Here is a 42564-nt window from a genome sequence, read left to right on the forward strand (position 1 = left end):
CCGCGCCGCTGCGAGCGGTAGAGATCGACCTTGGTGCGCTTGGCGTACCCGGTGCGGGTGATCGTGACGACCACGTCCTCGCGGGCGATGAGGTCCTCCATCGAGACCTCGCCGTCGAACGGGATGATCTTTGTCCGCCGCTCGTCGCCCCACTTGGCGACGATCTCGCCCAGCTCCTCCGAGACGATCTTCCGCTGCCGCTCCGGCTTGGCGAGGATGTCCTTGAGGTCGGCGATCTCGATCTCGAGCTTGGCCAGGTCGTCCACGATCCGCTGCCGCTCCAGGGCGGCGAGCCGGCGCAGCTGCATGTCCAGGATCGCGGTCGCCTGGATCTCGTCGATCTCCAGCAGCCGGATCAGGCCCTGCCGGGCGTCGTCCACGGTCGGAGAGCGCCGGATGAGGGCGATCACCTCGTCCAGTGCGTCCAGCGCCTTGCCCAGGCCGCGCAGGATGTGTGCCCGCTCCTCGGCCTTGCGCAGCCGGAACGCGGTCCGCCGGCGGATCACGTCGATCTGGTGCTCGACGTAGTAGCGGAGGAACTGGGCCAGGTTGAGCGTGCGCGGCACCCCGTCGACCAGTGCCAGCATGTTGGCGCCGAAGGTCTCCTGGAGCTGGGTGTGCTTGTAGAGGTTGTTCAGCACGACCTTCGCGACCGCGTCGCGCTTGAGCACCAGGACGATCCGCATACCGGTACGACCGGAGGACTCGTCGCGGATGTCGGCGATCCCGGCGAGCTTGCCCTCCTTGATCAGCTCGGCGATCCGCTCGGCGAGGTTGTCCGGGTTGACCTGGTAGGGCAGCTCGCTGACGACCAGGCAGGGGCGGCCCCGCTTGTCCTCCTCGACCTCCACCACGGCGCGCATCCGGATCGAGCCGCGACCGGTGCGGTAGGCGTCCTGGATCGCGGTGGTGCCGACGATCAGGCCGTGGGTCGGGAAGTCCGGACCCTTGACGATGCCAAGCAGGGCTTCGAGGGTGGTCTCCTCGTCCTCCTCCGGGTGCTCCAGGCACCACTGCACCGCCGCGCCGATCTCCCGCAGGTTGTGCGGCGGGATCTTGGTGGCCATGCCGACCGCGATGCCCTCGGAACCGTTCACCAGGAGGTTGGGGATCCGCGACGGCAGGATGGTGGGCTCCTTGGCCCGGCCGTCGTAGTTGTCCTGCAGGTCGACGGTGTCCTCGTCGATGTCCCGCAGCATCTCCATCGCAAGGGGGTCGAGCTTGCACTCGGTGTATCGCATGGCCGCGGCAGGGTCGTTACCCGGCGAGCCGAAGTTGCCGTTGCCGTCGACCAACGGGTAGCGCAGCGACCAGGACTGCGCCATCCGGACCAGCGCGTCGTAGATCGCCGAGTCGCCGTGCGGGTGGAACTGACCCATCACGTCACCGACGACGCGGGAGCACTTCACGTAGCCGCGGTCCGGGCGGTAGCCGGAGTCGAACATCGCGTAGAGGATCTTGCGGTGGACCGGCTTGAGGCCGTCCCGGACGTCCGGCAGCGCGCGACCGACGATGACGCTCATCGCGTAGTCGAGGTAGGAGCGCTGCATCTCCACCTCGAGCCCGACCGGTTCGATCCGGTCGTGCGCGACCACCGCGGCGATGGCCTCGGCGGGGACCTCGGGCTCGTTCGGTGTGGACTCGGGAGAATCGGTCACTGTATACCCTTATCAGACTCAGAGTCGTTTTCGTGCTGTGGATAACCGCTGTGGATAGCGGCCAAGCTGTGGATAACTCTGTGGATCGGTGGATCGACCGGGCAGCACCCGGCCGATCCACCGCGATCCGTCAGATGTCCAGGAACCGCACGTCCTTGGCGTTGCGCTGGATGAACGACCGGCGCGCCTCGACGTCCTCACCCATCAGCACACTGAACAACTCGTCGGCGGTCGCCGCGTCGTCGAGAGTGACCTGACGCAGGGTACGCGTCGCCGGGTTCATCGTGGTTTCCCACAGCTCGGGATAGTTCATCTCGCCGAGGCCCTTGAAGCGCTGGATGTCGTCCGGCTTGGCGTTCGGCTTCTTCTGCTGGCGCAGCGCGATCAGACCGTCCCGCTCGCGGTCGGAGTACGCGTACTGGGCGTCATCGCCCTTCTTGTTCCACTTGATCTTGTAGAGCGGCGGGGCGGCCAGGTAGACGTTGCCCATCTCCACCAGCGGACGCATGAAACGGAACAGCAGGGTGAGCAGCAGCGTCTGGATGTGCTGGCCGTCAACGTCCGCGTCGGCCATCAGCACCACCTTGTGGTACCGCAGCTTTTCCATGTCGAAGTCGTCGTGGATGCCGGTGCCCAGCGCGGTGATCAGCGCCTGGACCTCGTTGTTCTTGAGCACCCGGTCGATCCGGGCCTTCTCCACGTTGAGGATCTTGCCGCGAATCGGCAGGATCGCCTGCGTCCGCGGGTCGCGGCCCTGCTTGGCGGAGCCACCGGCCGAGTCGCCCTCGACGATGAACACCTCGGACTCGCGCGGGTCGGTGGACTGGCAGTCGGCCAGCTTGCCCGGCATCGAGCCGGACTCCAGCAGCGACTTGCGCCGGGCCAGCTTGCGCGCCTGCTGCGCGGCGATCCGGGCCCGCGCCGCCTGGGAGGCCTTCGTGATGATCATCTTGGCCTCGGCCGGGTTGCGGTCGAACCAGTCGACCAGCCGGTCGTTGCAGACCCGCTGCACGAAGCTCTTCACCGGGGTGTTGCCCAGCTTGGTCTTGGTCTGACCCTCGAACTGCGGGTTGGCCAGCTTGACCGAGATGATCGCCGCGAGCCCTTCGCGGATGTCCTCGCCGGAGAGCTTCTCGTCGCCCTTGAGCAGCTTCTTGTCGGTGCCGTACCGGTTGACCACGCTCGTCAGCGCGGAGCGGAAGCCCTCCTCGTGGGTGCCGCCCTCGTGCGTGTTGATCGTGTTGGCGAAGGTGTAGACCGACTCGCCGTACGACTCGTTCCACTGCATGGCGATCTCGAGCGACATCCCCTCCTCCTCGGCGATGAACTCGACCACGGTCTTGTGGATCGGGCTCTTCGAGGCGTTGAGGTGTCGGACGAAGTCGGCGATGCCACCCTCGTAGTAGAAGGTCACCTCGCGCTGCCGGCCGTCCTCCTCCTCGGCCACCCGCTCGTCGAGCAGGTGGATGCGCAGGGCGCGGTTGAGGAAGGCCATCTCCTGAAGGCGTCGGTAGATGGTCTGGAAGTCGAAGTCGACGGTCTCGAAGACGTCGGGGTCCGGCCAGAAGGAGACCGCCGAGCCGGTGCGGTCGGTGGCCTCGCCCTTCTCCAGCGGGCCCGGCTTGGAGTGGGTGTAGTGCTGCCGCCACACGGCGCCGGACTTGTGGATCTCGACGAACATCTTGGTGGAGAGCGCGTTCACCACGGACACGCCGACGCCGTGCAGACCGCCGGAGACCGCGTACGCCTTGCCGTCGAACTTGCCACCCGCGTGCAGGATCGTCAGCGCGACCTCGACACCCGGCTTCTTGAGCTTCGGGTGGAGGTCGACCGGGAAACCACGGCCGTTGTCGGTGACCCGCACGCCGCCGTCGGCGAGCAGCACCACGTCGATGGTGTCGCAGTATCCGGCGAGCGCCTCGTCGACAGCGTTGTCCACAACCTCCCAGACGAGGTGGTGCAGACCGCGCTCGCCGGTGGACCCGATGTACATACCGGGCCGCTTGCGGACCGCCTCCAGACCCTCAAGAACGGTGATCGACTCTGCGCCGTACTCCTGCTTGTCCTGCGCTGCCACCCTCGGCCACTTTCTCGCGTCAGCCACGCCGGTAGGGCGCGTCGGGCGCGGGTTCGGCGGACAGGACGCGACGTCGGCGCGCGGACCGGTGCCGGAGACCTCCGGACAGCGGGTCGAACGCGCCGGTCGCCGCGGTTGCCCGCGGATCGCGATCGGCTCGACCCGACGTGGAGAATGAATCTGGGGCCACCGGCCCCGTCCCTCTCCCACACCGGGTCTTCGTCTCGCTGTCAATCCTACTGTGCGCGGGGGACAGAACCACCACTCGGCACCCTCAGAGAGGCGGCTGAGATGTCCGTAGCCGGCAGAACCCCGCTGCCCGCGACTCCCCCCACACGCCAGGGTCCGATCGCACGCGCCGTCCCCGAACGGGTTGACCCGCGCCCGGGCGGGTCGGGGGTCGCGGCCAAAGCATCCGTGCCGTACGTTTGCGGCGCCCCGGAACCAGCCTTGATCTTTACCGGCCGGAACCGGGACGATCGACCCGATCGACCCGACACGTGCTCTTTAAGAGGTGACAGATGGGGCTGGACAACGTCGCGGTGCACTGGCCGCGGACCGGCCGCTTCTACGACCCGGTCGCACCGGCCGAGTTCGTCGACTTCGGCGAGATCGTCGACCTGCCGCGAATCTCCGCGCCGACGGCCGCCCTGGCCGAGCTGATCGCGAAGACCGGCACCATCCGGGCGACCGCGTACACCGAGCTGGTGGATCTGCTCCTCGGCCTCGAAGGTGTGTTGTACGCCACAGACGCCGCCGCCGAGGACGAGGACCCGGTGATCGATCCGGACGGCTGCTCCTGGATCGCCAGCGGCATCGAGAGATTCGTGGCCGGGCACCGTCCCTACGGTGAGGCGGTCACCTTCGAGTCGGTGAGCACGGTGCTGCGCTCTCTGCTCGGCGACGGCAGGCTGGCCGAGCAGCAGCTGCGGTGGCTGGAGACCCGGCTCGACGCGCTGCGCGACGAGCGCGGCGACCCGCCGCAGTGGAACTTCACCTGCGCGGAGCTGGGCGTGCTGGCCGCGTTCTACCGGCGCTGCGCCGAACGCGGTTTCGCCGTCTACGCCGACGCCTGAGCCGCCGCGCCGGCCCCCGGCGAGGTCGGGTCGCCGCCCGGTCGGTTGGCCGCCGCGATCACCTGTGTGAGCACCGCGTGCAGGTGTTGCAGGTCCTCGACGGGCAGCCCGAGTCGCTGCACGATCGCGGCCGGGATCAGCTCGGCCTGCCCTCGCAGTGCGGCGCCGCTGTCGGTGAGGGTGACGGCGAGGCTGCGCTCGTCGCTGGGGTCGCGCTCCCGGCGCAGGTAGCCGGCTGCTTCGAGCCGCTTGAGCAGGGGTGACAGCGTGCCCGGATCGAGCTGCAACAGGCGGCTGAGGTCGCGGCCGGACAACGGTGCGTGCTGCCAGAGCGCCAACATGACCAGGTATTGCGGGTGGGTCAGCCCCATCGGCTCCAGGAGTGGGCGGTAGACCGCCACCACACTGCGCGCGGCCACCGAGAGGGCGAAACAGACCTGCTGCTCCAGCGCCAGCGGGTCGACGCCTTCCGGTCTCTCGCTCATCGGTTGCCCTCCTGATGCACGATAGCTATCGTACCAATCATTGGTGTACCAACCATTGGTAGGCCAACAGTTGCGGGACCACACGACGCGGGAGAGTGCGGCAGATGAGCGAGGACGGCGCGGTCACCAAGGCCCCGGGCGAGGGCGGCCGACTCCTGAGCTGGGCCTTCCGGCACCTCGCCGGCCCCGCCGAGGGTGTGAAGGGCGCGGTGCAGGGCGGCTCGGCCGAGGCCCGCGACGCGTGGAAGCGCGACCTGGCCGAGCGCAAGCGCTTCACCCGGGAACAGCGCGAACGCAAGCGGGCCGACCGCGAGGCCCAGCGGCGGAGCTGAGGCGCCCTCAGCCGTACGTGTCGCGTGGGCCCCGCCCGCGTACCCGGCGCGGCCCCTTCGCCCAGGAGGGCGCGGCCGGGCCGTGGATGTGCAGCTTGCGCACGACGTTATGGCCGACCTCGCTGGCGATCTGCTTGAGCAACGAGCCAGCGAGCAGCCGCAGCTGGGTGGCCCAGGCCGTCGAGCGCGCCTCCACTGTCAGCTCACCGTTCTCCAGCTTGACCGGGCGACTGTTCTGGGCGACCTCCGCGCCGACGACCCGCTCCCAGGCGCCGAACACGGTGGCCTCGGCCGCCGGCTGCTGCCAACCACGCGCCTTCACCAACCGGTTCAGCACCGCGCTGAGCGGCTGGGGATCGCGTGGGTCGGGGCCCGGGCCGGAGTAGCCCCGCAACCGCCGCCCCGAGCCGCCGGCAGCGTCGCCGCCTCCGCCGCCGGGGGCACGTCGGGCGCGCGCCGCCTGCTGCCGCCGGGACAGCGCAGCGTCGAGCACCGCGCGGGCCAGCTCCGGCCCGCTGGCGGCCGCCGCCGGCTCACCGCCCGTCGACTTTCCCCCGGGCGTACGCGCAGCGTCGCCCTTTCCGGCCTCGGGACTGTTGGTGCGTGGCTCATCCGACACGGCGTACCGTCCCTTCGCCAACCTGATAGCGGGTGCCCCGCAGAGCGGCCGGCACGTCGTCGTCCACCGCGCAGGTGACGAGCAGCTGACTCGCCCCACCGACCAACTCCGCCAGCCGCTCCCGGCGGCCGGTGTCCAACTCGGCGAACACGTCGTCGAGCACCAGCACCGGCTCGATGCCGTCGGCGCGCAGCAGGTCGTAGCCGGCCAGCCGCAGCGCGAGCGCGAACGACCACGACTCGCCGTGGCTGGCGTACCCCTTGGCGGGCAGCGGCCCGAGGGTCAACGCCAGTTCATCACGGTGCGGGCCGACCAGGGTGGTGCCCCGTTCGATCTCGGCGGAGCGGGACGCGGCCAGGGCGGCGGTCAGTGCCTCCGCCAACGCGGCCCGGTCGGTGGTCGGCTCGGCCAGCTCGATCGAGGGCCGGTAGGCGATGCTCGCCGCGCCCCGACCGGCGGCCACCGCGTCGTACGCCTTGGCGACGTGCGGGGTGAGCGCGGCGACGAGCTCCAGCCGACCGGCGAGCAGCTCCGCGCCGTGCTGAGCCAGGTGCGTGTCCCAGACGGCGAGGGTGCCGAGGTCACCGCCCCGGGACCCGCCGGTCTTGCGAGCCAGGTACGCGGTGCGCAGCAGGGCGTTGCGCTGCTTGACCACCCGCTCGTAGTCGGCCCGCACCCCCGCGTACCTGGGTTGGCGGTTGACCAGCAGGTCGTCCAGGTAACGGCGGCGCTCGGACGGATCACCCCGGACCAGCTCAAGGTCCTCCGGGGCGAAGAGCACGAGTCGCAGCGCGCCGAGCACGTCCCGGGCCCGCCGTGCCGGTGACCGGCCCAGCCGGGCCCGGTTGGCCTTGCCGGGCACGATCTCCAACTCGACCAGGAGTTCCCGCCCGTCGTGGACCACCGCGCAGCGGATCACCGCCGACGCGGCGCCCATCCGGACCAGCGGCGCGTCGGTGGCGACCCGGTGCGAATCCAGGGTCGCCACGTAGCCCAGCGCCTCGACGAGATTGGTCTTGCCGACGCCGTTGGCGCCGGTCAGGACGTTCGCCCCCGGCTGGAGGTCGACGGCCACCCGCTCGTACGAGCGAAAGTCGACCAGTTCCAACCGTTGGACGTACACAGGGTGTGGATACCGCTCAGCGCTTGTGGACGGCGTGGCCACCGAACTGCTGACGCAGCGCGGAGACGGCCTTCATGGCGGGCGAGTCGTCCTGCCGTGACGCGAACCGGGCGAAGAGCGAGGCGGTGATGACGTTCAGCGGCACGGCCAGCCGGACCGCCTCGTCGACCGTCCATCGACCCTCGCCGGTGTCCTCGGTGTAGCCGCTCAACTCGGCCAGCTCCGGGTCCTCGTCCAGTGCCCGGTCCAGCAGGTCGAGCAGCCAGGAGCGGACGACGGTGCCCTCCCGCCAGGACTTGATCACGCCCGGCACGTTGGTCACCAGCTCGGAGGCGGCCATCAGCTCGTAGCCCTCGGCGTAGGCGTGCATCAGGCCGTACTCGATGCCGTTGTGCACCATCTTCGAGTAGTGCCCGGCACCGACGGGGCCCGCGTGCACGAAGCCGAACTCGCCCTCCGGCTTGAGAGCGCTGAAGATCGGCATCAGCCGGTCGACGTGCTCCTGGGCACCGCCGACCATGAGCCCGTAGCCGTTCTGCCGGCCCCAGACGCCGCCGGAGACGCCGACGTCGAGGTAGCCGATGCCCCGCTCGTTGAGCCGCTCTGCCCGGGGCGCGTCGTCGCTGAACCGCGAGTTGCCGCCGTCGATGATGATGTCGCCCTCGCCAAGCACCTCGGCCAGTTCGTCGATCGTCGCATCGGTGACACCGGCGGGCACCATGACCCAGACCGCGCGGGGCGACTCAAGCTTCTCTGCCAGGCCCGCGAGGGTCGTCACGTCGCTGATCTGCGCGTTGTGGTCGAAACCGACAACGTCGTGACCAGCGGCGCGCAGCCGCTCCCGCATGTTGCCGCCCATACGGCCGAGTCCTACAAGGCCGAGCTGCATGTGTTTCTACCTCCGTGGATCTGGGTGTTGCTGGGCGCGATCAGCGAGAGACGCGGATCGGCATGATGAGGTACCGGTACCCCGGAATTACCTCGCCATCCTCGTCGGCGGGAGAGATCACCGCGGGCTTGAAGGCGTCGACGAACGAGAGAACGGCGGTCTGGGAGCCCAGGTTGGCCAGGCCGTCGATGAGGTACTGCGGGTTGAACCCGATGGTCAGCGCGTCGCCGGTGAAGGTGGCCTCCATCGCCTCGCTGGCCCGGGCCTCCTCGGAACCGCCGGCCTCGACCACCAGGCCGTCGGCGCTGAAGCTGAGCAGCACCGGGGTCGTGCGCTCGGCAACAAGTGCGACCCGCTTGACGACCTCGATCAGGGTGCTGACCGGAACCCGGGCCGCGGCGTTGTGGGTGGCCGGGAAGAGCGAACGCACCGGCGGGTAGTTGGCGCCGTCGAGCAGGCGGCTGGTGGTGCGTCGGGTGCCGCCGGCCAGACCGACCATGCCCTCGCCGGCAGCGCCCTGGGCGAGGGCGAGGGTGACCTCGCCGCCCAGCGGGCCGAGAGCCTTGGCGGTGTCGTTCAGGGTGCGGGCGGGCACCAGGGCGTTGATGCTCACGTCGGGGTCGTCCGGCCGCCACTGGATCTCGCGCAGCGCCAGCCGGTAACGGTCGGTGGCGAGCATCGACAGCGTGTTGCCGGACAGCTCGACGCGGACGCCGGTCATCATCGGCAGGGTCTCGTCCCGGCCGGCCGCGATGGCCACCTGGGAGACCGCCGTGGCGAACGCGGCGGCGTCGACAGTGCCGGCGCTCTGCGGCATCTCGGGCAGTGCGGGGTAGTCCTCCACCGGCATGGTGGGCAGGGTGAACCGGGCGCTGCCGCAGACCAGCTCGAGGTGGGCGCCGACCGCGGCGATGTCGACCGGCTTGGCCGGCAGCGCCTTGGTGATCTCGGCGAGCAGGCGACCGGAGACGAGAGCGGCGCCGTCGGCGTCACCCTGCACCTCGACGGTGACCTGGCTGGAGACTTCGTAGTCGAACCCGGAGACCCGCAGGTTGCCGTCGGTGACGCGGAGCATCACCCCGGCCAGCACCGGTACGGATGGCCGGTTGGGCAGGCTCTTCGCGGTCCAGGCCACGGCCTCAGCGAGCGCGTCGCGCTCTACTCGGAACTTCATCAATGCCTCCGCGTCGACGTCAGCGACAACTCTCTCATGCCGACCGCTGCCTACCGTCCCGCCCAACCGTGCGGGTACCCATCGCACCTTAGGGCGCGTAGGCATCGGCTGTGCGCCCGACCCCATGGATCGTGTCGGTGCTGACCGGCTGATCCGGCAGCGTTCGGCCCGATCCACAGAAAGCCCAACGGTGATGATTGGTTTTTGTTCTCTTAGAAGAGATAACTCATCGTCTTCATCGCACCTGTGCAAACTGTGGACAACCCGGGTCTGCGCAGCTCAGAGAGGGTATCCACAGGTGATTTAGCTGTGGAGAACCGGGGGTACAACTGGCTCGCGTGTCCACAGCCCGCTCCGGCCGGCCGGTTGTCCACCGTTGTCCACCGGTTGTCCACCGGTAATCCACCGACTTTCTCCCCAAGCCTGTGGATCACGGTGAAGATCACCATTGCCTTCATCCCCAGAACCTTCAACAGCTCATGCACAGGTGGACCGTCATCGGTGGATAACGTGACCGTTGTCCCCAGGCGTCCACAGCTCCGTACACAGGGTTTCTCCACAGCCTGTGGGTAACCGGCGAAAGACGGACCGTAGTTATCCACCGACGGTGGATGACGAGCTGTGGACAACGAGTGGGCATCGAGGCGGTCACGGCCTCGATGCTGTGGTCTCCACCATGTCGAGAGTCCAGCCGAGGACGAAAAAAAGACCGCCCGGCCGGAGATTCCGGCCGGGCGTGTCCCGAACTGAGTGCCGTCGCAACGGCTGGCGTACGCCTCAGCTGTTCTGCTTGATGCGGTTGGTCAGCTCGGCGATCTGGTTGTAGAGCGAGCGGCGCTCCGCCATCTGCTGACGGATCTTCCGGTCGGCGTGCATGACAGTGGTGTGGTCCCGGCCTCCGAAGGCCTGCCCGATCCGGGGCAGTGACAGCTCGGTCAGCTCCCGACACAGGTACATGGCCACCTGGCGGGCGTTGACGAGCACCCGCGACCGGGACTGACCGCGCAGGTCCTCCAGGCTTACCCCGAAGTAGTCAGCGGTCGAGGCCATGATCTGGTCGGCGTTGATCTCCGGCCCGGCGCCGTCGGGCATGAAGTCCCGAAGCACCTCCTCGGCCAGGGACAGCTCGACGGTCGACCGGGTCAGGCTGGCGAACGCCGTCACCCGGATCAGCGCCCCCTCCAGTTCCCGGATCGAGTTCGACACCCGGGACGCGATGAACTCCAACACGTCCGGCGGGGCGTACATCCGCTCCTGCGCCGCCTTCTTCTGCAGGATCGCGATCCGCGTCTCCAGGTCCGGCGGCTGGATGTCGGCCAGCAGACCCCACTCGAACCGGGTTCGCATCCGGTCCTCGAGGGTGGCGAGCTGCCGCGGCGACCGGTCGGAGGTGATCACGATCTGCTTGTTGGCGTTGTGCAGCGTGTTGAAGGTGTGGAAGAACTCCTCCTGGGTGCGCTCGCGGTTCTCCAGGAACTGGATGTCGTCGATCAGCAGGATGTCGACGTCGCGGTAGCGCCGCTGGAACGCACTGGTCTTGTCGTCCCGGAGCGAGTTGATGAAGTCGTTGGTGAACTCCTCGGTCGAGACGTACCGGACCGAGCGGGCGTTGCCGAGCGTCGTGGCGTAGTGCCCGATGGCATGCAGCAGGTGGGTCTTGCCCAGGCCGGAGTGACCGTAGATGAACAGCGGGTTGTACGCCTTCGCAGGCGACTCCGCCACCGCCACGCTCGCCGCGTGCGCGAACCGGTTGGACGAGCCGATGACGAACGTCTCGAACATGTACTTCGGGTTGAGCCGGTTGCCGCCGGTGTCGGCGCCGGGCAGCCGGCGGTCGTCGCGGCCACCCGCGCGATGGTCCACACCGCTGCGGCCCGGGCCGCTGTCCGTTCCGCTGTCCCGGGGCAGCGCGCGGATCACGTGCTGGTCGCGCGGCGACGCCGAGTCTTCCCGGTAGCGGGGCTCGTAGGGCCGGGTGTCCGGGCCCGGCTGATCCAGGCGGCCGGTCTGCTCGTCGTAGCCGCGCCGGTCCGCTCCAGGTCGGGGCGACCGCATCGGCTCCGCGAAGGAGGCACTGAACAGCGCCTCCTGCCCGTCCCTGCTGGCGGGGATCATCCCGGGACGATGCGCGTCGACGCTCGGCGCGAGCGGCGGACCCGCAGGTGCGGGTGGCGCGGCCGGCTCAGGCGTACGCGGCGCGTGTGACTGCTCAGGGATCAGGGCATCGGCATGCGTCCGAGCGCCCTGGTCGTCGTCGAAGGATGCGGCAGCCTGACCCTCGACGTCGAACGGGCTGGCTTCCGGAGCGCTGCGGTAGACAGTGCCGGCGGGTCGGCCCGTGGCGTCCTCGGCGACCCGAACGGTGACCGCCACCTGGATCGGCCGGCCGAGCCGGCGGGTCAGCGCCTCGGTGATCGCCGGGCGCAGCCGGGACTCGATCACGTCGCGGGTGAACGCGTCCGGGACAGAGAGCAGCGCGGTGTCCTCGACGATCGCCCGCAGCCGGGTCAGCCGGAGATAGGCACGCTGCTGGGCGGAGATGATCTCGTCGGCCAGCTCGTCGGTCGCCGCTAACCACACTGCGGCAAGGTCGGTCGTACCGGCCACCGTCGTGCCACCCCCTCGCCTCTGCTCCCGGCCGCCGCTGTCTGCCAGCCGGCCGTCCCGGGCCCGCCGCGTTCGCGGGTGGAACAACACCCACCTGACGGTCGACCGGTGGTCATCCACAAGTTATCCACAGCCTGTGTACCGACCGATTGTGGCCGCCCGCCGGACGCGGGTGGGACCTGCCCCTGCCTGAACGGGCGCTGAAGCGGGTTCACCGTGCCGAACGATTCACTGCCTTGTCCGGTCTTGCCTGTGCGACGACCGGAGCTTCCGACGCTCACCGCAATCGGGCACGGTAACAGCGTTGTCCCTGCGCCATCAACCGGCGACGCGGCGGCACCCTTCTCGGCATCAGCGAAAACCGCCCTTCGGCCCGGGCGCGTCCCGTTGGCCGCTCCTCGGGGTGTTTGACGGTCATTGCACCCCTGCGTAGGCTGGAACGGTTGCTTTCTCGCCCTCTGCTAGGGTGATGGGTGCTTGCTGTCCGCGGTCGCATCCCCCGCACCGCCGAGGTTCCGCTCCGCCGGACAGCACCGATCGTGGGCCACCGTCGAGGTGGCCTGGACCACCACACGACCCCGGCGATCCCGTCGCACGGGGCGCGTACGAAAACGGAGAGCCTGACGTGAGCAAGCGCACCTACCAGCCGAACAACCGCCGGCGCGCGAAGACCCACGGCTTCCGGCTGCGCATGCGCACCCGTGCCGGCCGTGCCATCCTCTCGAGCCGTCGCGCCAAGGGTCGCACCACCCTGTCGGCCTGAGCCGACCGGGCCGGTCCAGGGAACGTGGGCAGTCGTGCTGGCCGCCGCGCAGCGACTGCGGCGCAGCACTGACTTCGCCGCAGCGGTCCGTGGTGGCCGGCGCGCCGGCCGTGGCACCGTCGTGGTCCACCTGACCATGCCGGTGAGCGCCGACCCGAGCACACCGACCTCGTCGCAGCCGGTGCGGGACAACAGTGCGGAGCAGTCCTCCGCGCCGTCCCGCGCCGGCTTCGTCGTGTCCAAGGCCGTCGGCAACGCGGTGACCCGCAACAAGGTCCAGCGCCGACTACGGGAGCTGGTCCGAGAGCGGCTCGCCGCTCTGCCCGAGGGCAGCACCCTGGTCGTCCGAGCGTTGCCCGCCGCGGCCGAGGCGTCGTACCCCCGACTCGCCACCGACCTGGACGCCGCCCTCGCGGTTGCCCGGTCGTCCCGAGAGCGGCGGTCCCGATGAGTGCCGACCCGACCACCCCGCGCCCCACGTCAACCGGTGCCAGGGTGCTGATCGCACCCATCATCGCGTACCGTCGGTGGATAAGTCCGGCACTGCCGGCCCGCTGTCGGTTCTACCCGTCGTGCAGTGCGTACGCCCAGGAGGCGGTGGCCCGGCACGGTGCCCTCCGGGGAGCCGCGCTCGCGGTCCGGCGGCTGTTGCGCTGCCACCCCTTCCACCCTGGTGGACATGACCCGGTGCCGGAGCCGGGCGGTCGCCGCCGCGCCGATGTGACTGGAGCCTGAGAATTGTTCAGTCTTGACTGGATCTACTATGCGATTTCGTGGATCCTGCTGACCTGGCACTCTGCCTGGGACGCCATCGGGGTGCCGGTCGGCGCGGTCATCGGCACCAACTTCGCCTGGATCCTGTCCATCGTCTTCCTGGTGGTCACCGTCCGGGTGATCCTGTTCCCCGTCTTCGTCAAACAGATCAAGTCGCAGCGGGCGATGCAGGCGCTCCAGCCCAAGGTCAAGGAGCTTCAGGAGAAGCACAAGGGTGACCGGGAGACGCTCCAGAAAGAAATGATGGAGCTGTACAAGAAGGAGAAGGCCAACCCGCTGATGGGTTGCCTTCCGATGTTCCTTCAGATCCCGGTCTTCCTCGGCCTCTTCCACGTGCTGCGCCGCCTCGACCCGGACAAGCAGAGCAAGACCCTCTACGGCTGGACCGTCGACCAGTTCCAGAGCGCCTCGGAGGCGAAGCTCTTCACCGCCCCGATCGCCGGCAAGTTCGGCTCCACCGCGGACGAGCTGGCCAGCCTCGGCGCCAACGGCACCACCGTGAAGATCATTGCTGGTGTCCTGGTCCTGGTCATGATCGCGACCACCTACCTGACCAGCCGTCAGATGATCCTCAAGACCGGCTGGGCCGAGGACCCGCAGCAGCGGATGATCCAGCGCCTGATGCTCTACGGCATCCCCGCGTCACTGCTGATCTCCGGCGCGATCTTCCCGATCGGCGTGATCATCTACTGGGTCACCAATAACCTCTTCACCCTCGGCCAGCAGCAGTGGGTGCTGCGGAAGTTCCCGCCGCCGGTGACCGCCAAGAAGGCCGTGGCCCCCGCTGCCAGCCGTAACCCGGTGCAGCCCGCCAAGACCGGCGGCCTGTTCGGCCGTGGCAAGTCGGCTCCGCCGGCGCCGGTCAAGGCCACCGCGCCCAAGGTGGCCGGGCCGAAGCCGGGTGCCAAGCCGACGAACAACCCGAAGAAGAACCGCCCCGCCAAGCGGCAGGGCTGACCTCTGCGGGCCGCCGCCAGGTGACTGGTGGCGGCCCGTTCCGCACTGTGCAGCCGCCGTGAGGCCGGCGCCGGGCGGAACCGACCGCGCACCGCGCGGCCACGGGCGACACTGCCCGTACAGACGTGCCTGTGGGCACCGGCGACCTCCCGCCGGCCCCGGGAAACCAGTCGGACCCGACGGTCCGGCCGAGCGAGTACGGAGATGAGACCGTGACCGAGACCAGCATCCCCCGCGCCGAGCAGTCCCTGGACGAGGAGGAGACCGCAACGCTCGCGGTGAACGGCGACGACACCGAGGACGACGAGACCGAGGACGACGAGACCGAGGACGACGAGACCGAGGCGGACGACGACACCGACACCGCCGCTACCGGCGGTCGGACCAAGAAGGCCGTCGGCGAGGGCGACCTGTTCCGGCAGAGCGAGATCGCCGCCGACTACGTCGAGGGGCTGCTCGACATCCTCGACTACGACGGCGACATCGACGAGTTGGTCGCCGCGGGCCGCCCCATGGTCGAGGTGGTCGGCGAGCGGCTGCAAAATCTGGTCGGCCAGCGCGGGGCGACCCTGGAGGCCCTCCAGGAGCTCACCCGCCTCGCCGTCTTCCGGCAGACCGGGACGCCGAGCCGCCTGCTGCTCGACGTCGGCGGCTACCGGGCGAACCGTCGCAAGGAACTCGCCGCGGTCGCCAAGAACGCCGTCGAGAAGGTCAAGGAGCACGGCGAGCCGGTCCGGTTGGACGCGATGTCCGCGTTCGAGCGCAAGTGCGTGCACGACGTCGTCAACGCCATGTCCGGCGTGGCGAGCGAGTCCGAGGGTGTGGAGCCGAACCGGCGCATCGTCGTACGGCCGGCGGACTGACCGGGTGACCCACGACGACATCACGGCCGACACCGTGACCGGCCCGGGCGGCACGCCGCCCGGGCCGTCCGCTGTCCAGCCCGCCGACGCTGAATCGACCCGACCCGACACCGCCCCGTCGCCAGCGGACGCGGCTCTGCCGCCCGAGCTGGCACCGGCCGCACTGACCCTCTTCGGGGACCGTCTCGACCTGGCCGCCGCGTACGCCGAACTGTTGGCCACCGACGGCGTCGTCCGCGGTCTGATCGGCCCCCGGGAGGCACCCCGGATCTGGGATCGGCACATGCTCAACTGTGCGGCGGTCGCCGAGCGGATCCCGTCCGGCGCGACCGTGCTCGACGTCGGCTCCGGCGCCGGCCTGCCGGGTCTGGTCCTCGCCATCGCCCGTCCCGACCTCACTGTCACCCTGATCGAGCCGCTCTCCCGACGAACCTCGTTCCTGATCGAGGTCGTCGAGCGACTCGGCCTGGCGAAGTCGGTGCGGGTTTTCCGGGGTCGGGCGGACGAGGCAGCCAGCGGATCGAGTGGCCGGGACCCGATCAGCGGAGACGTGGTGACCGCCCGTGCGGTCGCGCCACTGGACCGGCTGGCGGGCTGGAGCCTTCCCCTGGCGGTCCGCGGCGGCCGGCTGCTGGCACTCAAGGGGTCGTCCGCCGCAGCGGAGATCGAAGAGCACGCCGAGGTGGTGGCGCGACTCGGTGGTGGAGAGCCGACCGTGCAGCTGTGCGGCGTCGGGGTCATCGATCCGCCGACCACCGTGGTGGAGATCGTGCGCGAGCGAATGGTCGGCCCGGCTCGCCCGGCGGCCAGCAAACGCTCGCGGGCCGGTCGTTCCCGCCGACGCTGACACTTTGCGCCATCGGGCTTCCGGCTGGCGGGTTGCCTCGTTGTACCGGTACGGATGGACGAGGAGATGACAACCCGACGTGGACCGGTCGCGCCCGTCCGCCGTAGGCTGACCGCGCGTCGATAGTGTGGAGCGAGCGGTGGACGTCGCGGGTCTCCGATCGCTCCCGAGGGCCGTACGCTCCGGGATGCGAGCGTGGTGTGGCCAAAGTTGACCGGGGCGCGGACCGACCATCCGAAGCGGGCAGGGATGACAGGTGCATGACGACGGCAGGTACGACGATCCACGCGTGACCGGGTCAACCAGCGATCCCGTTTCACGTGAAACCGACTACCCGAGCTGGTCGCCCGGCGCGACCGGGTCACCGACCGGTCCAACGGACGGCGATGCGCCGGCAGCATCCGAGCAGTCCCCGGGCTCGGGGCAACCGGAGGGCGCGGCCGTCCCGGATCCGGCGAGTGTTCGTCGCACGCCGGAGGGGTTGAGCCGACCGGTCAACGCCGCCGAGGTGCGGTCGACCTCGGGTCGCCGCAACACCGCCGCGGCGGTTCGTTTCGAGCCCGCGGTTCCGCACCAGCCCACCGCCGCAGTCGTTCGGGATGCCGCACCTGCGGTTGCCGAAGCACCGGTGGCTTCGACCGAGTCGTTGGCCGCCGTGGCGGCCGACCCCACGTACGTTTCACGTGAAACCCCGACGCGCGAAGAGGATGACCCACCGTTGGCTATGGAGGCGATGCGCGCCGTGCAGATCCTGAATCCCAGTGGCGAGGTGACCATGCCTCGACCGGACCGGACCCGGGTCATGTGCGTCGCCAACCAGAAGGGCGGCGTGGGTAAGACCACCACCACCGTCAACCTTGCGGTGGCGCTCGCCCTGCACGGCAACCGGGTGCTCGTGGTGGACCTCGACCCGCAGGGCAATGCCTCGACCGGGCTCAACGTCCCGCACCACACCGGCATCCCGGACGTCTACGACTGCCTGATCAACAGCGTTCCGCTGGCCGAGGTGGCGCAGGCGGTCGAGGGCATCCCCAACCTCTGGTGCGTCCCCGCGACCATCGACCTGGCCGGCGCGGAGATCGAGCTGGTCTCCGTGGTCGCTCGGGAGTCGCGGTTGGACCGCGCGATCGCGGCCTACCCGGGCGAGTTCGACTACGTCTTCATCGACTGCCCGCCCTCGCTCGGTCTGCTGACGGTCAACGCTCTGGTGGCCGCGCAGGAGGTGCTGATTCCGATCCAGTGCGAGTACTACGCACTGGAAGGGCTCAACCAGCTGATCAACAACATCAACCTGGTACGCCAGCACCTCAACCCGAAACTCGACGTCTCCACCATCCTGCTGACGATGTACGACCGCCGTACCCGGCTGGCCGACGCCGTCGAGCAGGACGTCCGGAACCACTTCGGCGACAAGGTCCTCCAGGCGGTCATCCCCCGCAACGTCCGCGTCTCGGAGGCACCGAGCTACGGCCAGTCGGTGATGACCTACGATCCCGGTTCGCGGGGAGCGACGAGCTACTTCGAAGCCGCCCAAGAGATCGCGGAACGAGGCGTCAAGGAGCCGGTGGGCCGGAATGCGTAGTGAGGATGAGTCGCTGGGAGGCGTGGCATGAAGAACCGTCCTCGGGGCGGTCTGGGTAGGGGCCTGGGGGCACTGATCCCGACCGGGCCGGCGCCGGCTGCCGCTGGCACCGCCACGGCCGAACCGGAGAACGAGTACGTGGACGACACGGGCACCGAGGCAGTCGCCGCGGCTCCCGTCGGGGCGCCGGTCCGCGAGCCGGAGCCCGTGCTCAGTCCGGTGCCGGGTGCACGGTTCGCCGAGATCCCGGTCGACGCGATCCTGCCCAACCCGAAGCAGCCCCGCCAGGTCTTCGACGAGGAGGCTCTGGAGGAGCTCAAGACCTCGATCCTGGAGGTCGGCTTCCTCCAGCCGATCGTCGTCCGGCAGCTCGACGACGAAAAGTACGAGCTGGTTATGGGCGAGCGACGCTGGCGCGCCGCTCAGGCGGTGGGGCGGGAGAACATCCCGGCAATCGTCCGGGACACCCGGGACGACGCCATGCTCCGCGACGCCCTGCTGGAGAACATCCACCGGGCGAACCTGAACCCTCTGGAAGAGGCCGCCGCCTACCAGCAACTGCTGGAGGAGTTCGGTGCCACCCACGAGGAGCTGGCACGCCGGATCGGCCGGAGTCGCCCACAGATCTCCAACACGATCCGACTGTTGAACCTGCCGGCGCAGGTGCAGCGCCGAGTGGCCGCAGGGATCCTGTCGGCCGGTCACGCCCGCGCCCTGCTGAGCCTCGACGGTGCAGAGGCACAGGAACAGTTGGCCTTGCGGATCGTGGCCGAGGGCCTGTCGGTCAGGGCGACCGAGGAGATCGTTGCCCTCACGCTGAACGACGGGCCGGCGAAGGGGCAGGCCGCGAAGCGCCGGCCGAAGGCGCACGCGCCGGCCCTGACCGATCTCGCCGACCGACTGTCCGACCGGTTCGACACCCGGGTGAAGGTGGACATCGGGCGGAGCAAGGGCAAGATCACGATCGAGTTCGCGACCGTGGACGACCTGGAGCGGATCGTCGGGATCATCGGAGTGCAGCAGGAGGAGAGCGAGGGCTGAGTCCTCCCTACTCGCCAACGGCCGCGCTACCCCTCAGGGGTGTGCGGCCGTTCCGTATCCCGCTCGCCACGTTTCACGTGAAACGGCCGCCGTTTCACGCCCTACCGATTGGCGGCCCTGCGGCGTGACTCGAACGCCTACGGCTCGCTCAGCCCGAGCGGCGCGCCGGCGCACCACCGAACCGCTGCGCCGGCCGACGTCAGCCGGTGGGCGAAGGCTTGAGGCTCTGTTTCACGTGAAACGGGAGGGGCCGCGGATGGCCGACGCCCCCGACTGCACCTGATCCGTTTGGAGCACGGCTCGGCCGCCGAGATGCGGAATCGGACGCCAGTCCTCACCCGGCCCGCTAGTAGATGCTCATGGAGTGCCCTGTGCGCCGCTCAGTTGCTCGCTGCCGCGTCGTGTGCCGCAGAGGGTGGTTGTGATCGACCGGAGCGCCGGACGCTCTTCTCAGGGCACGTGAGCATCAGGAGGCGGTGGTCGGCGGCGGTCCGTTACGACCTGGACCGCACCGGCCGGCAGCGATGGCGGGAGCCCGCAGCAAAAGCGGCAGCCCACCTCACCGCCTGCCGTCGCCCGTCGTCGTATCGCGGCCTCGGTCTGCGCGCCTCGGTCTGCGCCTGTCCCGACCTGTCCACCTCGCGACGCCCCGCCCTTGGTCGTGCTGACCGCGCCCCTCGTCGCGCTGTCCGCCGTCGTTGTGCCCGCGCCCCTCGTCGTGCTGCCCGCCCTTGCGTTGTCCGTCGACCCTGCACCGTTGGGGGCCTTGCCGTGTGACCGTCCCGCTCGGCTGGCACCTCGACAGGCGGCCGTCCGACGCCCTGTTCTCGTCTCACAGTGCACGCCACCTGGCTGCGCCTTGCGCGTGGTGAACGGCGTCGCTCGGTCCGGAGTGGGTAGGCAGCCCGGCCCCTCTGGCAGCCGGCAATCCGCAGGCATGGGTGTCCTGTGGAAACCCCCCGAGGACTGAGCCCGGCGGAAATCCACACGCCTGAGGGAGCGGTTCGATCCAGGACCCCGTCGGCGCCCCCGGCAGGGCGACCTTCTCCCGCTGGAGCGGCGTTCAAAGCTCCAGCGCAACCGAGTCGAACGGCAACGCCCCGATGCCGTCTGCGAACCGTCGCCAACGCCCCCGCAGGCAGTTCGCGGACAACGACCGACGGCCCGAAAAGTTATCCACACCCTTTGTCCACAGGCACCCCCTGTTTCACGTGAAACAGCGCGTGGGAGCGGGTGCGAGCCTGTGGATGACGGCCTGTGTTGAGGATCTCGGCAGCCTGTGGATATCGCTTCACGGCGCAGCGGTGACACCGTGTACCCGGTCGACGACGGGCACTGATTCGGCAGGCCCGGACCGATCATTCAGGTAGGGACAGCGGTGCCAGACTCGGTTAGGGTCAGCGTCGTGCACGACACCCCTCCCTCAGTCCCGGACTTCACCCAGTGGCCGTCGTTCCCCTTCGAGGGCGACCTCCACGTGAAGCAACTCGATGATCCGGTCCCGGTCGAACCGCCCCGGAAGGGCGAGGGTCTCCGGGAATGCACCGCCTGCAACGCACCCGACGATGCCTACATCTGGGTGGGAGAGCGCTGGCGGGTACGCGCCATGGACCGGCCCACCGGGCTTCCCATGGTGCTCATCCTGGAATCGCGGACACACCTCGACCTCGGCGATCTGCCGAACCTGCTCGCCGCCGAGCTGGGCGTGATGACCGTTCGTCTGGAGCGGGCAATCCGGTCCCTCGACGGGGTGGCGCGAGTCCACGTCAACCGGTGGGGAGACGGCTCGGCCCACCTGCACATGTGGTTCCTCGCTCGGCCGTACGGTCGCCTCCAGCTGCGGGGCACCTTCCTGTCACTGTGGGACTCGATCCTGCCGCCGATCTCCGAGGCGCAGTGGCGGGAGAATCTGGCGCTCGTCGCCGCCTGGCTCGCCGAGTTTGGCGGTCGCCCACTCGCCGAGCCGCCCCGCATCCAGTGGCAGGCACCGTCCAGCCTCCTGGCTCAGTCCGAAGCTGCGGATGCCGCTGCTGCCGATGCCGCAGCGGCGGCTGCTGCTGCCTCGGTCATCGAGGCGGCGGAGGAGATCCCCGAACCAGCGGGCTCCACTTCCGGCGTCGATCCGACCGACGGCGACACGGCACCCTCAGCGGATCCTGTGGACGGGGACGCCGACGCCGGGTCCACGGTCGCCGACACCGCTCCGACGAGCGAAACTGCCAGCCCGGCACGAGCCGGCAACGCGGGGAGCAGCGCGCCCGCCGGCAGGACATCGTCCGGCGCCTCAACGTCCGGCACGACACCATCTGGCGTCTCGGAGTCCGGCGCACCCACGTCCGGCGTCGCCGGCGCGGTGCCCGCCAACGGACCCGCGATTCTCCGGGGAGCCGCAGTCCGGAACGATCCGGAGGGCGAGGCTCCTGACAAGGCCACCGCCGGCGCGCTGGATGAGGCACCCCGCAGGGCCGCCCCGAACAGCGACGCCTAGAGCGTCGGTGCCCCGGGGCGCAAGGTTGACGACACGCGCGCCGGGCGGAAACCGGTTGCTTGGTGACCGGCGGTTTTGAGTAGTGTTTGCGCCATGTCGAGCCCTGAGGCATCCAAGGTGGGGGCTTTCGGTCACGCCGTCAGCCCCCTGAACCACTGAGTTCATAGTCCGCTTCCCAGCAGCCTTCGCTGCATGGGGATTTGCGCGCACCCTTGGGCGCTGGCCGCGGTGACGAGACGTCTCCTCGTTCTCTCTCACCTCGGAGTTCTTGATGCCTCTGCCGCTGTACCTGCTTGCCGTGGCGGTCTTCGCCATGGGCACCTCGGAGTTCATGCTTGCCGGCCTGGTGCCGGACATCGCCGCGAGCCTCGACGTGTCGGTCGGGGCTGCCGGGCTTCTGACTTCGGCGTTCGCACTCGGGATGATCTTCGGAGCGCCGCTGATGGCGGCGCTTGCGCGCTGGTGGCCTGTCCGGGCCAGCCTGCTGTGCTTCGTGCTGGTTTTTGCCGTGGCCCACGTCGTAGGCGCTCTCACGACGAGCTTCGCGGTTCTGCTCATCACCCGGGTGATCGCTGCCCTGGCCAACGCGGGCTTCCTTGCTGTGGCACTGAGCGCGGCGGCCACGCTCGTCGCATCTGACCAGAAAGGGCGTGCGCTGGCGGTGCTGCTCTCGGGTACGACGGTGGCCACCATCGCTGGAGTTCCCGGCGGCGCAATCCTCGGCACGGTCCTCAGCTGGCGGGCAACCTTCTGGGCGATCGCACTGCTCTGCCTTCCCGCTGCCTTCGGTGTCATGAAGGGCATCCCGGCCCGTGTCGGAAAGACCTCTCGGGACTCTCCGGCTGGCTCGTCTCTTCGGAACGAGATCGCCCAGCTCGCGATGCCCAGGCTGGTCCTGGTCATGTTGCTCGGTGCCCTCGTCAACGCGGCCACCTTCGCCACATTCACCTTCCTGGCACCGATCGTGACTGACACCGCCGGCCTGGGCGAGCTGTGGGTCTCGGTCGTGCTGGTGCTCTTTGGTGTTGGGTCCTTCCTCGGCGTCACCCTCGCGGGACGGCTCTCCGATCAGCGTCCCGGCCTCGTGATCGCAGTCGGTGGCCCGTTGCTGTTGCTCGGCTGGTTCGCGTTGGCGACCCTGGCTGCCCAGCCGGTGGCGCTTCTGCTCCTCGTGTTCGTGCAGGGCACGCTTTCCTTCGCGTTGGGCAGCACCCTGATCGCCAGGGTCCTCTATGAGGCAGCAGGAGCCCCCACCATGGGAGGTTCGTATGCGACCGCGGCGCTCAACATCGGTGCCGCTGGCGGCCCTGCCGTTGCTGCAGCGACGCTCGGGGCCAACGCCAACGACCTTGGCCCGGCGTGGGTCAGCGGCCTCCTGGTTACGGTCGCACTGCTCATCGCCCTGCCGCTGCGGCGGTACATCGCACCCCGCGTCGGCCAGGCGATTCGATGACCCACGCGAACGCCTCGACAGGGGGTGTCTGAGGTGAGCAGATCAGGAAGTGGTGAGGCGAGCCGCTGCCCGGGTGACCAGCGTGCCGAGGAGTCGGCCGAAGTCCAACCCCGCCGCCTGCACGGCGAGCGGCAGCAGTGACGTCTCGGTCATGCCCGGCGAGACGTTGACCTCCAGCACGTGCGGCTGACCCGAGGCGTCCACGATCACGTCGACGCGGGAGAGGTCCCGCAGGCCGAGTGCGGTGTGCGCGGCGAGGGCCACGTCGGCGACCGTGGCGGCCACCTCCGGGTCCAGCCGGGCCGGCGCGTGCCAGGTGGTCCGGCCGGCCGTGTAGCGGGCGGCGTAGTCGTAGACGCCGTTACGCGGCACGATCTCCACCGGCGGCAACGCCTGCGGTCCGTCGCCGAGGTCGACAACGGAGACCGCCACGTCCATGCCGGGCACGTACCGCTCGACGAGCGCCGTGGAGTCGTACGCGAAGCAGCCGACCATCGCCGCGGGCAGCGCCGCCGCGTCGCGGACCACCGCGCCACCCAGCCCCGACCCGCCCTGGGCGGGCTTGACCATCAGGGGCAGGCCCAGCCGGTCGACGATCCGGTCCAGTACGGCGACCGCGCCCAGCTCGGAGAAGCGATCGTGCGGCAGGGCCACCCAGTCCGGGGTGGGGATGCCGGCCTCGCGAAGCACGGCCTTGGCCGAGGGCTTGTCCCAGGCGACCCGGGAGGCGCGGGCATCGCAGCCGACGTACGGGATGTCGCACAGGTCCAGCACCCCGCGCAGCGAGCCGTCCTCGCCGGTGGCGCCGTGCAGTGCGATCACCACCGCGTCCGGTGGGTCGGCGGCCAGTGCGGGGAGCAGCGCCACGTCGGCGTCGCGCAGCTCGGCCTCCACCCCAACGGCGCGCAGCGCGTCGAGCACCCGGCGACCGGAGCGCAGTGACACGTCCCGCTCGTAGGAGAGCCCACCCGCGAGCACCACGACGCGTAGGTCGGGCGAGGCGGCGGAATCGGTCACGAGGAGGCGCTCAACGGCGGTCGTACCCATGCCGGCATCATGCCAAGTCGGGCCCTGGCACGTCGGAGCCGGCCTGGCCGCGTCGGCCGGCGGCACCGCCCACGGCACCGAAGACGCGGCGCATCGCGATCTCCTGCTCCATCACACCGGACAGCCGGCGGACGCCCTCGCGGATCCGTTCCGGTGGCGGGAAGCTGAAGTTGAGCCGCATCGCGCCGGTGCCGGTGCCGTCGGCGTAGAAGCCGGTGCCGGGCACGTAGGCGACCCGGGCGGCGACCGCTCGCGGCATCATGGCCTTGGAATCGAGCCCCTCGGGCAGGGTGGCCCACACGAAGAGACCGCCGGCCGGCGTGGTCCAGCTGGTGCCCTCGGGCATCAGGTCGGTCATCGCGTCGAGCAGGGCGTCCCGGCGCTCCCGGTAGACCTCGCGGTAGACCTTGAGCTGCTGCCGCCAGGGCATCGTGCCCAGGTAGGTGGAGACGGCGGCCTGGGCGAAACCGCTGGGGCAGAGGATCTGGGCCTCGCTGGCGATGACCAGCTTGTCGCGGACCGCGTGCGGCGCCAGGATCCAACCGACCCGCAGCCCGGGCGCGAAGGTCTTGGAGAAGGTGCTGAGGTAGAAGACCCCGTCCCGGCGGCGGGCCCGCAGGGGCGCGGGGGCCTCACCCTCGAAACCCAACTGACCGTACGGGTCGTCCTCGACGACGAGCAGGCCGGCGCGCTCACAGATGTCGAGGACCCGTTCCCGGCGTTCCTCGCTGAGCGTCACGCCGGTCGGGTTCTGGTAGGTGGGGATCGTGTAGAGGAACTTCACCCGACGCCCGGCGCGGGCGAGGTCGGCGATGGCCGCCTCCAGCGCCTCCGGGACGAGCCCGTCCTCATCCATCGGTACGTGCACGACCTGCGCCTGGGCGGCCTGGAAGACGCCGAGAGCACCGACGTACGTCGGACCCTCGGCCAGCACCACGTCACCGGGGTCGAGGAAGAGCCGGGCCACCAGGTCCAGGGCCTGCTGCCCGCCCACGGTGACGACGACGTCCTCGGGAGAGGCGCCGCACGCGGCGTCGATCCCGGAGAGCGACATCACCTCGCAGATGCGCTCGCGCAGCTCAAGGGTGCCCTGACCGATGCCGTACTGGAGGGTGGTCACGCCGTGCTCCGAGCCGAGCCGGCCGAGCATCTCACCGACAGCGTCCAGCGGAAGGGCGGCGATGTACGGTGCGCCGCCAGCGAGCGAGACGACCTCCGGACGGCTGGCGACCGCGAACAGTGCTCGGATCTCCGAGGCGGTCATCCCGCGTACCCGCCGGGCGTACCGGTCGGTGTAGTCGTCGAGTGTCGTGCCGGTCATGACCTCACCTCGATCGCTGCTCGGGTGGCTCCCGCCCCGGGTACCCCACAAGCCGCTGACCATGGCGGTGGGACACCGATTGTCGATCCTAGTCCGCCGAGGCCGCCCCGCGACCGTGCCGAGACGGATCGACCACATGGCGGACCGTGTCCGGCGTCCCCGGTGGGGTGGGCATCTGCGCGTCCCCTCCCGCATGTCCGATCGTCGGCGTACGATCGCTCGTCGGGGGCAGGAAGGCGGCGCTGTCGTTCCATGCCGGTCTCACCACCGAGCCTATTGTGGGGATGCTCCATATGTCGCGACGTCTGGTCAGCCTGACCCTCGACACGTTGGAAGACCTCCCGCGCCCGTGCCGGCAGTGCGTCTACTGGGAGCTCGATCCGGTCTCCGCGGAGCGCGCCTGCGCCGCTGGCGATCCGGGCCTGGAGAAGGAGGCGTGGGTCTCCCAGACGCTGCTGGAGTGGGGCTCCTGCGGCAAGCTCGCGTACGTCGACGGCATGCCGGCCGGCTTCGTGATGTACGCCCCACCCGCCTACGTGCCCCGCTCGATGGCGTTCCCGACCTCGCCGGTCTCCGCCGACGCGGCACTGCTGATGACGGCCAACGTGGTCGCCGCGTTCGCCGGTGGCGGGTTGGGCCGGATGTTGGTGCAGGGCGTCGCCCGGGACCTGACCAAGCGGGGGATCAAGGCAATCGAGGCGTTCGGCGACGCCAAGTTCGGCGACACGGACGACCCCTCGGGTGGCTGCGTGGCGCCGGTCGACTTCTTCCTCTCGGTGGGGTTCAAGACCGTACGTCCGCATCCGCGTTTCCCCCGGCTGCGCCTTGAGCTGCGTACGGCGCTGAGCTGGAAGTCCGACGTCGAGTACGCGCTGGAGAAGTTGCTCGGCTCGATGAGCCCGGAGACGCTGCTCCGCCCGGTCCGTCCCGCCCCGGCCACCCGTTCCACCAACGGCTGACCGCCGGGCTCGCGCGCGACGACCGCACTCAGGCTGAGGGTCAGTCGACCACGGTGCCGGCGGCCACGACGGCCCGCAGTTCGCTGACGTCCAGCGAGCCGGTCGGAACGTCCCGTTCGATCGGGTAGTACATCCGCTGCACGGCAGCCACGATCGCCTCCACCACACGGTCCCGGAACCGGGGGTCGACCAGTTGGGCGCGGTCCGTGGGCGAGGTGAGGTAGCCGACCTCGACCCGGACGGCGGGCATCCGGGTCAGTCGCAGCAGGTCCCACGTCTTGGCGTGGGTACGGCAGTCCCGCAGCCCGGCCCGGGCGACGATCTCCCGCTGCACGAGCCCGGCCAGACGCTCACCGGTCGCCGAGGTCACCCCGTTGTCGGTGCCGTAGTGGTAGGTCGCGACGCCCTCCGCATCCGGGTTGGCGTGGCCGTCCAGGTGCAGCGAGATGAACACGTCGGCGCCGAGCGAATTGGCCAGCTCGGCCCGGTCGGTGTCCGGCAGACAACGGTCCGGCGACGGCCCCCGGGTGAGCTGCACCCGCACCCCGGACGCGGCGAGCCGCCCCTCCAACCGGCTGGCGAGGTCGTGCACCAGATCGGCCTCCGTCCAGCGCAGCGGCCCGTCGGGCACCACCATCCCGGGGTCGGTCCCACCGTGCCCCGGGTCGATGACCACCGTCTTGCCGACCAGCGCCGGCCCGGACTGCCGGATCGCGTCAGACTCGCGTAGCCACTGCGGTCGGCCACCGACCACCTTGCGGCCGATCCGGCGCAGCGCGTTCATGGTGTGCGGGCCGCAGGAGCCGTCGGGGGTGAGACCGACCTCGCGCTGGAACTGGGCCACAGCGCGGGACGTCCGGACGCCGTAGATGGCGTCCGCGCGGCCCACGTCGTACCCCATCTCCAGCAGTCGCTCCTGCAGTGACCGGACGTCCTCGCCGGTGAGCGGCTCGGGGACCGCGTGGTAGAGGGTGCGGGCGCCGAGCCGCCAGCGGGCGGCGTCCAGGGCGCGCCAGGTCTCCGCCCCGACCCGGCCGTCCACGCTGAGCCCTCGGGACTGCTGGAACGCCCGGACGGCCCGCTCGGTGTCCAGGTCGAACTCGTCGGCGTGCGGCCCGGCTGCGGCGAGCAGGTCGAGGCCGATCAGGATGGTACGAATCTCCGTGACCGCGGGTCCCCGGTCACCGGGTCGGATCGGACGCACGCACGACCCCCTCTGCACGACGCTGGCTGGCCGGGCGGCCCAGGCTTGAGGCTATGCGTTCCGGGGCGGTGAGGTGGCTGGGGCCAGGAAAAACGTCGCCGGTGCGGCCCGGAGACAACGAAACCCCGCACCCGGCGAGCGGGTACGGGGTCCGGTTGGTGTTTCTGCTGGTCAGAGGGCCGATTCGATGAGCTTGACCAGCTCACCCTTCGGCTTGGCGCCCGCGATCGACTGCACCGGCTGGCCGTTCTTGAAGACGGTGAGCGTCGGCACCGACATCACGCGGTAGGCCCGCGCGGTCTCCGGGTTCTCGTCGATGTTGAGCTTGACGATGGTGACCTGGTCACCCATCTCGCCGGCGATCTCCTCGAGCAGCGGCGAAACCTTGCGGCAGGGGCCGCACCACTCGGCCCAGAAGTCCACCAGAACCGGCTTGTCAGCCTGCAGCACGTCGGCGACGAAACTCGCGTCCGTGACCGCCTTGGTCTTTCCCACTATGGCCCCTCCTCAGATGTGTTCGGTTGCTTCAGCTGAGCGTCGCGATGAACCGCTCGGCGTCGAGCGCGGCGGCACAGCCGGTGCCGGCCGCGGTGATCGCCTGGCGGTAGGTGTGGTCGACGAGGTCGCCGGCGGCGAAGACACCCGGCACGTTGGTGCGGGTGCCGGGGGCCTGGACCTTGACGTAGCCCTCGTCGTCCATCTCGACCTGACCACGGAAGAGTTCGCTGCGCGGGTCGTGGCCGATGGCCACGAACACGCCGGTCACGTCCAGCACCTTGGTCTCGCCGGTGTGCACGTTGCGGACCCGTACGCCGGTGACCTTGCCGTCGTCGCCGAGGATCTCCTCGACGGTGCTGTTCCACTCGACCTTGATCTTCTCGTTGCTCAGCGCCCGGTCGGCCATGATCTTGCTGGCCCGGAACGAGTCACGCCGGTGGATGATGGTGACCGACTCGGCGAAGCGGGTGAGGAAGCTGGCCTCCTCCATCGCCGAGTCGCCGCCGCCGACGACCACGATGTGCTGCTTGCGGAAGAAGAAGCCGTCGCAGGTGGCACAGGAGGAGACGCCGTGGCCCAGGTATTCCTGCTCGCCGGGCACGCCCAGCGGCCGCCACGCCGAACCGGTGGAGAGGATGATGGATCGGGCCCGGTAGGCGGTCTCGCCGACCCAGACGGTGCTCACCGCGCCGGAGCCGGCGTCGCCGGTGTCCACCAGCTCGACACGGGTCACGTCGTCGGTGAGGAACTCGGCACCGAACCGCTCGGCCTGCTTGCGCATGTTGTCCATCAGCTCGGGGCCGAGGATGCCGTCAGCGAAGCCGGGGAAGTTTTCCACCTCGGTCGTGGTCATCAGCGCACCACCCGACTGCACGCCCTCAATGATCAGCGGCTTCAGGTTGGCGCGTGCGGCGTAGACCGCCGCCGTGTAGCCGGCCGGCCCGGAGCCGATGATGATCAGGTTGCGGACCTCGTCCACTGCCGTCTCCCGAGTTGTGTGTGTTCGGCGTCGGCGCGAGCACCGATGCCGATCCGAGTTGCCGACGCCTGGGTGGGGCCGGCAGCTGACTTCCAGAACGTCATCGTACGAACCGGGGATTCCCGAGCCGGGCATCCGGTGGGTCAGGTCACGTGGGCGGTCTTTGTGCCGTTGACCGTGGATTCACCCTACCCGCGCCGAATACCGGCTGTCCGAGCCGGACCCGGGCACCCCGCACTCCGGGCCGCTCACCCAGGCCCAGCGAGCTCCGGTCGCGTCGGTGAAGCGGATGACCAGGGTCTGCTCGCCCTGGAACCGCGCGTAGTCGAGCATCTCGACCGTCAGTGGGGCGTTGCCGTGCTCGGCCGCCACGTCGGCCAGGCAGGTCGCCAGCGCGGCCTCGTCGGTCAGCCGGGCCAACTGGGTCAGCCCGTCGCCAGCGGGACGCCGGCCTTCCTCGTCGTCCACCTCCGGCTGGGTGCCGGGGGTGTTGCCGGTCACTCGGCTGGGAGTCGGTGTGCTCAGCGTGGCGACACCCGGCTCGTTGCCGAGGCTCTGCGGGGTGTAGTCCGTACCGCTGCGCAGTGCGGGCCCTGTGGTGCGGACCGCGCCGGCCGCCGCGGCGTCGTCGGGCGCACTGGCCGGCCGGTCCTGGGCGCTGGTGGCACCGGTGTCGTCCGAGACGCCCGTCGCCAACTGGTTGAGGCCCAGCGCGACCGCGACGACGGCGACCGTGGCGGCGGCCACCGGTGCGCCACGGCGGGCCCATTCACGCCAGCGGCGACCAGGGCCGGTGGATGCCCGGCGTGCCGACCTGGACGAGGCAGGGGTGGTGGGCCGGCGACCGGCCCCGCCCTGCACCGGTACGACCAGCGGCGACCCGGTGTCGGCGGCCGGGTCGACCCCGGGCGCGGTCTGCGCGGCGGAGGGGTCGTCCGACGTCGGCTCCGCGGCGGCCAGCGCGGCGGAGAGGCGGTCGACGATCGCCTGCGGCATCTCCGGTGACGGCTCGGCCAAGCGGGTCAGGCTCGCACTGACCTCCGTCAACGCGGGAGCCAGCAGTGCGTACGCCTCGGCCCAGGCCGGGTCCGCGGACACCAGCTGGGCGACCTCCTCCTGCTGCGGGGTGCCGTCCAACGCCCCGCCGAGGTAGTCAGCGAGGAGGTCGTCGTCGACCTCCCGGAACCCCTCGGTCGTCACGTGTCCTCCTGGTTGGCGTCCCGCCGGTATCGGCTCGACCCCGATCCGACGCCCTCGGCCGGGCCTGGGTTCCCCGGCGTGACGCCCGGCACGTCACCGACCATCCCGGCCGGGTCCGATCGTGCCGAGGGCGTTGCGGCCACGGCGGGGCGGAGGTGCCCGAGCAGCACGGCGAGCCGGGCCCGGCCCCGGGCGCACCGACTCTTCACAGTGCCCTCGGCGACGCCGAGGATGCGGGCGACCTCGGCGACCGGGTAGCCCTGCACGTCGACCAGCACCAGCGCGGCGCGTTGTTCGAGGGGTAGCGCGGCGAGTGCCTCGCGGACGACCAGCACGGTGTCGTGGTCCTGTGCCACGGCGGCCGGCTCGATCCCGCCGGTGCCCGAGCCATCCTCGGCACGGTTGCCGTCCGGCAGCGGCACTGTCGGGTGTGCCTGCCGGCGACGGATCCGGTCCAGACAGGCGTTCACCACGATGCGGTGCAGCCAGGTGGTGACGGCGGAGTCACCGCGGAACCGGGACGCCGCCCGGTGCGCGGAGAGCAGCGCGTCCTGGAGTGCGTCGGCTGCCTCCTCGCGGTCACCGAGGGTCCGCAGGGCGACCGCCCAGAGCCGGTCGCGGTGCCGGCGGAACAACTCGGCGAAAGCGTGCCGGTCGCCATCGACATGGGCACGCAACAGCTCCAGATCGGTAGCTGTGGCGTGCCCGTCCATCACCACGTCCGGTGGAAGCAGTGCCACGGAGGAGGTGCCGGGCTCACGATCCCTGGACCGTGATCTCCTGGACGTCGACCTGGAAGCCCCGCTCGCTGGCCGGCAACTCGGTGATCCAGAACAGCAGGTACTGGTATTTCTGGTCGACGTCGAACCCGTTGAACGTCATGGTGGTGCCGTCGTGGTCCTCGAACGGCTGCCCGATGGTGGTGCCCGGGGTCTTGTAGGCCTGGACCATCTGATTGTCGCCGTTGGAGGACGACGGTGGCGAGGTGGTGCCGGTGAGGAGCTCGGCGGACGCGCCGGTCGCGGAGAGCACCGCCTGCACCGACTTGACGCTGTGCGGCTCGCCGAGATCGAGCCAGACCCCCATGCCCCTCTTCTGGTTGCCGAACTTGGCCGCCGTGTACGTGTCGGTGCCCCAGCCCTTGTCCGCGTCGCCGTCGATGATTTTGTCGGCGCCGCCCAGCTCGTCGCGCTTCTGGCTGTCCGGGTCGATGATCCGGACGCCCTTGACGGCCAGCTTGCGGACCGCGGTGGCGGCCGGGGTGGCATCGCCGGCCGGGGCGCTGGAGGTGGGAGCGGGAGGTTGGTTGGCCTGCGGGTCCTTGTCGCCGTCGCCCAGCGTGCTGATCCCGATCAGCAGACCGACCAGGGCGACCGCCAGCAGGCCGGCGATGCCCACGGCGACCTTGCGACCACCGGCAGCGGCCAGTGGCGACGGCTCTTCCTCGGTGTCGGCGGCGAACCGCAGCGGCCCACTGTTGTCGAGGTAGTGCTCCTCCTCGGCCGGCACATCCAGTCGGGCCAGCTCGGCGGCGAGCACATCGGACGACGGCGGCGCGATCTCGGCGTCGAGCAGATCCATGGTCAGGTCGTCCAGGTATGCGGGAACACCCGCCCGGACCTGGCGAGGTGCCGCGATGGCGCCCCCGGCGTCGCGAACGGCGTCCGGGATGGCGGCCCGGCCGTGGCCGGCGGTGGCGCCGCGCAGCGGTGCCTCGGCGTGCGGCCAGTAACCGGTCAGGGCGAAGTAGAGGACACCGCCGACCGCCCGGATGTCGTTCTCCTGGCTGTCGTCGCCGTCGGTGCGGGCGTCCGCCAGGACCACGCGGCCCTCGTCACTGATCATGACGGTGCCAGGGTGGACGTTGCCGTGCACCATGCCGGTGGCGTGCACTGCGGCGAGAGCGCTCGCGACGGCGTTGCCGATCGCGGTGGCCCGGGCCGGGTCCAGTGGACCGTCGGCCGCCAGGTCCCGCAGGGACTGCCCGTCGACCCACTCGCGCACCACGTACGCGCGGTCGGCCTCGTCGATCGCGTCGTAGACGCCGACCAGGTTGGGGTGGATGACCCGGCTGGCCGCGACGGCCGCCTGAAGCATCTCGGTGGCGGAGTCGCCACCCGGGTAGCGCAGCACCACCGCGACGGGACGACGCAGGATGACGTCGACCCCGCGCCAGACCAGCCGACCCGCGCTGTCGTTGTTGATGTGCTCAACCAGCTCGTACCGCTCGGCGAGGACTTCACCGGCCGTGGGAGCACCGAAGGTCATGACCGGAGGAGCGCTTTCGTCCGCCTCCTGACCCTCGCCGACCTGGGTCACCCGTCCTCCCTCGGTGATCGTGTCGATCGATGGACCCGCACTGCTGGGCATGTGGCTTCCCGCTCTGCCGTTGAAGGAACCGGCCGACCGGTGTCGACGCGCAGCGTCGGCCCCTGCCGTACCCGTCGAGAGCGACCTTACCTGGGTTGCCCGTCTCCTCGACATGTCATCTTCCCGCCGTACCCGGCGGGTTCCCGGCAGTCGAAGAGCTCGTCCGGTTACGACCGTTGTCAGCCACGTTGCTGGCACATGTACTAGCTAATCTACGGCTTCACCGCAAGTGACCGACGCCGGGGCTGGGCTGACGTGACCCCTCCCTACAACCGGCATGTTCCCACCGATTGGCCCGGCACGCTCAGCCGTACGGTTGGTTATCCACAGGCCGATGCGGTGGTTGACCGGCGAATCGCGGAGTTATCCACAGGCGCATCCCCAGCCTGGTGATCCGCGATCACGGTCCGTGCGTGCAGAAACTTTTTGTGATCGGGTGCTGACGGTCAGCGACCCAGGCGGCGGCGGACCATGCCGACCACCTCGGTGATCTCACTGATCCGCAGCAGCATGGCCAGACCCAGGTAGGTCCCGCCGATGACCGCCCCACCGATCACGAGCTGCACGATCGCTTCCAGTCGGCTCGGTGTGTCGTCACCGGGCAGCAGCTTGACCACCAGCAGACCGACCAGTGCCGATCCCAGTGCGGCGACGCTGATCCGTCCTAGGGTGCGCATGATCCCACCAAGGCCGATTCTGCCGACCCGTGGGCGGAGCAGCCAGGCCGAGGCTACGGCGGCCGCGAGGTAGGAGACCGCGTTGCCAATCATCATGCCGGAGGCCGCGAAGCTTGCCGAGAAGGCGGCGAAGAGCACGATCTGGACCCCGGCCCGCAGAGCCACCACCGGGATGTTGACCAACGCCGGAGTACGGGTGTCTGGCAGGGCGTAGAAGGCGAAGGTGAAGAGCTGACTGACCGCGAACGGCACCAGGGCTACGGCGGCGAAGAACAGCACCGGAGCCGTCGACCGGGCGTCCTCGTCGCTGAACGCTCCGTACCGGAAGAGGGTGAAGGCGATCGGCGTGGCCAGCACCGCGTAGCAGACCGCGATGGGTGCGAGCACCGCCGAGACGGTGCGGGTGCCCCGGGACAGGTCGGCGGCCAGGTCCGCGTACCGGCCGTCGGCGGCAGCCGCGCTCATCCGGGGCATCAGCGCCGTGATGATCGAGACGGCGATGATGCCGTGCGCCATCATCAGCAGTAGGAAAACGTTGTTGTAGATCAGAGCGCCGGCAGCGTTCTTCCCGACCCGGCTGAGAAGGTTGAAGACCACGATCAGACCAAGTTGGCTGACCGCCACGTAGCAGAACATCCAGGCGCCAAGGCGGCCGAGCTCACCGAGACCCAGCGCGCGGAAGTCGAACCGCAGTCGCCAGCGGAAGCCCACCTTGCGCAGCGCGGGCAGCAGGCCGCAGGCCTGCACCGCGACGCCGAGCAGGGTGCCGCCGCCGATCAGCAGGATCTGCCCGGTGGTGAATTGCCCCGGGTCGAGGATCTTCGTTCCGTAGATCGCGATGTAGAGGCCGGCGGTGGCGATCACCACGATGTTGTTCAGGATCGGTGCCCACATCGGAGCGGCGAAGTGCCCCCTGGTGTTGAGCACCGCGCTGATCAATGCGCTGAGGCCGGTGAAGAAGATCATCGGCAGCATGAGCCGGGCCAGGGCGGTGACCAGCTTTTGATAATCCGTGCTCGACTCGTCGCTGGCGTACAGCCTGGTGAGTACCGGTGCAAGGATCACCGCCAGCACCGCGGCCGCGCCGAGGGTGAGCAGCGCGAGGGTCAACAGCCGCTGGGTGTACGCCTGGCCACCGTCGCCGTCGAACTTCCGCCGGCGTACCAGCACGGGGATCAGCACGCTGGTGAGGATGCCTCCGAGCAGGAACTCATAGACCATCCCGGGCAGGATCTGCGCGGTGGTGTAGGCGTTGCCGACCGCCGAACCGAGTGCAGCGGTGAGGACCAGGGTGCGCAGGAAGCCGGTGCCGCGGCTGACCAGGCTGCCGACGGCCATCACCGCGCTGTTCGTCGCCGCGCTCGCCTCGCCCACCTGCTCCTGCGGTGGCGCGGTCGACTCCAGGGCCGGCTGGTTCAGGGGCTCGGCGGAGATGAAGGTGGCGCCGTCGCCGGGACGTCCGCCGGCCCCGGGCCCGCCGTCCGGCGTGGCGTTGGCGCTGCGGTAGAGCCCGCCGCTCATCTCCAGCCTCCCAGGGGTACGTCGAGCCGGACACCGACCCGCACGCCACAGACCATAGTCAACCCCCACCCGTTACCCGCGCCCGGCGGATCGGATCACACCCTGGCCCGATAAGCTGGCGATCCCATGTCCGAAGCTTCCGCTCCTCACGCCGCCGACCGCCGCGAACTCACCGCCGCGCAGCGCAACGCCGTCGCCGAACTGCTCCGGGTTTCCCCGGTCGCCGACGAGTTGGGCCGCCGCTTCGTCCGCGCCGGTCACGAGTTGCACCTGGTGGGCGGTTCGGTACGGGATGCCCTGCTCGGCCGACTCGGGGACGACCTCGACTTCTGCACCGACGCGCACCCCGACGAGACGCTGCGGGTCCTCAAGGGCTGGGCCGAGTCGATCTGGGAGACCGGTCGGGAGTTCGGCACCATCGGCGCCCAGCGCGACGGCCTCCGGCTGGAGATCACCACGTTCCGCGCGGAGTCGTACGACCAGGTCAGCCGCAACCCGGTGGTGGTCTACGGCACCAGCCTCGACGAGGACCTGAAGCGGCGCGACTTCACCATCAACGCGATGGCGGTCAGCCTGCCGGAGCACCGGTTCACCGACCCGCACGGCGGGTTGGACGACATCTCGGCCAGGATGATCCGTACCCCGAGCACCCCCGGGGAGTCGTTCGGCGACGACCCGTTGCGGATGTTGCGGGCCGCCCGGTTCGCCGCCCAGTTGCGCTTCGCCGTGCACCCGGACGTGCACCGGGCGATGAGCGAGATGTCCGCCGACCTGGACCGGATCACCGCCGAGCGGATCCGCGACGAGTTCACGAAGCTGCTCTGCGGTGCTGACCCGATCACCGGGCTGCGGCTGCTGGTCGACACCGGGCTGGCCGAACGGTTCCTGCCGGAGCTGACCGGGTTGAAGCTGGAGATCGACGAGCACGCGCAGCACAAGGACGTCTACGAGCACACCCTGACGGTCGTCGAGAACGCGGTCTCCTACGAGGAGGAGGGCTGCGACTTCATCCTGCGGATGGCCGCCCTCATGCATGACGTGGGCAAGCCGGCGACGAAGGCTGCGGCCCCCGACGGTCGGGTCAGCTTCCACCATCACGAGGTGGTCGGCGCACGGCTGACCAAGGCCCGGATGAAGGCGATGCGCTACCCGAAGGAGGTCATCGCCAAGGTGACCGCGCTGGTCGCGCTGCACCTGCGCTTCTACGGGTACGGGCGGGGCGAGTGGACGGACTCGGCGGTGCGCCGGTATGTCGCCGACGCCGGTGACCTGTTGCCCAGACTGCACAAGCTGACCCGCTCGGACTGCACAACCCGCAACCGGCGCAAGGCGGCCCAGCTCGCCGCCGACTACGACGCGCTGGAGGATCGGATCGCCCGGATCGCGGCCGAGGAGGACCTGGCCCGGGTCCGTCCCGACCTGGACGGCAACGCGATCATGGAGTTGCTCGGCGTACCGCCGGGGCCGGTGGTCGGGCGGGCCTGGAAGCACCTCAAGGAACAGCGCCTTGAGCACGGCCCTCTGGACCGTGACGCCGCGGAGGTCGAGCTGCTGCGCTGGGCCCGCGCCGAGGGCCTCGTCGAGTAGCCCTCGCACCGAACCCGAGTGGAACTGACGGGCGCCGCCTCCGAACCGGGAGCGGCGCCCGTCTGCGTACGTCGTCAGCGGGTCTCGACGGCGGTCCCGTCCACGGCCGGGGCGCTCTTGCCGGCGGTGGTGCCGTTGCCGGCCGCGGACGCTGAGCCGAGCCGGGACAGCAGACCGGCCAGGTCGATCCCGGTCAGGTCGCTGCCGAGCTGGAGCCCTTGGGCCACGTTGCCGGCCACAGACTTCGTCAGCGACGACGCGCCGTCGGTGGAGATGACGGTCATCTTGTCGATCGCCCCGATCGGCGCGCTCGCCGCCTCGACCACCTGCGGCAGCACCTTGACCAGCAGGTCCAGCACCGCCGCCTCGCCGTAGGCGGCGAACGCCTCGGCCTTGCGCGCCATCGCGTCCGCCTCGGCCTCACCCTTTGCCAGGATGGCCGCGGCCTCGGCCTGACCCTCCCGCTCCACGGCCTCGGCGATGGCGGAGCGCCGACGCTGCTCGGCCTCACCTTCCTTGGCGCCCTCGATCGCGTTCGCCTCGGCGAGCGCGGCACGCCGGGCCCGCTCGCCCTCACCGGTGAGCCGCGCCTGTTCGGCGGAGGCCTGCGCGGCCGCGATGACCGACTGCCGCTGTGCGTCCGCGTGCAGCACCGCCGCGGCGCGGGAGGCCTCGGCCTCCTGCTCCACCTTGTACCGGGCCGCGTCGGCGGGCTTGCGCACCTCGGTGTCCAGTTGGCGCTGCTTGAGTTCGGCGTTGCGCTCGGCGACCTTCTGCTGCTCGGAGAGGATCGCCTGGTCCCGTTCGGCCTGGGCCAGCGGGCCGGCGGCGGCGGACTTCGCCTTCGCCGCGTCGATCTCGGCCTGGATGCCGGCCTGCTTGAGAGACAGGTTCCGGTTCGCCTCCGCGATGGCCTCTTCGGCGAGCAGCCGCTCCTGCTCGGCCTGCTGCCGGGCCCGTGCCTCGGCGATGGCCGCGTCCTTGAGCACCCGGGCGGCCTCGGGCCGGCCCAGGTCCTGCAGGTAGGACCCTTCGGCGAGAATGTCCTGGAGTTGGAAGGTGTCCAGCACGAGACCCTGGTTGGTCATCGAGTGCTCGGCCTCCTCGGCCACCGCGCTGGCGAACGCCGCCCGGTCCCGGATGACCTCCTCGACGGTGAGCCGGCCGACGATCGAGCGCAGCGCTCCGGCGAGCACCTCCCGGGTGAAGTTGTCGATCTCGTCCTGTTGGTGCAGGAACCGCTGGGCAGCGGCCCGGATCGCGTCCTCGGTGCCGCCGACCTTGACGATCGCCACGCCGTGCAGGTCGGCGCGGATGCCCTGCTTGCTCACCGCCCCCCGGATGCCGACGTCGATCCGTCGGCTGGACAGGTCGAGCGACTGGAGCTTCTGCACCACCGGCAGCACGAAGACCGAGGCACCGAGCACGACCTTCTGCCCGGAGTTGTCGGTCGAGCGCCCGCCGTCGGCGGTCTGGGTGGTGCGACCCTTGCGACCGGTGACGATGAACGCCTCGTTCGGTCCGGCCACCTTGATCCGGGAGAGCACGAAGAGCACCAGGATGAGCACGAGGAGGACCGCGCCACCGATGGCGATTAGCAGGGCCATATAAAGGAGTCCTGTCTACGAGGGGAAGTCAGTAGGTTTCGACCTGCACGCTGGTCTCGCTGAGCGCCTGCACCACGAAGACCTGGGCGCCGACCGGTATCGGCTGGTCCGCACGGGCGCTGAGCTTGACCGGTTGACCGGCGAGACGAATCCGTACCTCGCCGTAGCCGTCAACCGGCACCGGGGTGACGACCAGGCCGAGCGCACCGACCAGATCGTCGCGGGTGGGGGTGGGGTCGGTGCGCATGTTCCGCGCCGCCCGGCTGAGTCGGGACGCCAACCAGGCGGTGGGCACGGCCGCGAGCACGCCGCCGACCGCCGCGCCGACGACCATGCCAGGGGTACGCGCACCGAGCAGTTCGTTGACGATGGCCGCGCCGAAGCCGAACGCGCCGGCGAAGCCGGCGACCGTCTCGACCGAGATCGGCCCGTCGACGTCTGCGTGCCCGAACTGGAACAGCTCGGTGCCGAGCAGGGCGAGCGCGAGCACACCGATGCCCGCCCCGCCGATGATCAGAAAGATGAGCGTCCCCATTGCCACGACCTGCACGGTATCGATGCCGCGCAAGCTCTGACAGCCCTGCGGGACACAAGATGATCTACCGATGTGGGTCGTCGGTGCCGACCAAAAAGGGGCAGTGCTGACGGATCTTGGTGAGCTATCTTCTGCCGCCGGCCGATCGTTCCGGTCACGTCAGAACGAGAGGACCGCCCATGCTCGTGGTGATCATCATTTACGTCTTCGGTCTGGTGCTGACCGCCGCCATCCTGTTGGGCGTCGCGGCAACCTCCTTCGCCACCACCTCGCGGGTCGACCGGGTGCTGGCCGGTATCGGGGCCGTGTTTGCTGGCTACTACGCCTACTTCCTGCTGAGCACCGGCGGCGGCGGACACATCACGGTCTTCTACGCGGCGCTGCTTCTCCCCTTCTTCGCCGGTCGCAAGCTCTACCTGGGCTTCCGGGACCGCGATCGGACCCGCGCCGAACGGGCCGCTGCGGCGGAGGCGATCCGGGCTGCCGAGGAGTGGCGTTCGGCCCGCCGCTGGTAGCCGGGCGGGCCAGGAAGTCCGAGACAGGGAGAATGGGTGGATGCGCTGGACCGTGCTCGACTCACCGATCGGCGAGTTCTCCGTCGCCACCGACGGCACGAGCGTCTGCGGCGCCCATTTCGGGCGGGTCGAGGCGGCGGCGGACGATCCTGACCACGCGCTGGCCGGGCAGGCCGTCGCCGAGCTGCGGGCGTACTTCGCCGGCGAGCTGACCGCGTTCACCGTGCCGGTGTCGATGCCGCGCGGCTCCGACTTCGAACGGGCCGTGTGGCGGGAGATGACACGCATCCCGTACGGGGAGACGCTGACGTACGGCGATGTGGCGCGTCTGGTCGGCGATCCCGGAGCGGCACGGGCGGTGGGAGTGGCCTGCAACCGCAACCCGGTCCCGGTGATCGTGCCGTGTCACCGGATCGTCGGCGCGGGCGGCAAGCTGGTCGGTTTTGGCGGGGGCCTGCCTCGCAAGGTCAAGCTGCTGGAGCTGGAGGCCGGTGTCGCCCTACAACACGCATGGTCGGGAGGTTGACGCCGGTCAACCAGAGTTATACAACTTCGGTATGGCCTTCACCCTCACCCTCAAGCCCGAAGTCGAACAGCGCCTCAAGGAGCTTGCCGAGGCTGAGCAGCGGTCGATGCACAAGACCGTGGAGGTGGCGATTCAGGCCTACCTGGATCGCCATGACCGCGATGACTGGACCCGCCAGGCAGCTCGGAAGGTCTTCGCGGAGGATGCCACGTTCTTCGAGATGCTGGGCGAGCGGTGACTCAGGCTTGGCCGGACGCGGAGGATCTACTGACTCTCCTCGCAGAGTGGACCGGGCCGGAGAGTCGGGTGCGTGATGCGGGAATCCTGGTCGCAGCGGCAGCACGCCCGCACGCGCGACTGGTGGGGCGGGCCGTCTATCCGACCGTGCTCGACAAGTCGGCAGCGCTCCTGCATGGCCTGATGATGTGGCGACCACTCGACGTCTGGAACGCCGGACTTGGCTGGGCGGCGATGCGGGTGTTCCTGGCCCGGGCCGGCTTCGTTCTCGACATGCCCGCGAAGGACCGGGTGGCGTTGACCGACGCGCTGGTCAGCGGCGAGGTCGACTCGGTTGACGAGTTGGCGCTGCGGCTGTCGCCGTACCTGGAGATGTCGAGCTGAACGCGGCGAGGGCCGGGTCCGTTTCGGACCCGGCCCTCGCCGGTGCTTGCTGTTTCAGCGGGTCAGCGTGCGACCTCGCCGGCGATGAACTCCTCGACGGCCTGGTGGGCGTCGTGGTCGGCGTACTGCACCGGCGGGGACTTCATGAAGTACGACGAGGCCGACAGGATCGGGCCGCCGATCTTCCGGTCCAGCGCGATCTTCGCGGCCCGGACGGCGTCGATGATGACGCCGGCCGAGTTCGGAGAGTCCCACACCTCGAGCTTGAGCTCGGCGTTGAGCGGGGTGTCACCGAACGAGCGACCCTCCAGGCGGATGTACGCCCACTTGCGGTCGTCCAGCCACGGCACGTGGTCCGACGGGCCGATGTGCACGTCGCTCTTGCTCATCTCGTGCGGGATCTGCGAGGTGACCGACTGGGTCTTCGAGATCTTCTTCGAGACCAGCCGCTTGCGCTCCAGCATGTTCATGAAGTCCATGTTGCCGCCGAAGTTGAGCTGGTACGTGCGCAGCAGCTCGACGCCACGGTCCTCGAAGAGCTTCGCGAGTGCGCGGTGCACGATGGTGGCGCCGACCTGGCTCTTGATGTCGTCACCGACGATCGGCAGGCCAGCGTCGGTGAACTTCTGGGCCCACTCCGGGTCGGAGGCGATGAAGACCGGCAGGGCGTTGACGAACGCGCAGCCGGCGTCGATCGCGGCCTGGGCGTAGAACTTGGCGGCCTGCTCGGAGCCGACCGGGAGGTAGCAGACGACGACGTCGACCTGCGCGTCACGCAGCGCCTGCGCCACGTCGACGGGGGTGGCGTCGGACTCCTCGACGATCTCGCGGTAGTACTCGCCCAGACCGTCGAAGGTCGGACCGCGCTGCACGCTGATGCCGGTCGGCGGCACGTCGCAGAGCTTGATGGTGTTGTTCTCGCTGGCGACGATCGCCTCCGCGAGGTCCATGCCCACCTTCTTGGCGTCCACGTCGAACGCCGCGACGAACTCCACAGCGTTGACGTGGTAGTCGCCGAAGGCGACGTGCATGAGACCCGGGACGCGGTCGTTCGGGTTGGCGTTCCGGTAGTACTCGACGCCCTGAACCAGGGACGAGGCGCAGTTACCCACACCGACGATGGCGACGCGGACGGAGCCCATAGCGTCTGCCTCCTTCTTTTCTGTCACGGCCGCTCATTCCTGGTCTCTCCAGGCGGAGGCGGGCTGTTGTCTTCTCGTCGGCCGCCGGCTGTCCCGATGTTCGGGACCGTCGGGGCTCGGCCGGAGCGCTCGTTGGCGATGAGCTCCTCCAGCCAGCGGACCTCGCGCTCACAGGCATCAAGGCCGTGGCGCTGCAGTTCCAGCGTGTAAGCGTCGAGGCGCTCGGCCGCCCGGCCCAGCACGTCGCGAAGCCCTTCGCGACGCTCCTCGATCTTGCGGCGGCGACCCTCCAGAATGCGCAGGCGGGTCGCCTGGTCGGTCCGGGCGAAGAACGCGAAGTGCACCCCGAAGCCCGTGTCGTCGTACGTCTCGGGCCCGGCCTGTGCGATCAGCTGGGCGAAGCGTTCCTTGCCCTCCGCGGTGATTTTGTAGACCACCCGACCTCGTCGGCTGGTCAGCGCGGGGACCTCCTCGGCAGTGGCGGGCGTCTCATCAGCTTCGGTGATCCATCCCGCCGCCTGCAGCCTGCGTAGCGTGGGATAGAGCGAGCCGTAGCTGATCGCCGCCCGGATCGCGCCGAGTTTGGCGGTCAGCTCCTTGCGCAGCTCATAGCCGTGCATCGGAGACTCCTGCAGGAGGCCGAGGATGGCGAACTCAAGCACTGGCCACCCTCTCTTTACCCTCCGGCGTGGAGCGGTAACCGCCGCGATGTATCGGACCGATACATCGCACGTTAGCGGGTCGCGCGTGCCAGGGCAAACCCCCGCTCCGAGACGGTGCCGTCACGGATTGTGAGCGTGGTCGCCTGCTCGGGCCGGACCGCGTACCCTTCTTCGCATGCGTACGCAGCGCCAGGTCGTCGACTACTCGCTTCAGAAGCGAGCAGTGCTGCGTGAGCTCCTGGCCGGCCGGGTCGGCACGTACGACGTGTGCGACGCATCGCCGTACCTGAAGAACGCCGCCCGGTTCCACGGTGAGCCGACCGACCGACGCTGCCCGATCTGTCGCAGCGAGAACTTGACTCTCGTCCACTACATTTACGGTGACGAGCTCAAGCAGTCCGCCGGGCAGGCCCGGACACTGACCGAGTTGCCTGTCCTGGCGATGACGCTGCGTGAGTTCCAGGTCTTCGTGGTGGAGGTGTGCCTCGGTTGTGACTGGAACCATCTGGTCGAGCAGTACCTGCTCGGCCGGGACGGTCTGGCCGGCGACAGCGACGGCACCGGCGAGCAGGACGTGGCGGCCGCCGAAGGTGCGGGTCGGCGGAGGCGAGAGGCGCAACGGTGATCACAGCTGGTTGGACCGGCCCCGGGGCCGTAGACGAAACCCGGGACGGTCAACCGCTCGTTGGTCCGATTAGCCCTATTAATACGGCAAGTCCCCCGGTGAAACGGCACCCCCGTGCCGGTCTCCCGGGTGAAGCAACTCACGGCAACCCGGTGGCGGC

General features: G+C 69.9%; 40 protein-coding genes. 19 read left to right on the forward strand and 21 right to left on the reverse strand.

Annotation, left to right across the window (positions count from 1 at the left end):
* Nucleotides 1-1658 (reverse strand): DNA topoisomerase (ATP-hydrolyzing) (locus KBX34_RS27145; RefSeq protein WP_210927733.1); only part of this gene is annotated, 1658 nt, incomplete at its 3' end.
* 130 nt (nt 1659-1788) lie between these two features.
* On the reverse strand, nt 1789-3735 hold the full coding sequence (gene gyrB / locus KBX34_RS27150; RefSeq protein ID WP_141911966.1) for a DNA topoisomerase (ATP-hydrolyzing) subunit B: 1947 nt from the start codon (nt 3733-3735) through the stop codon (nt 1789-1791).
* A 521-nt stretch (nt 3736-4256) separates the two neighbouring features.
* Here gyrB and KBX34_RS27155 point away from each other — a divergent pair.
* On the forward strand, nt 4257-4811 hold the full coding sequence (locus KBX34_RS27155) for a hypothetical protein (protein WP_088950808.1): 555 nt from the start codon (nt 4257-4259) through the stop codon (nt 4809-4811).
* Here KBX34_RS27155 and KBX34_RS27160 read toward each other — a convergent pair.
* Nucleotides 4796-5296 (reverse strand): MarR family winged helix-turn-helix transcriptional regulator, encoded by a 501-nt coding sequence (locus KBX34_RS27160; protein WP_088950807.1) that lies wholly within the window; start codon nt 5294-5296, stop codon nt 4796-4798. The two genes, KBX34_RS27155 and KBX34_RS27160, sit on opposite strands and share 16 nt — an antisense overlap.
* Before the next feature lie 104 nt (nt 5297-5400).
* On the opposite strand from KBX34_RS27160, the gene KBX34_RS27165 reads away from it, so the two are divergent.
* A complete protein-coding gene (locus tag KBX34_RS27165) occupies nt 5401-5628 on the forward strand; it encodes a hypothetical protein (RefSeq protein ID WP_099856854.1) in 228 nt (75 codons plus the stop codon).
* A gap of 7 nt (nt 5629-5635) precedes the next feature.
* On the opposite strand, the gene KBX34_RS27170 is transcribed toward KBX34_RS27165, so the two are convergent.
* The 5 genes from KBX34_RS27170 to dnaA all read right to left on the reverse strand — a co-directional run bounded on the left by KBX34_RS27170 (nt 5636) and on the right by dnaA (nt 12160).
* Nucleotides 5636-6247 (reverse strand): DUF721 domain-containing protein, encoded by a 612-nt coding sequence (locus KBX34_RS27170; RefSeq protein ID WP_088950806.1) that lies wholly within the window; start codon nt 6245-6247, stop codon nt 5636-5638.
* Nucleotides 6237-7370, reverse strand: a complete 1134-nt coding sequence (recF, locus tag KBX34_RS27175) for a DNA replication/repair protein RecF (protein WP_210927735.1) — start codon at nt 7368-7370, stop codon at nt 6237-6239. Before recF ends, KBX34_RS27170 begins: the two co-directional genes overlap by 11 nt.
* A gap of 16 nt (nt 7371-7386) precedes the next feature.
* The gene (gene gnd / locus KBX34_RS27180; protein WP_088950804.1) at nt 7387-8259 is read right to left on the reverse strand and encodes a phosphogluconate dehydrogenase (NAD(+)-dependent, decarboxylating); all 873 of its coding nucleotides are present in this window, start codon (nt 8257-8259) and stop codon (nt 7387-7389) included.
* Nucleotides 8260-8299: 40 nt separating this feature from the next.
* A complete protein-coding gene (gene dnaN, locus KBX34_RS27185) occupies nt 8300-9433 on the reverse strand; it encodes a DNA polymerase III subunit beta (protein ID WP_088950803.1) in 1134 nt (377 codons plus the stop codon).
* Nucleotides 9434-10210: 777 nt separating this feature from the next.
* Nucleotides 10211-12160 (reverse strand): chromosomal replication initiator protein DnaA, encoded by a 1950-nt coding sequence (dnaA, locus tag KBX34_RS27190; RefSeq protein WP_374223724.1) that lies wholly within the window; start codon nt 12158-12160, stop codon nt 10211-10213.
* Between the two features lie 505 nt (nt 12161-12665).
* On the opposite strand from dnaA, the gene rpmH reads away from it, so the two are divergent.
* From rpmH to KBX34_RS27240, 10 genes are all read left to right on the forward strand, one after another.
* The gene (rpmH, locus tag KBX34_RS27195) at nt 12666-12803 is read left to right on the forward strand and encodes a 50S ribosomal protein L34 (RefSeq protein WP_007453904.1); all 138 of its coding nucleotides are present in this window, start codon (nt 12666-12668) and stop codon (nt 12801-12803) included.
* Between the two features lie 34 nt (nt 12804-12837).
* Nucleotides 12838-13254, forward strand: coding sequence for a ribonuclease P protein component (gene rnpA / locus KBX34_RS27200; protein ID WP_210927737.1), 417 nt, complete (start codon nt 12838-12840; stop codon nt 13252-13254).
* Nucleotides 13251-13538, forward strand: a complete 288-nt coding sequence (yidD, locus tag KBX34_RS27205; protein WP_088950801.1) for a membrane protein insertion efficiency factor YidD — start codon at nt 13251-13253, stop codon at nt 13536-13538. The genes rnpA and yidD overlap by 4 nt, the downstream gene beginning before the upstream one ends.
* 3 nt (nt 13539-13541) lie before the next feature.
* Nucleotides 13542-14534, forward strand: coding sequence for a membrane protein insertase YidC (gene yidC / locus KBX34_RS27210; protein ID WP_088950800.1), 993 nt, complete (start codon nt 13542-13544; stop codon nt 14532-14534).
* A 212-nt stretch (nt 14535-14746) separates the two neighbouring features.
* Complete coding sequence (locus tag KBX34_RS27215; RefSeq protein ID WP_210927739.1) at nt 14747-15397, forward strand: R3H domain-containing nucleic acid-binding protein; 651 nt, start codon at nt 14747-14749, stop codon at nt 15395-15397.
* A gap of 4 nt (nt 15398-15401) precedes the next feature.
* Complete coding sequence (gene rsmG, locus KBX34_RS27220; protein ID WP_210927741.1) at nt 15402-16244, forward strand: 16S rRNA (guanine(527)-N(7))-methyltransferase RsmG; 843 nt, start codon at nt 15402-15404, stop codon at nt 16242-16244.
* Between the two features lie 481 nt (nt 16245-16725).
* Nucleotides 16726-17826 (forward strand): ParA family protein, encoded by a 1101-nt coding sequence (locus KBX34_RS27225; RefSeq protein ID WP_282102691.1) that lies wholly within the window; start codon nt 16726-16728, stop codon nt 17824-17826.
* Between the two features lie 27 nt (nt 17827-17853).
* The gene (locus KBX34_RS27230) at nt 17854-18867 is read left to right on the forward strand and encodes a ParB/RepB/Spo0J family partition protein (RefSeq protein ID WP_210791776.1); all 1014 of its coding nucleotides are present in this window, start codon (nt 17854-17856) and stop codon (nt 18865-18867) included.
* A gap of 1405 nt (nt 18868-20272) precedes the next feature.
* On the forward strand, nt 20273-21355 hold the full coding sequence (locus tag KBX34_RS27235) for a hypothetical protein (RefSeq protein ID WP_210927742.1): 1083 nt from the start codon (nt 20273-20275) through the stop codon (nt 21353-21355).
* Between the two features lie 271 nt (nt 21356-21626).
* Nucleotides 21627-22808: a Cmx/CmrA family chloramphenicol efflux MFS transporter gene (locus KBX34_RS27240; protein WP_210927744.1), complete on the forward strand. Its 1182-nt coding sequence runs from the start codon at nt 21627-21629 to the stop codon at nt 22806-22808.
* Nucleotides 22809-22850: 42 nt separating this feature from the next.
* Here the strand turns inward: KBX34_RS27240 and KBX34_RS27245 are convergent, their stop codons facing one another.
* Complete coding sequence (locus KBX34_RS27245) at nt 22851-23855, reverse strand: D-alanine--D-alanine ligase (protein WP_210927745.1); 1005 nt, start codon at nt 23853-23855, stop codon at nt 22851-22853.
* A 7-nt stretch (nt 23856-23862) separates the two neighbouring features.
* The gene (locus KBX34_RS27250; protein WP_088950793.1) at nt 23863-25176 is read right to left on the reverse strand and encodes a PLP-dependent aminotransferase family protein; all 1314 of its coding nucleotides are present in this window, start codon (nt 25174-25176) and stop codon (nt 23863-23865) included.
* A 293-nt stretch (nt 25177-25469) separates the two neighbouring features.
* On the opposite strand from KBX34_RS27250, the gene KBX34_RS27255 reads away from it, so the two are divergent.
* Nucleotides 25470-26135: a GNAT family N-acetyltransferase gene (locus KBX34_RS27255; RefSeq protein ID WP_210791764.1), complete on the forward strand. Its 666-nt coding sequence runs from the start codon at nt 25470-25472 to the stop codon at nt 26133-26135.
* Between the two features lie 40 nt (nt 26136-26175).
* Here KBX34_RS27255 and KBX34_RS27260 read toward each other — a convergent pair whose 3' ends face one another.
* The 7 genes from KBX34_RS27260 to murJ all read right to left on the reverse strand — a co-directional run bounded on the left by KBX34_RS27260 (nt 26176) and on the right by murJ (nt 34584).
* Complete coding sequence (locus KBX34_RS27260) at nt 26176-27339, reverse strand: N-acetylmuramoyl-L-alanine amidase (protein ID WP_088950791.1); 1164 nt, start codon at nt 27337-27339, stop codon at nt 26176-26178.
* 171 nt (nt 27340-27510) lie between these two features.
* Complete coding sequence (gene trxA / locus KBX34_RS27265; RefSeq protein ID WP_088950790.1) at nt 27511-27834, reverse strand: thioredoxin; 324 nt, start codon at nt 27832-27834, stop codon at nt 27511-27513.
* A gap of 31 nt (nt 27835-27865) precedes the next feature.
* Nucleotides 27866-28816 carry a thioredoxin-disulfide reductase gene (gene trxB, locus KBX34_RS27270; RefSeq protein ID WP_088950789.1) on the reverse strand — a complete coding sequence of 317 codons (951 nt, stop codon included), beginning with the start codon at nt 28814-28816 and terminating at the stop codon, nt 27866-27868.
* A gap of 183 nt (nt 28817-28999) precedes the next feature.
* On the reverse strand, nt 29000-30016 hold the full coding sequence (locus KBX34_RS27275; protein ID WP_210927748.1) for a hypothetical protein: 1017 nt from the start codon (nt 30014-30016) through the stop codon (nt 29000-29002).
* A complete protein-coding gene (sigM, locus tag KBX34_RS27280) occupies nt 30013-30729 on the reverse strand; it encodes an RNA polymerase sigma factor SigM (RefSeq protein ID WP_210927755.1) in 717 nt (238 codons plus the stop codon). The genes KBX34_RS27275 and sigM overlap by 4 nt, the downstream gene beginning before the upstream one ends.
* A gap of 43 nt (nt 30730-30772) precedes the next feature.
* On the reverse strand, nt 30773-32386 hold the full coding sequence (locus tag KBX34_RS27285) for a protein kinase family protein (RefSeq protein ID WP_210791761.1): 1614 nt from the start codon (nt 32384-32386) through the stop codon (nt 30773-30775).
* Nucleotides 32387-32832: 446 nt separating this feature from the next.
* Nucleotides 32833-34584 (reverse strand): murein biosynthesis integral membrane protein MurJ, encoded by a 1752-nt coding sequence (murJ, locus tag KBX34_RS27290; RefSeq protein WP_210927749.1) that lies wholly within the window; start codon nt 34582-34584, stop codon nt 32833-32835.
* 126 nt (nt 34585-34710) lie between these two features.
* Here murJ and KBX34_RS27295 point away from each other — a divergent pair, with 126 nt between their 5' ends.
* Nucleotides 34711-36171, forward strand: a complete 1461-nt coding sequence (locus KBX34_RS27295; protein ID WP_088950785.1) for a CCA tRNA nucleotidyltransferase — start codon at nt 34711-34713, stop codon at nt 36169-36171.
* A gap of 74 nt (nt 36172-36245) precedes the next feature.
* Here the strand turns inward: KBX34_RS27295 and KBX34_RS27300 are convergent, their stop codons facing one another.
* The gene (locus tag KBX34_RS27300; RefSeq protein ID WP_210927751.1) at nt 36246-37778 is read right to left on the reverse strand and encodes a flotillin family protein; all 1533 of its coding nucleotides are present in this window, start codon (nt 37776-37778) and stop codon (nt 36246-36248) included.
* Between the two features lie 28 nt (nt 37779-37806).
* Entirely contained in the window at nt 37807-38313 is a 507-nt protein-coding gene (locus tag KBX34_RS27305; protein WP_141913045.1) for an NfeD family protein, read from the reverse strand.
* Between the two features lie 179 nt (nt 38314-38492).
* Here KBX34_RS27305 and KBX34_RS27310 point away from each other — a divergent pair, with 179 nt between their 5' ends.
* The 4 genes from KBX34_RS27310 (at nt 38493) to KBX34_RS27325 (ending at nt 39975) form a co-directional block, all read left to right on the forward strand.
* Nucleotides 38493-38828, forward strand: a complete 336-nt coding sequence (locus KBX34_RS27310; protein WP_210791757.1) for a hypothetical protein — start codon at nt 38493-38495, stop codon at nt 38826-38828.
* Nucleotides 38829-38868: 40 nt separating this feature from the next.
* Nucleotides 38869-39354 carry a methylated-DNA--[protein]-cysteine S-methyltransferase gene (locus KBX34_RS27315; RefSeq protein WP_141911938.1) on the forward strand — a complete coding sequence of 162 codons (486 nt, stop codon included), beginning with the start codon at nt 38869-38871 and terminating at the stop codon, nt 39352-39354.
* 31 nt (nt 39355-39385) lie between these two features.
* Nucleotides 39386-39592, forward strand: a complete 207-nt coding sequence (locus tag KBX34_RS27320) for a ribbon-helix-helix protein, CopG family (RefSeq protein ID WP_141911936.1) — start codon at nt 39386-39388, stop codon at nt 39590-39592.
* Between the two features lie 68 nt (nt 39593-39660).
* Nucleotides 39661-39975, forward strand: coding sequence for a hypothetical protein (locus KBX34_RS27325; RefSeq protein ID WP_210927753.1), 315 nt, complete (start codon nt 39661-39663; stop codon nt 39973-39975).
* 62 nt (nt 39976-40037) lie between these two features.
* Here the strand turns inward: KBX34_RS27325 and KBX34_RS27330 are convergent, their stop codons facing one another.
* A complete protein-coding gene (locus KBX34_RS27330) occupies nt 40038-41117 on the reverse strand; it encodes an inositol-3-phosphate synthase (protein ID WP_088950779.1) in 1080 nt (359 codons plus the stop codon).
* Nucleotides 41118-41140: 23 nt separating this feature from the next.
* Nucleotides 41141-41779 carry a PadR family transcriptional regulator gene (locus tag KBX34_RS27335; protein ID WP_088950778.1) on the reverse strand — a complete coding sequence of 213 codons (639 nt, stop codon included), beginning with the start codon at nt 41777-41779 and terminating at the stop codon, nt 41141-41143.
* A 175-nt stretch (nt 41780-41954) separates the two neighbouring features.
* On the opposite strand from KBX34_RS27335, the gene KBX34_RS27340 reads away from it, so the two are divergent.
* Nucleotides 41955-42404, forward strand: a complete 450-nt coding sequence (locus tag KBX34_RS27340) for a DUF5318 domain-containing protein (protein ID WP_088950777.1) — start codon at nt 41955-41957, stop codon at nt 42402-42404.
* Nucleotides 42405-42564 lie beyond the last annotated feature (160 nt).

Origin of the sequence: Micromonospora sp. M61 (assembly GCF_018070245.1) — a bacterium.
Classification (GTDB): domain Bacteria; phylum Actinomycetota; class Actinomycetes; order Mycobacteriales; family Micromonosporaceae; genus Micromonospora; species Micromonospora zamorensis.

Coding starts and splice junctions, on each gene's coding strand:
- KBX34_RS27155 (WP_088950808.1), top strand. CDS start 4,257: ATGGGGCTGGACAACGTCGCGGTGCACTGGCCGCGGACCGGCCGCTTC.
- KBX34_RS27160 (WP_088950807.1), bottom strand. CDS start 5,296: ATGAGCGAGAGACCGGAAGGCGTCGACCCGCTGGCGCTGGAGCAGCAG.
- KBX34_RS27165 (WP_099856854.1), top strand. CDS start 5,401: ATGAGCGAGGACGGCGCGGTCACCAAGGCCCCGGGCGAGGGCGGCCGA.
- gnd (WP_088950804.1), bottom strand. CDS start 8,259: ATGCAGCTCGGCCTTGTAGGACTCGGCCGTATGGGCGGCAACATGCGG.
- dnaN (WP_088950803.1), bottom strand. CDS start 9,433: ATGAAGTTCCGAGTAGAGCGCGACGCGCTCGCTGAGGCCGTGGCCTGG.
- yidD (WP_088950801.1), top strand. CDS start 13,251: ATGAGTGCCGACCCGACCACCCCGCGCCCCACGTCAACCGGTGCCAGG.
- KBX34_RS27230 (WP_210791776.1), top strand. CDS start 17,854: ATGAAGAACCGTCCTCGGGGCGGTCTGGGTAGGGGCCTGGGGGCACTG.
- KBX34_RS27240 (WP_210927744.1), top strand. CDS start 21,627: ATGCCTCTGCCGCTGTACCTGCTTGCCGTGGCGGTCTTCGCCATGGGC.
- KBX34_RS27245 (WP_210927745.1), bottom strand. CDS start 23,855: ATGGGTACGACCGCCGTTGAGCGCCTCCTCGTGACCGATTCCGCCGCC.
- KBX34_RS27250 (WP_088950793.1), bottom strand. CDS start 25,176: ATGACCGGCACGACACTCGACGACTACACCGACCGGTACGCCCGGCGG.
- KBX34_RS27255 (WP_210791764.1), top strand. CDS start 25,470: ATGTCGCGACGTCTGGTCAGCCTGACCCTCGACACGTTGGAAGACCTC.
- sigM (WP_210927755.1), bottom strand. CDS start 30,729: ATGGACGGGCACGCCACAGCTACCGATCTGGAGCTGTTGCGTGCCCAT.
- KBX34_RS27285 (WP_210791761.1), bottom strand. CDS start 32,386: ATGCCCAGCAGTGCGGGTCCATCGATCGACACGATCACCGAGGGAGGA.
- murJ (WP_210927749.1), bottom strand. CDS start 34,584: ATGAGCGGCGGGCTCTACCGCAGCGCCAACGCCACGCCGGACGGCGGG.
- KBX34_RS27295 (WP_088950785.1), top strand. CDS start 34,711: ATGTCCGAAGCTTCCGCTCCTCACGCCGCCGACCGCCGCGAACTCACC.
- KBX34_RS27300 (WP_210927751.1), bottom strand. CDS start 37,778: ATGGCCCTGCTAATCGCCATCGGTGGCGCGGTCCTCCTCGTGCTCATC.
- KBX34_RS27305 (WP_141913045.1), bottom strand. CDS start 38,313: ATGGGGACGCTCATCTTTCTGATCATCGGCGGGGCGGGCATCGGTGTG.
- KBX34_RS27310 (WP_210791757.1), top strand. CDS start 38,493: ATGCTCGTGGTGATCATCATTTACGTCTTCGGTCTGGTGCTGACCGCC.
- KBX34_RS27315 (WP_141911938.1), top strand. CDS start 38,869: ATGCGCTGGACCGTGCTCGACTCACCGATCGGCGAGTTCTCCGTCGCC.
- KBX34_RS27320 (WP_141911936.1), top strand. CDS start 39,386: ATGGCCTTCACCCTCACCCTCAAGCCCGAAGTCGAACAGCGCCTCAAG.
- KBX34_RS27330 (WP_088950779.1), bottom strand. CDS start 41,117: ATGGGCTCCGTCCGCGTCGCCATCGTCGGTGTGGGTAACTGCGCCTCG.
- KBX34_RS27340 (WP_088950777.1), top strand. CDS start 41,955: ATGCGTACGCAGCGCCAGGTCGTCGACTACTCGCTTCAGAAGCGAGCA.